The organism is Devosia sp. A369, from assembly GCF_054489345.1.
This window is the reverse complement of sequence record NZ_JBTMWV010000006.1, coordinates 110,406-167,353: the sequence shown is the minus strand read 5'-3', so window position 1 is coordinate 167,353 and position 56,948 is coordinate 110,406. Positions and strand designations below refer to the sequence as shown.

Sequence of the window (56,948 nt, the reverse complement as noted above, 5' to 3'; positions counted from 1 at the left end):
GACGACCTTAGACAAACTCACAAATCAGTGCATTTATAGCAGTTTACCAACCAAGAGGCGGGCGACGACCCGTAGCAATCGATGTTCGATATCAAGTGGATCAGAGCCAACGCCGAAGCCTTCGATGCTGCCGTTTCGCGGCGCAAGGGCGTCTCCGTGCGTTCCGCCGATCTGCTGGCCATCGATGACAAGCGTCGCGACATCATCGCCCGCCTGAACGAAGCGCAGGAGAAGCGCAATGCGCTCTCCAAGCAGATCGGCCAGGCCAAAGCGCAGAAGGATGAGGCCAAGGCCGCCGAACTGATGGCCGAAGTTGCTGGCCTCAAGGACTTCATTCCCCAGGGCGAAGCCGACGAGCGCGCCATCGAACTCGAACTGCGCAATGCCCTCTCGGTCATTCCCAACCTCGTCTTCGAAGACGTGCCGGACGGCACCGACGAATCCGGCAATGTCGAATATTTCGGCCGCAACGGCACGCCCGAGACCGCCGCCCAAGCCCGTGCCCCCCGGCCCAGCTTCTCGTTCGCTCCCAAGGAGCATTACGAGATCGGCGAAGCCATGGGGCAGATGGACTTTGAGGTCGCCGCCAAGCTTTCCGGCAGCCGCTTTGTCGTGCTGAAGGGGCAGGTGGCTCGCCTCGAACGCGCTCTCGGCCAGTTCATGCTCGATCTGCATACGACCGAGCATGGCTACACCGAAGTGCAGCCGCCACTGCTGGTGAAGGACGACGCGCTGTTCGGGACTAATCAGTTGCCGAAATTCGAGGACGACCTGTTCTTCACCCCGCACGGCGAATCGCGGTTGGCGCTGATCCCGACGGCCGAAGTGCCGCTGACAAATTTCGTCCGCGAATCCATTCTTGCCGAGGAAGAACTGCCGCTGCGCCTCACCGCACTCACCCCCTGTTTCCGCTCGGAAGCCGGTTCGGCCGGTCGCGATACGCGCGGCATGCTGCGCCAGCACCAGTTCAACAAGGTGGAAATGGTGTCGATCACCACGCCGGAAACTTCGGTGGACGAGCATGAGCGCATGCTGGCTTGCGCTGAGACGGTGCTGCAGCGTCTGGGCCTGCATTATCGGGTGATGGATCTGTGCACCGGCGATATCGGCTTCGGCGCCAAGCGGACCTATGATCTGGAAGTCTGGCTCCCGGGTCAGGACACCTATCGCGAAATCTCCTCGGTCTCGGTCTGCGGCGATTTCCAGGCGCGGCGCATGGATGCGCGCTATCGCCCCGCCGGCGAGAAGCAGGCACCGCGCTTTGTCCATACGCTCAATGGTTCGGGCACGGCTGTCGGGCGCTGCCTCATCGCTGTGTTGGAGAACTACCAGCAGGAAGACGGCTCGGTCCGCGTGCCTGACGTGCTGCAGCCCTATATGGGCGGCCTCACCTCCATCGGCGGCCGGGCATGAGCCTGCGCATCCTCATCACCAATGATGATGGTGTGGATGCGCCTGGCATCGCCATCATGGCCGATATCGCCCGGACGCTGAGCGATGATATCTGGATCGTGGCGCCCGATGGCAACCAGTCAGGGGCAGGGCACCGCTTCACCCTTGGCCGCGAGTTGCATTTCGACCAGCGCGATGAGCGGACATTTGCCGTGGTCGGCGGCTCGCCGGCTGACTGTGTCGTTGCCGGCATGACCCATCTGCTGGGCGATCGCCCGGCTGATGTGGTGCTGTCCGGGGTCAATGCCGGGCAGAATCTGGGCGATATCATCAACTGCTCAGGCACGGCGGCCGGCGCGCGGGAAGGGGCCCTGCAGGGCGCCATTGGCATCGCTATGAGCCAGGGCATGAATTACGAGGTCAGCCGCGAGGTGGATTGGTCCAACTCCATCCGCCACGGGGCTGCCGCTGCCCGCTCGATCATTGCCGCCGCCCAAGGGCGCGAGCACTATTACAACGTCAATTTCCCGTTCTGCGATCCCGATGAGACCAAGGGCATCGCCGTGGCCCCGCATCAGCGCTTTTCGCGCTCGCCGTTCCGCTATTATCCCAGCGACAATGACGGCAAATTCTTCATCGCCATCCCCGAAACCCCGATGCCGCTCGACCGCTCGGCCGACTTCGAAATCATGCGCCGCGACGGCTATGTAACGGTAACGCCGATGCTGCTGCAGCAAACCGATGCGGCGCTGGTGGAACGAATGCGGGGCATGTTGACGCTTTAGGGCGTCGGCGCGCGGCAACCACAATAATTTGCATGAATAAGAGGGCATGACTCATCATGGCTGACCACATTCGGATCGCCATCGCCGGCCACGGCAACCTCGGACGCGGCGTCGAAGCCGCCATGCCAAAAAATCCCGATATGCGACTGGTGGGCATCTATACCCGCCGGGCGCCCGAGACGATCAGCCCGCTACAGGCCGACACACCAGTGTTTGCCATGGCCGATCTCGCCGGTCATGCCGACCAGATCGACGTGTTGATTCTGTGCGGCGGCTCCAAGGACGACTTGCCAAAGCAGGGGCCTGAACTGGCGGCGTTGTTCAACACCGTCGACAGCTTCGACACCCACGCCCGCATTCCCGACTATTTTGCTGCGGTCGATGCCCCGGCGCTGGCCAATCACAAGACGGCGCTGATCTCGGTGGGCTGGGACCCCGGCCTGTTCTCCATCAATCGGGTGATCGGCGAAGCACTGCTGCCCGATGGTGCGACCTATACCTTCTGGGGGGACGGGTTGAGCCAGGGGCATTCCGATGCGGTGCGCCGCGTGCCCGGTGTGGCCAATGGCGTGCAATATACCCGTCCGGTGCAACAGGCCGTCGATCTGGTGCGCAGCGCGTCACGTCCGACGCTAACCACCCGCGAGAAGCATCGGCGCGAATGCTTCGTGGTGCTGGAGGCGGGGGCTGATGCCGAGGCGGTGCGAACCGCCATCACCACCATGCCGCATTATTTCGATGAATATGACACCACGGTCAATTTCATCACCGCCGAGGAATTGCGCCGCGACCACCAGGCGATGCCGCATGGCGGCTTCGTCATTCGCAGCGGCAACACCTCCGAGGCCAATGCCCAGGTGGTGGAATATAGCCTCAAGCTCGACAGCAATCCCGAATTTACCGCCAGCGTGCTGGTGGCCTATGCCAGGGCGACGCATCGTTTGCAGCAGATGGGCCAGTATGGCGCCAAGACGGTGTTCGACGTAGCGCCGGGGCTGTTGTCGGCCAAGAGCGCGGCGCAGTTGCGGGCCGAACAGCTCTAGGCAGTCCGGACGTTCAAAAGTTGGCACTATAAGGGCCATTCGACCCGCCGGGGATATCCGGCGGGTTTTTGCGTTTCAGCAGGTGCCGGTGGGGCTAGCGCGGCCCCTTCGTTCTTAACCTTACCCAATCCAGAATCCGGCCGTCACGAATTTGCTCAAATCGCATCGGCCTTAAACTCGTCTTTACCTTACCGGCTTAGTTTCAAACTTGTGTTGAGTACCTGCGTACGAGTGTAGCTGATGAGTATCCGCGTATCCCGCCGGGCGCCCAAAGGTGCCGTTGCAATGGTTGGCCTAATCGCGGCCGCCGTTGCGCTTTCCGGGTGTTCCAGTCTCGGTAGTCGGGCCTTTAGCGATCCCGTGACCACTGGCTCCGTGCAGCAAAGTGCTCCCGCCAGCTTTGGCCAGCCGATGCCCTCGAGCCTGGGTGCCCCCCAGAATATGATGGCCGAAAGCCCGTTTCTGCCCCCGGCCAATGTCGGTGGTGGCGGTTTCAACAGTCAGCCGACGGCCGTCCAGCCTGCCTGGAACCAGCCGCAGACTGCCTTTAACCAGCCGATGCCGTCCGTCCAGTCCCAAGACCTTCCTGTACTGAGTAACCCGTCTTCTCAGGGATCCCTGCCCATCATGCAACCACAGCCCGCCTTCGCTTCGGCCACTCCGATGCCGTCTCCTGCTGCCCTTGGCAGTTTGCCCACCAATAACTCGGTGCCGGCGCTTGCCGCGGCGACGCCGCAGCCTGGCGCGACGAACAGCTTTACCCACACCATTGCTAGCGGCGAGTCGCTTTACACCATCGCCCGCCGCTACGAAGTGACCACCCAGTCGCTGGTTCAGGCCAACAATCTGTCGTCGCCCGACAAGATTGTGGTCGGGCAGAAGGTGATCATCCCGGGTCGCGCTGATCTGTTGGCAACCAAGGCGCCGACCCAGGTCGCCAGCGCCACGCCAATGGCACCCGCACCGGCGCAGCAGACGCTGCCGCAGGCCGCGCCCAATGCGCTGCAAGCCGCAACGCCAACGCCCGCTGCCCCCGCACAGGCCGCTCCGGCACAGGTGGCGCCGACGCAGACTGCCGCAATTCCCGCCGCGGAACCGGCAATGTCGGGCAATGACAAGTTCCGTTGGCCCGCCAGCGGTCGCGTGCTGGTCGATTTCGCCTCGTCCAAGGGCACCGGCATCAACATCGAAGTGCCGGAAGGTTCTTCGGTCAAGGCCGCCGAGAACGGCACCGTGATCTATGTCGGCTCCGGGGTCGAAGGCTATGGCAATCTGATCCTGATCCGCCACCCCAATGGCTATGTCTCGGCCTATGCCCATCTGCAGTCGATGAGCGTGGCCAAGGGCGCCGTCGTCGGTCGCGGTGACAATATCGGCGCCGCCGGCATGACCGGCTCGGTGACCAAGCCGCAGCTGCACTTCGAAATCCGCAAGGGCGCTACGCCGGTCGATCCGGTGCCGCTGCTGGCTGGTTAGTCGAAGCATCTGAAACAAGAAGACCCCCGCGCGAGCGGGGGTTTTTGTTTGTGTAAGTCAGATCGGCTTGCCCAATTCGCCGGCGAGCGTCCGCACCAGCTGGATGGCGACTCGGCCCGAGCGGGCGCCGCGGGTGGCGGACCATTCGATGGCGCGGGCGCGCAGGGTTTCGGCGTCGAGATCGAGCCCATAGTGGTCGGCATAGGCCTGCACCATGGTGAGGAAGGTCGGCTGGTCGCAATTGTGGAAGCCCAGCCACAGCCCGAAGCGGTCCGAGAGCGACACTTTTTCTTCGACGGCTTCGCCCGGATTGATGGCGGTCGAGCGCTCATTCTCGATCATGTCGCGCGGCATCAGATGGCGGCGGTTGGAGGTGGCGTAGAACAGCACGTTTTCCGGCCGCCCTTCGAGACCGCCATCGAGGATGGTTTTGAGCGATTTGTAGCTGACTTCGCCATTGTCGAAGCTGAGGTCGTCGCAGAAGACGATGAAGCGGGCCTCGATACCGCCGATCTGGCGCATCAGGGCAGGGAGGGTTTCAAGGTCTTCCCGGGCAATCTCGATCAACACCAGACGCTGGAAGCCCTCGTTGGCGCGTTCGCCGATATGGCCGTGGATGGCTTTGACCAGCGAACTTTTACCCATGCCGCGAGCGCCCCAGAGCAGCGCATTGTTGGCGCCGTGGCCACGGGCGAACTGTTCGGTATTGCGCAGCAGAATGTCCTGCACGGAATCGATGCCCTTGAGCATGTCCAGCGATACGCGGCTGACTTTGGGCACAGCCATCAACATCCCGGCATCGCCATCCCAATAATAGGCATCGGCTGCGCCCAACGCGCTCGATGCAATCTTGGTTGGCGGCACCATGCCTTTGAGAACACTCGAAATTTCAGTGAGTGCAGCGGAGATTTCGGCTAGGCGGTCTTCGGTCTTCAAGGTATGTCGTCCTTATGATCGGCGCGGCAATTTGCAGTCCCCGGAATGGCTTTGCAATCGCTGGGGGGCAAATGTATAGTCCGCGCGATTTTGACCGGGGCGCAAGTGCAGTTTGCCCCATATGCGTCCAGTGGTTCCGCAACCATTTTGCTGGTTCCTGGTGTCGCCTTCCAATAAGCCAAGAAGAATCGATAGGAGCCTCGCCTAATGTTCGTAACGCCCGCTTTTGCCCAGGCAACCGGCGCCGCCCCATCGGGTGGAATCACCGATATCGTCGTCCAGCTGATGCCCATTCTGCTGCTCGTCGTGATTTTCTGGTTCCTGATTTTCCGTCCGCAGCAGAAGCGTCTGAAGGCCCAGCAGGCCATGCTGTCGGCCATCCGTCGTGGCGACACCGTTGTCACCACCGGCGGCATCGTCGGCAAGGTGACCAAGGCCGTTGATGGCGAAGACCTCGAAGTCGAGATCGCTTCGGGCGTCAAGGTGAAGCTGGTGCGCGGCATGGTTGCCGACGTCCGCTCCAAGGCCGAGCCGGTCAACGACAACAAGCCAGCCTAACGGCGTCACATGAACAACGCCGGAGCCCATGGGCTCCGGTTTTTTCCTTTCAGGACGACCTAGATGCAGTTTTCGCCCATCCGCACCGCCATCATCGCCATCGTAGCCCTGCTGGGCGTGTTGTTTGCGGTCCCCAGTTTCCTGCCCGACAACGTGCGTGACAACTGGCCGGGCTTCCTGCCCAGGCAGACTGTGGTTCTGGGTCTGGACTTGCAGGGTGGTTCGCACCTGCTGTTGCAGGTCAATCAGGACGGCATCGTCACCGAGCGGCTGCAGACCCTGCGCCGCGACGTCCGCAATACGCTTGCCAATCAGAATGGCATCGGCAATCTCATCACTACCGATCCGGCTACACGCACGCTGACGATCGAGCTGACCGACCCGAGCCAGAAGGCCGCAGCGCGTACCGCTGTCGAGGCGCTGCAGAATTCGATCAGCAACTCGCTGATCGCCGTGGGCGGCGTCAACGAACTCGCTTTTGGCGAAACGCCGGATGGCAAGCTCACCGTGACGCTCACTCCTGAGGGTGTCGAGCAGCGCATGTCGGCACTGGTGGCGCAGTCCATCGAAGTGATCCGCAAGCGCGTCGACGAGCTTGGCACCACCGAACCGCAAATTCAGCGCCAGGGCACCAATCGCGTGCTGGTGCAGGTTCCCGGTTTTGGCGACAGCGAGCGCCTCAAGGACATTATTTCGCGCACCGCGCGACTGACTTTCCACATGGTCTATCCCGGCATGAGCGCCGCCCAGGCCAAGGCCCAGGGCCTGCCCGCCGGCACCATGATCCTGCCCAGCCAGGACGGCACCGAAGAGCTGCTTTATGAAGACGTCGCCCTTGGCGGCGAGTCGCTGGTCGATGCGCAGCCGAGCTATGACCAGCAGCGCTCCATGCCCGTGGTCAGCTTCAAGTTCGACACCCGTGGCGCCATCACCTTTGGCCAGATCACCGGCGCCAATGTCGGTCAGCGCTTTGCCATCGTGCTCGACAACACGGTCATCACCGCTCCGGTCATCCAGCAGCCAATCACCGGCGGCTCGGGCCAGATCAGCGGCAGCTTCACCACCTCCACGGCCAACGATCTCGCTGTGCTGCTGCGCGCCGGCGCCTTGCCGGCCTCGCTCGACGTGGTCGAGGAGCGCACGGTGGACGCCAGCCTCGGCGCCGACTCGATCCGTTCGGGTCTGACCGCCGGTGTTGTCGCCAGCGCGCTCGTCGTCGTGTTCATGGTGCTGGCCTATGGCGTGTGGGGCGTGTTCGCCAACGTCTCGCTGATCCTCAACGTCATCCTGATCTTCGGTGCGCTGTCGATGCTGGGGGCCACGCTGACCTTGCCCGGCATAGCCGGCATCGTGCTGACCATCGGCATGGCCGTGGACGCCAACGTGCTGATCTATGAACGCATGCGCGAGGAGCAGCGCGCCGGCAAAACGCCGATCCAGGCCATAAATGCCGGTTTCGAGCGGGCCTGGGGCACCATTATCGACTCGCACTTGACCCAGCTTATCTCAGCCATCGTGCTGTATTTTCTGGGCTCCGGCCCGGTGCAGGGCTTTGCCGTTACCCTGGCGCTCGGCATCCTGACCTCGCTGTTCACCTCCTATACCCTGACCTCCTATCAGGTGCAGATGTGGTTCCGGGCGGTGCGCCCGAAGGTGCTGAAGATCCAGCATTTCCGCTTCATCCCGGACGGCACCAAAATCCCGTTCATGAAGATCTCGCGCTATGTGATCCTGTTCTCGATCGTCGCCAGCGTGGCATCCATCGGCTCGGCCTACTTCAAGGGCTTCAATCTCGGCATCGACTTTGTCGGCGGCACCGCCATTGTCATCCAGCATGAGGACGGCCCGGCCGATGTCGGCAAGGTGCGCGAACTGCTCGACGGGTTGGAACTGGGCGAAGTGCAGGTGCAGGGCTTTGGCACGCCGGAAGACGTGCTGGTTCGCGTGCAGGCACAGGAGGGCGGCCAGGACGCCGACCAGGTCGCTGTGTCCAAGGTCCGTGATGCGCTGGCCACCGAGAACTATACCGTGCGCAGCACGGAGGCGGTCAGCGGCACGGTTTCGGGCGAACTCGCCTGGAAGGGCGCGATCGCCGTCATCATCGCGCTCGGGGCGATCCTGATCTACATCTGGTTCCGCTTCGAGTGGCAGTTCGCCATGGCGGCAGTGACCACCACCACTCATGACGTGATCATGACCATCGGGCTGTTCTCGATAACCGGGTTGGAATTCAACCTCACCTCGATTGCGGCCGTGCTGACTCTGGTGGGTCTGTCGCTGAACGAAACCGTGGTGATTTCCGACCGTGTGCGTGAAAACCTGCGAAAACATCGCAAGATGCCACTGCCGGAGCTGATCGATCTGTCGATCAACCAGACCATCGTGCGCACCTCGCTGACGCAGTTCACCGTGTTCCTGGCGCTGATTCCGCTGGTGCTGTTCGGCGGCGAAGTGATCCGGAGCTTCACCATCGCCATGACCTTCGGCTGTATCGTCGGCATGTATTCGTCGATCATCGTCAACGGCCCGATCCTGATCAATTTCGGCCTCAAGTCGAAGGTTGATGAGGACAAGCCAGCGGCAAAGGCGATCGACGGCTCCTCTGTCTGAAGCTGGAAGTAACTTGAGCGAGACGCGATACTACCCCGAGCAGGTCGGCATTGATGCCTATGGCAATAGCGGGTTCCGCTTTGCCGGCCTGTCGCATCGCGGCTCGCTGCTGTGCCTACCGCAGGGCATGTTCGCCTGGGACGTGCAGACACCGGAGGCGATCACCATCGAATCGCTGGCCCCGGTCTTCGCCGCAGCCGACGATATCGATGTGCTGCTGATCGGCATCGGCCCCGACATTGCCGCCGTACCGCGCGAACTGCGTGAGGCGCTGCGGGAGCGGCGTGTGATCGTCGAGGCGATCAATACCGGCAGCGCCGTCCGTACCTATAATGTGCTGCTCGCCGAAAAGCGGGCAGTGGCGGCGGCATTGATCGCCGTCGACAAGGTCCGCTGAATGGCCGCTGAGAGTTTTGTCCATGCCGCCGAAGCCCTGCGTCAGGGTGATCACGAGCGCTATCTTGCCACGCTGGTGCTGCGCGGGGATTACCGCGATGCCATCACCGCGCTCTATGCTTTCAACGCCGACGTCGCTGCCGTCCGCGAACGGGTGAGCAATCCGGCCCCCGGCGAAATCCGCCTGCAGTGGTGGAGCGATACGCTATCCGGGCAGGAGCATGGCGCGGTGCATCAAAACCCGGTGGCCGATGCGCTGCTGGCGACCACCACCCGCTACAATATTCCGGCCGGCACGCTGCTGCGGCTGATTGGGGCGCGGCGCTTCGATCTCTATGACGATCCGATGCCGGACCTCGAGAGCTTTGAAGGCTATGCCGGCGAGACGGTGTCGACGCTGTATCAGCTGGCGGCGATGATCCTCAATGATGGCGAGAGCATCGAGACCGGCGACGCCGCCGGCCATCTGGGCGTGGCCCATGCCATGATCGGCCATCTGCGGGCTTTTGGCTATGTGTCGTCGCAGGGGCGCATCGTGTTGCCCTGGTCGATCTTTGCCGCCAATGGGGTGCGCGAGGGGGAGATTTTCTCGGGCACCGAGAGCGAGGGGCTGGCGGCAGCTTTGGGGCAGATCGCCGAATTGGCGGGCGAACATCTGACCAAGGCCGAGTCGGCGATTGCCGCTTTGCCCGGCAAGCTCAAGCCGGCCTTTGCCAGTGTCTCCCTGCTGCGGGCAGAACTGGCAGCGCTGAATCAGCGCAGCAGTGGTTTGTTCGCGCCGGTGCCTGATGAAGCCGACTGGCGCAAGATCGCCCGGCTGGCATGGTGGAGCTGGCGTAACCGCTAGCCAGCTCCGTTTTCGTTCAGGCCCAGGCCTTCAGATCTTCCAGCGCTCGGCTAGTGATCGCCTTGCGCTTGGCGATGGTCTTGTCCGGCCCACGCCAGCGCGCCACGCCTTCCGGCTTGACGATGGTCACTTCCGGGAACAGCCCGAAATTGATGTTCATCGGCTGGAAGCTGCGAGCGCCACTATAGCTTTCGGCCTCGACGTGGCCGCCGGTGATATGGGCGATCAGGGCGCCGAGCGCCGTGGTCAGCGGCGGCGCGGCCAAGGTTTCGCCGCGCAATTCGGCAGCGGCCATGCGGCCGGCGATCAGCCCGCAGGCGGCGCTTTCGACATAGCCTTCAACCCCGGTGACCTGACCGGCGAAGCGGATGCGCGGATCGGCCTTCAGCCTAAGGTCTGGCCCCAACACCTTCGGCGAATTGAGGAAGGTGTTGCGATGCAGGCCGCCGAGGCGGGCGAACTGGGCGTTTTCCAGCCCCGGGATCATGCGGAAGATATCGGCCTGGATGCCGTAGCGCATCTTGGTCTGGAACCCGACCATGTTCCACAGCGTGCCCAGCGCATTGTCCTGCCGCAGCTGGACGATGGCGTAGGATTTGACGGTGGGGTCGCGCGGATTGGTCAGGCCGACTGGCTTCATAGGCCCGTGGCGCAGGGTTTCGACGCCGCGCTCGGCCATCACTTCGATGGGCAGGCAGCCGTCGAAATAGGGGACCTTTTCCCAATCCTTGAATTCGTGCAGCGGTGCCACCTTGAGCGCCTCGACGAAGGCAAAATACTGGTCCTTGTCCATCGGGCAGTTGAGATAGTCGGCGCCGGTGCCGCCCGGTCCAACCTTGTCATAGCGCGACTGGGCCCAGACGATGTCCATATTGATGCTGTCATGATGGACGATCGGCGCGATGGCGTCGAAGAAGGCCAGCGCATCTTCGCCGGTCTTGGCGAGAATGGCTTCGGCCATGGCCGGCGAGGTCAGTGGGCCGGTGGCGATGATGACATTGCGCCAGTCTTCGGGCGGCATGCCCGGCACTTCAGTGCGGTCGAGGGTGATATTGGGATGGTTCTCGATGGCGCGGGTGACCTCGGCCGAGAAGGCGTGGCGGTCAACGGCCAGCGCACCGCCGGCGGGCAGCTTGTGCTGGTCGGCGGCCTGCATGATCAGCGAGCCGCAGCGCCGCATTTCCTCATGCAGCAGCCCCACGGCATTATGCTCGTGATCGTCGGAGCGGAAGCTGTTGGAGCAGACCAGCTCGGCCAGACTGTCGGTCTGGTGGGCGTCGGTGATACGGACGGGGCGCATTTCGTGCAACACGACCTGGGCGCCGGCTTGCGCCGCCTGCCACGCGGCCTCGGAGCCGGCGAGACCGCCGCCAATGATATGAATAGGTTCTGATGTGGACATGCTGCGCAGATAGCAAGCGGCGTCGTCGAGTGCAACAAATCTGACGACTAGGCTACTGCATCAGGGCAGGGCGTGGATAGATTCAGGCGTTAGCGGCGTGCCGCCGAAAAGCAAAACAGCCGCATCTCAGAGAGAAGCGGCTGTTCGATTTGCTTGGGCTGAGAGTTCAGTTGGGCAAATATTAGAGACCGGCAGCATGGTCGCGGGCGATGCGAGTGATGTCGGTGCGCGCAATGCCCAGATCGTTGAGCTGACGGTTGTCGAGAGCGGCGAGCTCACGGACGGTCTGCTGGTAGGCGGCCCACTTCTTGAAAGTCTTGCGAATGTCCATTTGGTATCTCCTTGCGTTTACAAGGCTATATCTAGGGCAAGGCCGACCGAATGAGCAGTGGGTCATTGATCAAGCAAGCTATGCGAGCGGTGCAGGGCTTTAACTGAGTGTATTCATATTCGGTTAACGCTTGCGTCTGGGCGATGGCCGCCAGGTGACCATCCGGCGGCCAGAACGACAAATTGGACGGTGCAAAGGCTCAGCGGTCGAACAAGGACTGCGTCATTTTGGAGAAATCAGGGCCGGAAAGCCCCAACAGGTCTGCATCACGCGTTGAGGGAACGTCCATTTCCCGCAACGTCTGCTTGATGTCGACCAGGCGCTTGAGACGCCAGACGGCACGCACAAACATTGGCGTATCCCCTTCAGATGATTGGCAACCTGCCGAGGATGCGATGATTTGTGCGGCAATGCCATGCCGTATGCGTCACCTGCATTATGCGTCCCACGCATGGCGGAATTCATCGCTTTGTCGCATTGGGACAAAATCACTGACGCGTGCCAAAGCGCCGCCTGTGTGCGGTTTTCGAGCGATGATGGCGAGGCGCTGCCTCGATATTAGTTTTTTGATAGTGAGCCAGTCGCCTCGCCATCACGCCGGGATTTTCGCAGGTTGGTTCAGGTACGCCAATGTTGCAGACGCAGCTGCCGGTTTCCTCTGCCCAATGGGAGCGACCTCCCATCCCCGACCGTCCCCACGCTCATCACTCGTCATGATCGCGCTCTGGCGTGGGCGATGAAGGGAGTATGCGGGAGGAATGCGGGGGCGGGGATAAGTTTTCCAAAAACTGGATCGTCACCCTCGGGCTTGACCCGAGGGGATTGAACTTGCTGCGGCCGGGGAAGTGCAGAGCCCTCGGGTCAAGCCCGAGGGTGACGGCCGGGAAGGAGCACAGATGTCGCAGTCGACACCCTCCCCCCTGCGGGGAGGGATCAAGGGTGGGGGGGGGTGGCCACGCTCATCGGGGCTCTCGCACCCCTCCCGGCTCGACGACGGAGTTAGCAAGGGCTAACTCCTATCTCGCTCTCCCTCCCCGCAAGGGGGAGGGTGAAGCCGGTGGGTGGGCAAAATCTTGCCCCAGCCACGGTGCTCATCGCCAGATCACGCCGGCTGAACCATCTCAGGATGGGTCCCGGCTCAAGGCCGGGATGACATCGAGGCTGTGGGGGGCGCGTTGCGGGCGCCGCAAATGGGGCTTATTCCGCCGCCTTGGTGGCGAAATGCGGGCGGCGGGCCATGACTTCCTTGAGGAAGTGGCCGGTATAGGAGCGGGCGTTGGCGGCCACGTCTTCGGGGGTGCCGATGGCCACGATCTCGCCGCCGCCATCACCGCCCTCGGGGCCGAGGTCGATGACCCAGTCGGCGGTTTTGATGACTTCGAGATTGTGCTCGATGACGATCACTGTATTGCCGCCATCGACCAGCTCATGCAGCACATCGAGCAGCTTGGCCACGTCGTGGAAATGCAGGCCCGTGGTCGGCTCGTCCAGCATATAGAGCGTGCGGCCGGTGGCGCGCTTGGATAGCTCCTTGGAGAGCTTGACGCGCTGCGCCTCGCCGCCCGACAGTGTATTGGCCGGCTGGCCGATTTTGACATAGCCCAGACCCACCCGTTGCAGGGTAGAGAATTTGTCACGGATGACGGGGACGGCCGAGAAGAAGTCGACACCCTCATCAATGGTCATGTCGAGAATGTCGGAAATCGACTTACCCTTGAACTGGACCTCCAGCGTCTCCCGATTGTAGCGCTTGCCCTTGCAGACATCGCAGGTGACGTACACGTCGGGCAGGAAGTGCATTTCGATCTTGAGCACGCCATCGCCCTGGCACTTCTCGCATCGGCCGCCCTTGACGTTGAAGCTGAAGCGGCCGGGGCCATAGCCACGGGTCTTGGCTTCCGGCAGGCCAGCAAACCATTCGCGCAGCGGGGTGAAAGCTCCGGTATAGGTGGCCGGATTGGACCGCGGGGTGCGGCCGATCGGCGACTGGTCGATATCGATGACCTTGTCGAGGAATTCGAGGCCGGTGAGGCTTTCATGCGGGGCCGGAACCACGCGCGCGCCATTCAAACGTCGAGCAATGGCCTGATACATGGTGTCGATCATCAGCGTCGACTTGCCGCCGCCGGAAACGCCGGTGATGGCGACGAACAGGCCGAGCGGAATATCCACCGAGACATTCTTGAGGTTGTTGCCGGTGGCGCCCTTGACGCTGAGCTGCTTGCCCGGCCGGGCTTCGCGGCGCTCGGCCGGCATGGGGATGCCCATGCGGCCGGAGAGATATTTGCCGGTCAGGGAATCGGGATGATTGAGAATGTCCTGCGGCGTGCCTTCGGCGACGATATGGCCGCCATGGACGCCGGCGCCGGGGCCGATATCGACCACATAATCGGCGGTCATGATGGCGTCTTCGTCATGCTCGACGACGATGACGGTATTGCCGATGTCGCGCAGCCGCTGCAGGGTTTCGAGCAGGCGGGCGTTGTCGCGCTGATGCAAGCCGATGGAGGGCTCGTCGAGCACATAGAGCACGCCGGTGAGGCCTGAGCCGATCTGGCTGGCCAGCCGGATGCGCTGGCTTTCGCCGCCCGACAGCGTGCCCGAATTGCGCGCCATGGTCAGATAATCGAGGCCGACATCGATGAGGAAATTCAGCCGCTCGCGGATTTCCTTGAGGATACGCTCGCCGATCAACTGCTGATTGGGGGTGAAGGCCTCGGGCAGCGCAGCGAACCACTCGACGGCATTGCGAATGGATTTCTCGGTGACCTGGCCGATATGCAGGCCGTTGATTTTGACTGCCAGCGTCTCCGGCTTCAGCCGATAGCCGCCGCAGGCAAAGCAGGGCTTGGCCGACATGTATTTTTCGATTTCTTCGCGCATACCGGCGCTTTCGGTTTCCTTGTAGCGACGCTCAAGGTTGCCGATGACGCCTTCGAAGGCCTTGGTGGTCTTGTATTGGCGCAACCCGTCATCATAGACGAAATCGACCTTGTCCTTGCCGGTGCCATAGAGCACGGCATGCTGGACCTCGAAGGGCAGCTCGTTCCAGGCGGTGCCGGTCGAGGCGCCATACATCTTCACCACGGCCTGCAGGGTCTGCAGATAATAGGGCGCACTGGTCTTGGACCAGGGCAGGATGGCGCCGTCCTTGATCGACAGGGTCGGGTCCGGCACGATCTGGTCGGGATCGATCTTCTGTTCCGTGCCGAGGCCATCGCAGGCCGGGCAGGCGCCGAAGGGATTGTTGAACGAAAACAGACGCGGCTCGATTTCGGCAATGGTGAAGCCGGACACCGGGCAGGCGAATTTTTCCGAGAAGGTGGTCTGCTTGAGCGTACCGTCCTCGGTCTTCTCATCGGCGAATTCGATCAGCGCGATGCCATCGGCCAGCTTCAGCGCCGTCTCAAAGCTCTCGGACAGGCGGCCGGAAATGTCGGGGCCGACGACGACGCGGTCGACCACCACTTCGATGTCGTGCTTGAACTTCTTGTCGAGGGCAGGGGCGTCCTCGATCTCGTGATATTCGCCATCGATCTTGACGCGCTGGAAGCCCTTGCGCATCAGATCGGCCAGTTCCTTCTTGTATTCGCCCTTGCGACCACGGGCGATCGGCGCGAGCAGGAACAGGCGGGTGCCCTCGGGCAGCTCCAGCACCTTGTCGACCATCTGGCTGACGGTCTGGCTTTCGATGGGCAGGCCGGTGGCCGGCGAATAGGGCACGCCGACGCGGGCAAACAGCAGGCGCAGATAGTCGTATATCTCGGTGACCGTGCCAACGGTAGAGCGCGGGTTACGCGACGTGGTCTTCTGCTCGATGGAAATTGCGGGCGACAGGCCCTCGATATGTTCCACATCGGGCTTCTGCATCATTTCGAGGAACTGGCGGGCATAGGCCGACAGCGACTCGACATAACGCCGCTGGCCTTCGGCATAGATGGTGTCGAATGCCAGGGAGGATTTTCCGGACCCCGACAGGCCCGTCATCACGATGAGGCTGTCACGCGGCAGCCGGAGGTCGATGCCCTTGAGATTGTGCTCGCGGGCGCCGCGGACGACGATCTCTCGGTTCTGGCTGGGCTTTAGCGTCATCATTTCAGTCCATGGCTCGGTGCGCCGAGATAGCGGCACGGCGGCAGAAGGCTTGGGGTCGGGAAGACCAGACAGATAGGCGCGGCCTGCTCCTGCTGCAAGCGGCTCGCGCGCATGGCCGTCCGGCGGTCCGCTCACCTTAGCGTGTCCCCCAAGCTTGCCAAAGCGTCATTCGCGACAAGAACATAAACAGAACGAACAGGATTCGGTCAAGGGAGAACATGCTGGCCCCCAAAGTGGTTGCGCCCCGATGTCGGCCAAGCCTGCTGACAGGATGTGTCAGCAGCGCCGTGCTGCCGCAGAAATGCCGCAATCGGTTCCCGCAGGCCGGTTTCGCTGTGCTACCATTCCAGTCTGGCCGACAATCCTGCGGCCTGTCCCGACACTGATCGGATTTTCATGAACATTCCCGCATGGACGAAACCCGCGCTGTACGGCGCGGCGACTGGCGCCGTTGCCCTGGCCATCATCGGCTTTACCTGGGGCGGCTGGGTGACCGGCGGTAGCGCCCAGGAGGCAGCAGCGAAGTTGTCGGCCAGCAATCTGGCGACGGCGCTGACGCCGTATTGCGTGGAGCGTTCGAAGTCCGATCCGCAGGCTGGCGTCGTGCTGGCCGAATTCACCGCGGCATCGGCCTTCTCGCGCCGCGGCATCATCGAAAAGTCAGGCTGGGCGACTCCGCTCGGAGCCGAGGCACCCAACAAGGTTCTGGCCGAGGCCTGTGCGCTGGCGCTGACGCCAGCCTGATCTGTCGCCGGTCCCGCCCTGATGGGGAGGGGCCGGCTTGACAGGTCAGTTTGAATTGGAACATAAAGGGAACGAACAGTGTTGTTTAAAACAATCGGTTCCCGCGCGCTTTCCGCTGTCGGAAGCGGTAAAGTCGCGGCCGCACATCTGCTGGACCGCCGTTGAGGCGGCAGGGCTGTGCAACCGGTAAGTAAGCGTCCCAGGCCACGACAGGGCGGGACTGAATAAAAAGGAATTCGCCATGGCAGGCAGCGTGAACAAGGTCATTCTGGTCGGCAATCTCGGCGCCGATCCCGAAGTGCGTAACCTTCCCAGCGGCGGCAAGGTGGTCAATCTGAGCGTTGCCACTTCGGAGTCCTGGAAGGACAAGAATACCGGCGAGCGCCGCGAAAAGACCGAGTGGCACCGCGTGGTGATCTTCTCGGAAGGGCTGGCGCGCGTGGCGGAAAGCTATCTGCGCAAGGGCAGCAAGGTCTATCTCGAAGGCCAGTTGCAGACCCGCAAGTGGCAGGACCAGTCCGGCGCCGACAAATATTCCACCGAAGTGGTGCTGCAGGGCTTCAACTCGAACCTGACGCTGCTCGATGGTCGCGGCGAAGGCGAAGGCGCCGGCGCGCCGCGCGGCAATGAGGGTGGCTATGGCAATGAAGGCGGCGGTTTCCGCGGCGTTCAGGGTGGTGGCGGCGGTGCCCGTCGGCCCCAAGCCAACGCCCCGGCCTTCGAGCCCGGCGGCATGGATGACGACATCCCGTTCTAGGAACGGCAGCAAAGGGGGGCAGCGGCTCCCCTTTTTTGTATGTGGGCAATGACGGTGGGAGGGGGCGGGCCGGCAGCCAGTCAGTCAGGCAGGCAGGCAGGCAGGCAGCCTACCAGCATCGGTCAGGTGGCGAACACGCAAAACGTGTTGCGACCGGCGGCCTTGGCCGCATAAAGCGCGGTGTCGGCCTGGCGGAACAGGTCCTCCGGCGCGCCGCCGCGATATGACGCGACGCCGACCGAGGCGCTGAGCGTGAGGGTCTGGCCCAACCGGGTGAGCGGGCGGCCCATGGTGCCGACAATGCTCGCGGCCTGCGCTTTGACCGCGTCGGGCGCGATGTCGGGGCCGAGCAGCACGGCAAATTCGTCGCCGCCGATCCGCGCCACCAGATCGGCGCCGACGCAGCTTTCGCTCAGCCGCAGCGCCGCCTCCTTGAGGCATTCGTCGCCCACGGCATGGCCGTAGGTGTCGTTGACCTGCTTGAAGCCGTCGAGGTCGACCAGCAGCAGGGTGCCGACGGTGTGATACCCGGCGTCGAGCTGGATCAGCCGGGCCTGGAACAGGCTGCGATTGGCGAGGCCGGTCATAACGTCGAATTCGGCCAGATAGCGCGTGCGGTCGGCCATCAGCTTTTCGTCGGTGATGTCCTGCTTCATGCCGAAAATGCGTTTGGCCACGCCATCCTGGCTATCCACCGCACCGGTCAGCCGCATCCAGCGATGCTTGCCGGTGGTGGTGATGATTTCCACGTCGAGCCCGAAATCCGTGCAGGTCCGGATCGCCTCGGCGCGCGCCGCTTCCATCTTCAGGCGGGAGGCATCGGTATAGAGGGTGAGCGTCTGCTCCCTGGTAATGGGCGCACCGTGCGGGACCTCGAAAATGTCATAGACGCTGTCGGTCCAGGCGATGGCATTGTCGGCCAGATCGCATTGCCAGACCCCGATCCGCGCCGTGGCCGAGGCCCGGTCGAATAGCTGGCGCCGCAACTGGTCCTCGGCCTCCAGCGCGGCGATACGCCCGGCCTGGGATTGGATGGTGCGGTTTTGTCGGCTGATGGTGGCGCGGGCAAAAATATCCTGCGCCAGCGCCACGATGCGCTCGGCCATCTGGCGACTGCGCGGGCGCGCGTCGAACAGGCTGAGCAGCAGCGGCGGGCGATCAGAGGCGGCGGGCAGCTGCAGGCCGGCATAAAAGCGGGCGCCGACAATGGCGGTATCGGCCATGACCAAGGGGTATTCCGCCGCCAGCGCACGCGCCTCCAGCCCGGCCAGATTCTGCGTGATATTACCCACCGACGCGATGGTCATCACATTGTCAGCGGCAAGGCTGGTCAACCGCGCGCTGCCCACGCCAAGCAGCTTGGCAAGACGGCGCAGGCGGCCGTCAAAGGCATGGTCGTGTGGGAAGTCACCGGCGAAGGCCGGTTCTGCAGAGGGGGCGGTGGCAGCAAGGCTACGCAATTGGGCGATCCTACGAACTACCGAACGCTAGCGTGTCGTGGTTAAGATTTCTTCAGTGCCAAGGCCATGGATTTAAAAAGAAATTGGGCGACCGGCGGGTCGCCCGACCGGGGTCAGCGGGAGAACGGCACTTCGGCGCGCAGGCTATCGCCATTTTCGACATAGACCACCTCAAAGGTCACCTTAATGGCGTCGGCATTGAGGGTGATCTGGGCGCTGATATTGAGCGGCTTGCCGGTTTCGTCCTTCTCGCGCTCGCGCAGGTTGAAGATGAGGCTGCTACCGCGCTTCTGGCCCACGGCCACGCCGGTAAAGGTGGCGTTGGAGCTCATCGCCGCTTCAAAGCGCTTATTGGCTTCGACATAGGCCATGGTGCCGGCTACCGACAATTGCGTGCCGGCCAGGGTGCAGCGACCATTATAGTTCACCTTGTCCTGATTGCCCTGCGTCAGGGACATGCGGCAGACCACGGTTTCGGTATTGGCGCCGATCAGCACGCCGCGCCCGCGCCAGTCCCCGATATAGGACTTCAGCAGGGCAGCATCAGCGGGGCCGGCCAGGGCAGGGACGCTGCCAGCAGAAGCCAGCAGACCAGCGAGGGCGACAGCGCGCCACAGGGGTCTGAAATAGGTCATTTAAGCAAAGCCTCCAGTGAAATCGCGCCCCCCGGCAATTCGACACCGAGGCCCGGACCAAACCGTCGCAGAATCAGCGTCACCAGCATTTTGGCGGGCGCTCGATGAGCCCGCAAGCGGCAGTATTCAGGGCGCGCCTTCCGTGCCACCTTCGCCGGTGACGGTGTCCCCCATCGGGTCGTCGGGCGTCGGCTCGTGGTCGGCGGTGCGCACGCGGATCTTGCCCAGCGGGTGAAAGAATTTGCCGCCGGCGGCCAGCAGCGCCGGCAGGATGAACAGGTCGCCCACGAGGGCGAAGGCAAGCGTCGAAACGAACAGCGTGCCGAACAGCGCCACCTGCGGCAGCTCGGAGAAGGTGACAATCACCACGCCCGAACACAGGATGATCGTGGTGGCGACGATGGCACCGCCGATGCGATCCAGCGTGTGCTTGACCGCTTCGAGATGCGGCCGGCCTTCCTCGCGCCGCGCATGCAGATAATGCGACAGGAAATGCACCGTATCGTCGACGGCGATGCCGAAGGCGATGGTCAGGGCAATGACCGTGGTCAGCTGCAACCCCTGACCGGTGAAATATAGCCAGGCAATGGTGCCCAGCACCGGGAACAGATTGGGGATGGCCGAGGCCAGCGCCACCCGGAAGGATTGGAAGGCAAAGCCGATCAGCCCGATATTGACGATGACCGACAGCGTCAGATCCAGTTGCAACCCGGTGACGATATTATCCGTGGCGAAGGTGGTGAGGATGCGGAAGCCGCCGATTTCGGCGCCGGTGACGCCGGCAGCGTCCATCTCCGCATTCACATCGGCGACCAACTGCTTGAGATCGTCGGAATCGATGATGGTCGGCATGAAGCCGGTGACCAGCGCCTGGCTGCCATCATCGGTAACGAAGCGCTTACGCATGAAGGGGCCAACAGCGTCGAACACGTCCTCGCGGGTAAAGCCGTTATCGGTGTAGTTGGTCAGCGCGGCGGCCGAAATGACCTTGTTCTCGCCGAGATGGGCTTCGAGAATATCGTGCACGATGCGGATGGTGTCGAAGTCGCGCGGCGTTACATTGGGGTCATGATCCTGCAGCGGCACGCGGATATAGAGCGGCGCCACGCCACCGACGCCCTCATCGATCTCGGCAGCGGCGGTCAGCGCGCTGGAATCGGTGGCGACGAAATCCTCGAAGGAGAAATGCGGCTTGATCAGCGCGTAGGGGATCAGCAGCACCAGCGTGACCACGATGGCGGCGATGGATAGCGGGCGGCCGAACCGGCTGGCCAGGAACCAGCTCAGCGGCAGCGGCGCGGTCAGCACCAGACTGCTGCGCTTGGGGGCCTTGAAGCCCATGCGGATCGCCGCCTTGAGCATCAGCGGCATGAAGGTCATCAGGCAGACAAACAGCAGGAAGGTGCCGATGGCACCGGCGAAGGAGAATTCGCGAATGCCCTGGCCCGGGGTCAGCGCCAGCGAGGCAAAGCTGATCAGCGTGGTGAGCATGGTCAGCCCGGCGGCCGGGCCGACCAACTTAACCGTGGCATCAACCGCCTTGTTGGGCTCCATGCCGTCGCGCCAATAGGCGAGCCAGTTGAAGATGAAGAACATCGACTCGGCAAAACTGATCACCAGGACCAGCGTGGTGACGATGATGGTGAGAAAGGAGAACGAGCCGAAGAACAGCAGGATCATGCCCATCGACCACATCACCGACAGGAACGGCGTGGCCGCCACCAGCAAGGCGGCGGGCAGCGAGCGCAGCGCCAACAGGGCGATCAGCGCGCCGAGGCCAAAGCCCCAGACGGTGAATTTGACCTGGTCGTCCACCGCGGCATTGAGCATTTCCGAGGTCCAGATTGGCGGACCGGTCAGCTCGATGGTGATGTTTTCGTCCTGATAGGGGGCCACGGTGGCGCGCAGGCTGGCGATCATCGCCCTGGTGCCGTCGCCCTTGGTCATGGATTGGTCGGGGAAGACGATCAGCACCACCCCGTCCAGATCGGGGGTGATGAGGTTGCGCATCATCGGATCGTTCTGCTGCAAATCGCCCAGCGCCCGGGCGACTTCGGCAAAATCGTCCATGCCCTCGGGCACGGCCGGAACCGAACCGCCCCTGCCATCAGGCTTGCGCAGGGAGAAGGGCGACATGGTGCCCACGGCGAATTCATTGAGCTCGAGGTCGAAGGCCAGTTCGCGCACGCGTTCCAGCGTTTCCGGCTCGGTCAGGCGCGGCGTGCTGACCAGCACATAGATGTCGTTTTCGAAGGTACCGAAGGTTTCCGACAGCTGCGCATAGGCGTCGTATTCGGCCCCGGAATGGGCATAGACGCGCAGCAGATCGCCATCGACATTGGCGCGCGGAATCTGGGTGAAGCAGAGGATGGAAAAAGCCAGTACCGCCAGCGCCACGGCGCGGGGATAGCGCAGGGTGGTCAGGCCGATATATTCGAGGCCGAAGCCGATGGAGCGATCATAGGCGAAGCGCGCCCACAGACGTTTGAAAAACAAACCCACTGACACCGGCACCCGACTCCGCCCTGACGCGACGATTTGGCGCAATTGGTACGGCTTTGTCGTGAAGGCGTCCAGCGGGGCGGACAGGGGGCGAATAATTGCCTGTGGGCAGTGTGTTCAGCCGCCGAGCGGTATTGTTATGCCGGTGGGCGGGGCGGGCGGACGCGCTGCTCGGCAGGCCGGCGACGCCGCTCTTCGGCCTTGCAGGTCCGGATGATGCCACGCGTGCGCCGCACCACGCCGACGCCGATGCCATCAAGCTTCAGCAGGGCCGGGCCTTCCATCTCGTCAATCTCGCCCAGCGTCTTCAGCCCAGCTATTTGCAGCCGCTTGCCAACCCCATCGAGGGAGCGCAGGTCGATCACTGCAATATTCTGCCATTTCAGGACGCCGCGAAGCCATGCTCGATAGGTATCTGCCATGATTGCTTCATAGCCTAGGCCGCGCGCCGAGAATAGCGTCGATCCAGCGACGGCTGTCGGACGCGGCCAAAGCGAAGGCCGGTATCTGCCCGGTAAATGGTGTGGGTGGCCTCTCCACAGGCTTGCCAAGGGGAAATTAGCAATTTCGCCCGGAATCGCCTAGATTAATCCCAGTTCGAACAACCAAGAATCACCCCAGTGACCGATACGCCTCAGAACGGAACCGGCGCACCGCCGCCCTCCGACATTTCGCTGATTTCCATCACCGACGAGATGCGCAAGTCGTATCTCGATTATGCGATGAGCGTGATCGTCAGTCGCGCGCTGCCTGACGTGCGTGATGGCCTCAAGCCGGTACACCGGCGCATCCTGTTCTCGATGAGCGAGAACGGCTACGAATACAACAAGCCGTATCGCAAGTCGGCCCGTGTGGTCGGCGACGTGATCGGTAAGTATCACCCGCATGGCGATAGCGCGGTCTATATGGCCTTGGTGCGCATGGCGCAGGACTTCTCCATGGGCGAGCTGCTCGTGGAAGGTCAGGGTAACTTTGGTTCGGTCGACGGCGATATGCCGGCTGCCATGCGTTACACCGAAGTGCGCATGCAGAAGATCACCAATGCCATGCTCGATGACCTCGACAAGGACACGGTGGATTTCCGCCCCAACTATGACGGCTCGGAACACGAGCCCGTCGTGATGCCGGCGCGCTTCCCCAATATGCTGGTCAATGGCGGCAGCGGCATCGCTGTGGGCATGGCCACCAATATCCCGACCCATAATCTGGGCGAAACCATCGACGCGGCGCTGCTGATGCTCGACAATCCCTCGGTGCTCACCGAGGAATTGCTCCAGGTGTTGCCGGGTCCCGATTTCCCTACCGGCGGCATTATTCTTGGCCGTGCCGGCATCCGCTCTGCCTATGAAACCGGACGCGGCTCGGTGATGGTACGCGGTCGCGTCTCCATCGAGGAAGTCCGCAAGGAACGCGAAGCGATCATCATCACCGAATTGCCCTACCAGGTGAACAAGGCGACGCTGGTCGAAAAGATTGCCGAGCTGGTGCGCGAAAAGCGTATCGAAGGCATTGCCGATATGCGCGATGAATCCTCGCGCGAAGGCATGCGCGTCTATATCGAGATCAAGCGCGATGCGCTGGCCGATGTGGTGCTCAACCAGCTCTATCGCTTTACCCAGCTGCAATCCTCGTTCGGCTGCAACTTCGTTGCGCTGAATGGCGGCAAGCCGCAGCTGATGAATCTGCGCGAAATCCTGCAGGCTTTCATCGACTTCCGTCACGACGTGGTGACGCGTCGCGCCCGGTTCCTGCTCAACAAGGCCCGTGACCGCGCCCATATCCTGGTTGGTCTGGCCGTGGCCGTCGCCAATATCGACGAGGTCATCGCCCTGATCCGGACCGCGCCCGATCCGGCGACGGCGCGCGAGCAGCTGATGACCCGCCACTGGCCGGCCCAGGACGTGGCGCCGCTGATCGCGCTGATCGATGATCCGCGCCACCGTATCAACGAGGACGGCACCTTCAATCTCAGCGAGGAACAGGCCCGCGCCATCCTCGAACTGCGTCTGGCCCGTTTGACGGCGCTGGGTCGTGATGAAATTGGCGACGAACTCAATGGGCTGGGCGTGGAAATCGCCGACTATCTGGACATCCTGCGCAGCCGTGAGCGGGTGGTCGAAATCATCCGCAGCGAGCTGACCGAGATCAAGGCCCAGTTCGCTACCCCGCGTCGCACCGAGATTTCCGACGTGGTCGGCGATTTCGATGACGAGGATCTGATTGCCCGCGAGGACATGGTGGTGACCGTGTCGCATGAGGGCTACATCAAGCGCGTGCCGCTCTCGACCTATCGCTCGCAGAACCGCGGCGGCAAGGGCCGCTCGGGCATGGCGACGCGCGACGAGGATTTCGTCACCCGCCTCTTCGTGGCCAATACCCATACGCCGGTGCTGTTCTTCACCGACCGGGGCATTGCCTACAAGCTCAAGGTGTGGCGCCTGCCGCTGGCCGCGCCGAATGCGCGCGGCAAGGCACTGATCAATATCCTGCCGCTGGAGCAGGGCGAACGGCTGACCACCATCATGCCGTTGCCCGAGGACGAAAGCAGCTGGGCCAATCTCGACATCATGTTCGCCACCACGCGCGGCACGGTGCGCCGTAACTCGCTGGCCGACTTCGTCGAAGTGCGCCAGAACGGCAAGATCGCCATGAAGCTGGATGAGGGCGACCAGATCGTCGGCGTCGAGACGGCATCGATCAATAATGACGTGCTGCTGACCACCGCCATGGGCCAGGCCATCCGCTTCCGCATGGACGATGTGCGCCTGTTCAAGGGCCGTGACTCGATGGGCGTGCGCGGCATTCAGCTGGCCAAGGACGACGTGGTCATCTCGATGGCCGTGATCAACCACTCCGACGCTTCGGCCGAAGAGCGGGCCGCTTACCTCAAGATGAGCCGCGCGGTGCGGGGCGAGGGCGAGGCCGAAGAGAATAGTTCGGACGAGGCCGATGTGGTGGCTGGCGATTTGCCGCAGGAGCGCTATGCCCAGCTGGGCGCCACCGAGCAGTTCATCCTGACCATCTCCGAAAACGGCTATGGCAAGCGCACCTCGAGCCACGAATACCGGATCACCGGGCGCGGCGGTAAGGGTATCGTCGCCATGGCGGTCAACAAGCGCAACGGCAATCTGGTGTCGAGCTTCCCGGTGGAAGACGAAGACCAGATCATGCTGATCACCGATGGCGGGCAGACCATTCGCCTGCCGGTGGGCGGCGACAAGCCGATCCGCATGGTGTCGCGCGGTAGCCAGGGCGTCATCGTCTTCGATACCGCCGAGGGCGAGAAGGTGATGTCGGTCGAGCATATCAGCGAGCCGGAAGCCGAGGAGGAGCCGGACGCGCCGGAGACCGGCGGCGAGGGCACGCCGCCCGATGCACCGGACGCTCCCGAAGCGCCTGAGGCGCCGACTGAGGAATAAGAAAAAGGGGCGCTTCGGCGCCCCTTGGTTTTTTGGGGCGGGCCGGCGATCGGCTCTTGCCAAGCGCGGGGCGTGGTGGCCTGTTATCGCACCATCTCCTGCTGCAATGAGCCCCGCGCCATGATCGATCCGGCCATCATCCTGCCCTATGCGCTCGCCTGCCTGCTGTTCTCGATTATTCCCGGTCCCTCCGTTTCGGTGGTGATCGCTAATGCGCTGGCCGGCGGCACAAGGGCAGGGCTGTTCACCATTCTGGGCACCGAACTCAGCATGCTTAGCATGGTGCTCACCGTCGCGGTGGGGCTGGAGGCGGTGATGAATCTGGTGTCCGGCGCCTTCGAGATCATCAAGCTGGCCGGCGCGGCCTATCTGATCTGGATCGGCTGGAAGATGCTCCGCTCCGATGGGCACCTGGCGCTGACCGACGGCGCGCGGCTGCCGATCAGGCGCTATATCTGGCAGGGTGCACTAATCAACTGGTCCAATCCCAAAACCCTGCTGTTTCTCAGCGCTTTCCTGCCGCAGTTTGTCGATCTGTCGCGCCCGGCTTTTGGCCAGATCATGGTGCTGGGCCTGATCGTCATGGCGGTCGCCACCGCCAGCGACTGCGCCTATGCCATTGCCGCCGGCCGGGCTCGGCATCTGCTCACGGCGGCCCGGGTCCGCCTCGTCAATCGCGTGTCCGGCGTCATCCTGATGGCCGGCGGACTGTGGCTGGCGCTGCAGCAGCGGGCCTGAGATTGGCGCAAAAACCAGCCGGATACCGCGCCTTATTGGCCTTGCCGGTGCCGCGCCGGCTGGCACTGGCCTCGATCCCCGCCGATTTTGCCGACTGGCTGGACTATGCCGCTATCATCGCGCTGCTGGTGTTTGCCTGGGGTGAGGGGCCATGGGTGCTGGCGCTGTTCGCCTTCTGCCTGACCTTGCCCTATGTGCTGGTCGGTCCCTTGTTGGCGGTGGTGGTCGATCGCACGCCTTTGCCGCGCATTCTGGTGCTGAGCAATCTGGGCCGTGGAATGGCGACGCTGGCGCTGATGTTTGCCGGTCATACCGCCATCGTGCTGGCACTGGTGTTTGTGCGGGCCTGCATCGATTCTGCTTTTACCCCCGCAAGGCAGGCGGCCATCCAGGCCTCGACGCCACCAGAACTGTTCGGCGCCGCCAATGGCCTGCATCAGGCCATCAACCAGACCTCAAAAATCGCCGGCCCCGCACTGGGCGGATTGCTGCTGGCGGTGATGCCGGCGCAGTCGGTGTTCGGCTTCAATGCGGTGCTGTCGCTGCTGGCCGCGGTGCTGGTTTTGGGCTTGAATCTGCCGATGAAGCCGCCGCGCCAAGCTGCTGATTTTCGTACGGAATTACTGGCCGGTGCTGCCGAGTTTGGGCGCAGCCGCCTGTTGCTGGCGGCGCTGGTGTTTTCGTCGGTCGCCTATTTTTCCTTCTTTCTCTATGACGCGCTGATTGCCCTGCTGACCGAGGATTTCGGGCTAGGCGCGACGGCCTTCGGCATTGGCATTGCCGCCTCGGGCGGCGGCGGGTTGATCGGCGCGCTGGTCGCCGGCCGCGTGGCCGCACGCCATCCATTGCCCACCATGATTTGCGCAGCCCTGTTTTCTGGCCTGGTGACCACCGGCCTCGCGCTGGTTGCGCTGCAGGGCTATGATTTGCCGATACTGCCCTATTTCATCGTGCTGGGGCTGATGGGCGGCTCTACGGCTTTCATGCTGGTGCCCTATCGCACGATCGTGCAGGCAGCGACTCCGCCTGAGCGCATCGCCCGGGTGTTTGCCGCCGGTGAGGCGGTGATCACAGCCGTCATGCTATCGGCACCCTTCATTGGCAGCTTCATCGCCGCCACCTACGGCACCGCCGCCGCTTTTCTGGCCGGCGGCGGGCTGCTGGTGCTGCTCGGGCTCGTCAGTGCGGTCATGAGCAGTGTCGGTGCGCGACGAAAATCGGGGTGAGCCCCGCCTTGCCAGCACTGTCGGCCCATGACAAAACCCTAATAACAACAAAGGGGAGGCCGTGATGAGCAGACTGGTTGGGTTCTATCCCGGCTCATTTGACCCGCTGACCAACGGGCATCTCGACGTCATCGAGCGGGCTTGCAAGCTGGTCGATACGCTGGTGGTCGCCGTCGGCATCAATCCAGGCAAGAAGACGCCGCTATTTGCCCATGAGGACCGATTGGCGATTCTGGAGCAGGCACTGGCCCCGGTGGGCAAGCGCACCGACACAGAATTCAAGATTGTCGATTTCAGCGGCTTGATGGTCAATGCCGCGCGCGAGCACGGCGCCAAGCTGATCATTCGCGGGTTGCGTGACACCACCGACTATAATTATGAAATGCAAATGGTGGGCATGAACGCGCAGATGGCGCCGGACCTGCAGACCGTTTTCCTCCCCTCCAGCCCCCCGGTTCGGCATATCTCGGCCACATTAGTGCGCCAAATCGCTGAGATGGGCGGCGATATTTCCGCCTTCGTCCCGCAAATTGTTCTCAAGGCCCTGCAAACCAAATGACCGATATTACCCGCCGCCTGTTCAGCGCCCTCGTCATCGGCGCCGTGGCGCTGTCCGCTGCCCCCAGCTTCGCCCAGTCCGGTACGCCGCATCTGATGCTCACGCTTGAGGGCGGTGCTGTCGATATCGAGCTGCTGCCGGCGATTGCGCCCAAGCATGTCGAGCGCATCATCGCGCTGGCCGAGCAGGGCGCCTATGACGGCGTGGTGTTCCACCGCGTCATCGAAGGCTTCATGGCCCAGACCGGCGACGTGGAGTTCGGCAAGAGCGGTGCCGAAGGCTTCGACCTGGCCCGCGCCGGCATGGGCGGTTCCGACCAGCCGGACGTGGTCGCCGAATTCAACGCCGAGAGCTTTGTCCGCGGCGCGGTCGGCGCGGCCCGCTCGCAGGACCCCAACTCGTTCAACTCCCAGTTCTTCATCGTCACCGCCGATTCCACCTTCCTCGACGGTCAGTACACCGTGTTCGGCAAGGTGCTGTCGGGCATGGACGTGGTCGACGCGCTGGAAAAGGGCCCGCAATCGGCCAATGGCGCCGTGGCCAATCCGGACAAGATCGTCACCGCCAAGATCGAATATAAGTAAGTCGTTTCGGGCCGGCTAAGGTCGGCTCGTCGCCTGGTGTTTGCTGCCCCACCCCCTCCTAACCTCCCCCATCATGGGGAGGTATCAGATCGAGTTCGGGGGCATGATCCAGTCGCAAAATCAGAACGGCACCTCCCCCTTGATGGGGGAGGCCGGGAGGGGGGCTGACAGGCACCCTGTCAAAGCCTGCAGCTCCCAAGTCTTGCACCCGTCGCCTAATGGCCTTACATCCGGGCCACGATTTCCCAACCGAAAGTTGAACCCATGGCTGATTACGCCGATCCGGAAAACACCCTCGTCATCGAAACCACCAAGGGCAATGTGGTCATCGCCATGCGCCCCGACCTGGCCCCCAACCACGTCGCTCACATCAAGAAGCTGGCGCGCGAAGGCTTTTATGATGGCGTCGTGTTCCATCGCGTGATCGACGGCTTCATGGCCCAGACCGGTTGCCCCGATGGTCGCGGCACCGGCGGTTCGAAGTATCCGGACCTCAAACAGGAATTCAACGCCGAGCCGCATGTCCGTGGCACGGCCTCGATGGCCCGCGCCCAGAACCCGGACTCGGCCAACTCGCAGTTCTTCATCTGCTTTGGCGACGCGCCCTTCCTCAACAAGCAGTACACCGTTTGGGGCAAGGTCATCGAAGGCATGGAACATGTCGACGAGATCAAGCGCGGCGAGCCGGTGATCAACCCGGACAAGATGATTTCGGTCAAAGTTGCAGCCGATATTGCTGCCTAAGGCACTGCCGATCGGGGCGCTCACTCAGGTGGGCGCCCCGATGGCTTTCCACGGATGAAAATGGACGTAGTTCTCTGGACGTTGATCGGCGTCATCGCCGGCGCCTGCATTGCCACGCAGGCTCCGATCAATGTGCAATTGGGCAAGGCCCTCGGCATGCCTTTCGCGGCCGCCGCCATGTCGTTTTTGGCCGGGGCCATTGCCCTGTGGGGCATCAGCTTCGCGCTGTCGGCCATCAATGGCACCCCGATCCAGTTTGCGGCACCGGCGCCGTGGCTGTTTGTCACCGGCGGTCTGCTGGGCGCTTTTTTTGTTACCTCCACCATTGTGCTGACGCCGATGATCGGCACCGCTGCGGTGATGGCGCTGGCCATTACCGGGCAATTGCTGGCGGGGCTGACGCTCGACAAGATCGGCTTTCTCGGCACGGCGGTGCGTGAAATCTCCATGGGGCGGGTGGCCGGCGCCGTGCTGTTGATCATCGGCGCGCTGATGATCCGCCTGCTGTGATGCGCAAACGGATTTCTCCAATTGGCGGGCTGTGCTAGGCACGAGCCATGCTTGTATCCGATTTCGACTTCGACCTGCCCGAACAGCTCATTGCCCTGCATCCGGCCGAGCCGCGTGATTCCGCGCGGCTGCTGCTGGTCGATCCGGTCAATGGGTTGGCCGATCACCATATTCCCGACCTGCTCTGGTTGCTGAAAGACGGCGACGTGCTGGTGGTCAATGACACCCGCGTCTTGCCCGCCGAGCTGCGCGGCACGCGGATTCGCGGCGAGAACCGCGCCAATGTGTCGTTCAACCTGCATAAGCGGGTGGATGCCCACACCTGGCGCGCCTTTGCTCGTCCGGCCAAGAAACTGGCGCTGCTCGACCGGCTTGAACTCGGTAACGGTCAATCGGATGCGCTGACCGCCTATGTGGCGGGGAAGGGCGAAACCGGCGAGGTGACGCTGGAATTCGACCTCGGCGGCGCGCAGCTCGACGAGGCCATCAAATCACACGGCGCCATGCCGCTGCCGCCCTATATCGGGGCCAAGCGCGGTGTGGAAGAGCGCGATCTGGTGGACTACCAGACCGTCTATGCCGCTGAGGACGGCGCGGTGGCGGCACCGACGGCGGGGCTGCATTTCACCGAAAGCCTGCTGCAGCAATTGACCGACAAGGGCGTGACCATTGAGCGGGTGACGCTGCATGTCGGGGCAGGGACGTTTCTGCCGATGAAGGTGGACAACACCGAAGACCATGTGATGCACGCCGAATGGGGCGAGATCGATCCGGAAACGGTCGACCGCATTCTCGCCAAACGCGCGACGGGTGGGCGTGTGGTTGCGGTGGGCACGACCAGCCTGCGGCTGCTGGAAACCGCGTCGCGGGCCACCGGCACGTTGCAGGCGTTCTCCGGCGACACTGATATTTTCATCACGCCCGGTTTTCGCTTCGCCACCGTCGATGCGCTGATGACCAATTTCCACCTGCCCAAATCGACGCTGTTCATGCTGGTCAGCGCCTTTGCCGGCATGGCGGTCATGAAAGAGGCCTATGCCTACGCGATACGCGAAGGTTACCGATTCTATTCCTATGGGGATTCGTCGCTGCTGCTGCGGGCGGGCCATCCGGAGGACTGATAGGCGACCCTCGGGCCAGGCCCGAGGGGAAGCTATGAGCGCCTTAGCCGGCGGCGTTTTCGCCGATCAACTGGCCGGTGAAGGAGCAGGAGGCGCCGTGATACTGCATGCAGCCGTCACGCTCCTCAAGCACCAGAATACCGTCCTCAAAGTGGATGCCGATTTCGCACACGCGGGCATTGATCGGGTTGTCGGCCAGCTCGGGATCATAGTCCTCGTTTTCGACGAATAGATTGCCGCCCTTCTTGGACATGATCATTTCGCCGCTAATGCCACCGGCACAGCCGCCCATATCGCCGATCGGCACGACGGTTTCCAAGTCCACAGCGTAGATATCACCCTCGATATGGGTGAATTCGGCGGACAGCTCACCTTCGCCGGACCCGACATATTTCCCGTCACGTTCACCCAATGGCCCGGCACTCTCTTGCGCCATAGTCGGCAGGGCGGTTGCGGCCAGCAGCGGCAGCAGAAAAAGCAATTTACGCATCAACAATAGGTCCCTTGGCAAATCAGCACATCAACACCGTTGATTTTGTCAGCAAACATGGCCGAATTCGGTCGCGCCGGGCAGTTGTCCGGGGGCGATTGAGCGGTTACAACCCGGCATCATGAAACAAGTCACCTTCACCCTATCCGCCACCGACGGCATGGCGCGGCGCGGCCGCATCGACACGCCGCGCGGCGATATCCAGACGCCGGCCTTCATGCCGGTTGGCACTGTCGGCACCGTCAAGGCGATGTATCCCGACCAGGTGCGCGAGACCGGCGCCGACATCGTCCTGGGCAACACCTATCATCTGATGCTGCGCCCCGGCGCCGAACGGGTCGACCGGCTGGGTGGCCTGCATAATTTCATGGATTGGCAGCGCCCGATTCTCACCGATAGCGGCGGCTTTCAGGTCATGTCGCTGACCCAATTGCGCAAGCTGACGGAAAAGGGTGTGACCTTCCGCTCCCATATCGACGGGTCGAGCCATGAGCTGACGCCGGAGCGCTCCATCGAGATCCAGACGCTGCTCGACAGTGACATCATCATGCAGCTCGACGAGTGCATCGCCTTGCCGGCGGAGCGCAAGGAGATGGAACGGGCGATGGAGCTGTCGCTGCGCTGGGCCGACCGCTCCAAGACCGCCTTCAACAACCAGCTCAATCGGGCGCTGTTCGGCATCGTGCAGGGCGGCGACGACGCCGATTTGCGCGCCCGCTCGGCGCAGGGACTGAAATCCATCGGCTTTGACGGCTATGCCGTGGGCGGGCTGGCGGTGGGCGAGCCGCAGGAAGTGATGTTCCGGGTGCTCGACAACATCACCCCTGAGCTGCCGACTGACCGGCCGCGCTATCTGATGGGTGTGGGCAAGCCAGACGACATTCTGGGCGCCATCGGGCGCGGCATCGACATGTTCGACTGCGTGCATCCGACGCGCGCTGGCCGGCATGGCCATGTTTACACCCGCTTCGGCGTCATCAATCTGAAAAATGCCCGGCATAAGGAAGATCATCGTCCGATCGACGAGGCGTCGCCCAACCTCAATTGCCGCCGCTGGAGCCGGGCCTATCTGCACCATCTCGTTAAGACAGAAGAGATTTTGGGCGCGATGATCCTTTCCCAGATCAACCTGGCCTATTATCAAGAGCTGGTGCAGGGCTGCCGCGGTGCGATCGAAGGCGGCCGGTTCAACGATTTTGCGGCAGAGACGCGCGCGGCATGGGCCGCTGGCGACCTGCCGGTCATCTGACTTTAGAAAAGGTTTTTCGACATGGCAAAAGCTGGACGCAAGGCGAGTTTCGCCACCCTCGGTAAGCACCGCAAGCGCCTCGAAGAGCAACCGATGCGCATCCAGTTTGCCGTCGATCCCAACCGCTTCAAACGCTACTCGGTGAGCGGCGCTGGCATTCTGCTCGACTATTCCAAGAACCGCATCGATGAAGACGCCATGGCTGCGCTGTTCGATCTGGCCCGCGCGGCCGGCGTCGAGGAACGCCGTGACCAGATGTGCGAAGGCGAACACATCAACATCACCGAAGACCGCGCCGTGATGCACATGGCGCTGCGCTATCAGGGCGACAAGCCGGTGCCGGTCGACGGCAAGGACGTGATGCCCGACGTGCGCGCCGTGCTGGCGGCCATGGAGACCTATACCGACGCCATCCGCAACGGCGAGATTCGCGGCCACGGCGGGGCGCAGTTCACCGATGTCGTCAATATCGGCATTGGCGGCTCGGACCTTGGCCCGGCCATGGTGACGCTGGCGCTGGAGCCCTATACCCGCGCCGATCTGCGCGTGCATTACGTCTCCAATGTCGATGGCGCCCATATCCACGACACGCTGAAGCGTCTCGACCCCAAATCGACGCTGGTCATCGTAGCGTCGAAGACCTTCACCACCGACGAGACCATGACCAACGCGGCGTCGGCCCGCGACTGGATCGCCGATACGCTGGGCGAAGAGGCGGTGCCGAACCATTTCGCCGCGTTGTCGACCAACATCCCGGCCTGCGCCAAGTTCGGCATCCGTGAAGACCGCATTTTCGGCTTCTGGGACTGGGTTGGTGGCCGCTATTCGGTGTGGTCGGCGATCGGCCTGCCGATTGCGCTGGCCGTCGGCTATGACAATTTCGCCAAGTTCCTGGCCGGTGCCGACGCCATGGACCGCCATTTCCTCTCGGCCCCGCTGGAAGACAACCTGCCGGTGATCATGGCCCTGCTGGGCGTGTGGTATCGAAACGTCTGGGGTTTCTCGACCCATGCCGTGCTGCCCTATGACCAGCGCCTGAGCCGCTTTGCCGCTTATCTGCAGCAGCAGGACATGGAATCGAACGGCAAATCGGTGACTTTGGCCGGCAAGCCGGTCGGCTGGTCCACCGGTCCCATCGTCTGGGGCGAGCCGGGCACCAATGGCCAGCACGCCTTCTATCAGCTGATCCATCAGGGCACGGACGTCATTCCGGCCGATTTTCTGATCGCCGCAAGGCCACATGAGAGCCTGCCGCCGCATCACGACAAGCTGGTCGCCAACGTGCTGGCCCAGTCCGAAGCGCTGATGCTGGGCAAGAGCCCGGAAGAGGTTGTCGAAGAGCTCAAGGCGCAGGGCCTGGGCAAGGCCGAGATCAAGGCACTGACCCCGCATAAGGTGTTCCCCGGCAATCGTCCGTCCAACACGCTGTTCTATGAGCAGCTCACCCCCGAGACGCTCGGGTCGCTGGTGGCGCTGTATGAGCACAAGGTGTTCACCCAGGGCGTGATCTGGAACGTCAATTCCTATGACCAGTGGGGCGTTGAGCTGGGCAAGCAGCTGGCCAAGGCGCTGCTGCCCAAGGTTGAGGGCAAGGAGAGCGGCGAGGGGCATGACAGCTCTACCCAGGGCCTGCTGGCCTATTACCTCGCCAATAAGGGGTAACAGGTGACCATCACCACCGAAGAAGAGCTGGAACGGCTCAAGGAAATCGGCCGTATCTGTGCCCTCACGCGTGACGCGATGGCAGAGGCAATGCAGCCGGGCATGACCACGGCCGAACTCGATGAGATCGGCCGTAAGCTGCTGGAGCAGCATGGCGCCCGCTCGGCGCCGGTGCTGACCTATAATTTCCCCGGCGCCACCTGCATTTCAGTGAATGAAGAGATCGCCCATGGCATCCCGGGCGACCGGGTGCTCAACGCCGGCGATCTGGTCAATATTGACGTGTCGGCGGCAAAGGACGGCGTGTTCGCCGACACCGGCGCGTCCTATGTGCTGCCGCCGAGTACCGACAGGCTGGATGCGCTGTGCCGCGATGGCAAGAAGGCGATGTGGGCGGGGATTCGCGCGGTCAAGGCTGGCGCGCCGCTGGCCGATATCGGCAACGCCATCGGCAAATTCGCCAAGAAGGGCGGCTATACGCTGATCCGCAACCTCGCCAGCCATGGCGTCGGCGATAGCCTCCATGACGAGCCCAGCGAGATTTCGACCTGGCCGGATCGCTCGGAACGCCGTCGCATGAATAACGGGCTGGTGTTCACCATCGAGCCCTTCCTGTCGCTGGGCGGCAATCTGGCGGATCAGAAGTCGCCGGATGACGAATGGACGCTGGTGAGTCGTCCGCCGGCGCTGTGCGTGCAGTATGAGCATACGGTGGTCGCGACCACCCGCGGGGCCATTGTGGTGACGCTGGCGGCTTAAGGGCTAAAGCCAGACCAGCAGCAGCGGGCCGATAAGCACCATGGCGATGGCGACGACGAAGCGCAGATGGCCCAGCCGGCGCAGATTGTAGACGCTGAGTACCGATGACAGCACCAGGAACGCGGCGAGCGCGATAAACACTGGCGTCAGCGGCGCCAGTGAGAGCGCGGCGTTTTCCGTCAGCTGCAGATAGATCATGTGCCCGCCGACAAAGCCGAGCAGGGCGGTGATGACCACGGTGACGGCCTTGGAGGCAATCAGCAGGGCCATATCGATGGTATGGCTGGTGATCAGCAGTGCCAGGCCGGCGGCGGTGACATGGGCGGCGGCCAGCGCCGAAAACAGGCGATTGTCAGCAAGCAGCGGCACCATTTCGGGCGGCGCATTCAGCGGAAGCGAGCCCACCATTGGCAGGTTGGCGCCATACTGGGCCAGCAGGTAGATGACATAGAGCATCACCAGCGTGCCGGCGGCAACGACCAGGAGGGTCGTCGTCAAAACCTTGAGCAGATCGATAATATCGTGTGACACTGCCGCAGCCCGTTCAGAAATGAGGAATGGTATGCCGGGAGGGGTTCGAACCCTCGACCATTCGATTAAAAGTCGAATGCTCTACCACTGAGCTACCGGCACACACCATGTCTGACGCTGCTGGCGTCGCGGCGGAACATAGCTACGCTTCGTCGCCTGTCAACCGCAATCGCGCGACTTTACTGGGCTAACGGCATGCCAATGAACGGCGTGGGCAGGCAGGCGACGGAAATTTGTTCAAGCCGGGTGCAGAGTGCCGTGGCCTCGGAGAGCTGCGGGATCGGCCCGACAACGATGCGTTTGCCGCCGCCATCGGGCGCATCAGCCAGCAGTGGTGCCAGCCCGAACAGCAGGGGACCCAGCTTCATATTCAGGTCGCGCCAGGCCTCGGGCGCTTGTTCCAATCCGGTCGCAGTGCCCAGGGCGACCCCATAGGCCGCTGCATTGGGCACAGCAGCGAGCTGGACCAGCGGCGCGGGCAGGGGCTGGCTGCCGGGGGCGGCCGGCTGCGCTGCGGCCATTGGCTGCTGGCGGATCACCACCGAGCCGCCATCGGTCTGATAGACCACAGCCGGATCATTGCCGATCGCGGCCGTCAGGTTGCTGCGGTCGATCTGGGTGCCATCGGGCAAAGCCTCGAGCAGCAGCGGCAGGCTGACCTCAAGCGCGCCGACGCGGCGGGTGACTTCATTGCTTTGCTGCTCCTTGAGCGCAAAGCGCGCCGTCAGCACGCTATTGTCACGCTTGAGCCGCACGGTTTCCTCGCGCAATTCGGCCACCTGCAGCCGCAACTGCTCGAGCGAGGCGCCTTCGAGGCGGGTCTTGTGCAGTCCCGCCAATACCATCTGGGGGACGAGGGCCGAAATATTAGCACCCATCACGGCAATACCACCCAGCACCAGCGCAATTATGCCCCAGGTGGTGACATCCGATTGCCGGAATTGCTCCGATGCTTTAGCCAAAGCGCTACCCCAGAGGTGCAATCGAATCATATACTGCACCGAACCTAATCATGCGGCTGACGTTATGGGTTCGCCAACGGCTGCATGCCATAAATTTGTGCAAATGCGCGGCCAAACGACTGTATTGCGGAGAAACCTGTCATGACCGAACTGCTGACGATCATTCTGGCGGCGGGCGAGGGGACGCGCATGCGGTCAGCACTGCCCAAAGTGCTGCATCCAGTCGGCGGCATGCCGATCATCGGCCACGTGGCGCAGGCAGCGCGCGAAGCCGGGTCGACCCAGATTGCACTGGTCACCGGGCCACAACACGACTCGATCCGCAAGACGGTGACGGCGCTGCATCCCGGGGTCGCGCATTTCGAGCAAAGCATAGCCAAGGGCACAGCCCACGCCGCTTCGATGGCGCGCGAGCTGTTTGAGCAGGCCGAGGGCTATGTGGCGGTGGTTTACGGCGATCACCCTCTGCTGCGTGGCTCCAATTTCCGCGCGGTGCTCGACCGGCTGGATGATGGGCTGGATGTGGCGATTCTCGGTTTTGAACCCAAAGACCCGACCGGCTATGGCCGCTTCATCACCGATGGCGACACGCTGCTGGCGATCCGCGAGCACAAGGATGCCAGCGAGGCCGAGCGCCGAATCGGGCTGTGCAATGCCTGCATTCTGGCGTTTCGCGCCGAGGTGTTCCGCGACCTGATCGACAAGGTCGAAGCCAATAATTCTCAGAATGAATATTACCTGGGCGACCTGGTGGAGCTGGCCAATGCTGCCGGCAAGAAGGTCGGCTATGGGCTGGCGCCGGAAAATGATGTGATGGGCGTCAATGACAGGAGCCAGCTGGCGCGCGCAGAGTGCCTGTTCCAGGATGTGCGGCGCGAGGATTTCATGAAGGCCGGTGTGACGCTCAAGGACCCAGGCAGCGTCTGGTTCTCCTACGACACGGAAATTGCCCGCGACGTCACCATCGAACCCAATGTGGTGTTCGGGCCGGGGGTGAAGGTCGAGGAAGGCGCGGTGATTCACGCGTTCAGCCACCTTGAGGGCGCCCATGTCGGGCCGCGCGCCAATGTCGGACCCTTTGCCCGGCTGCGGCCGGGGGCGAACCTTGCCGAGGATGCCAAGGTGGGCAATTTCGTCGAGGTCAAGAAATCCGAGATCGGCAAGGGCAGCAAGGTTAGCCACCTCACCTATATCGGCGACGCCACGATTGGCGCCGGGGTGAATATCGGGGCCGGCGTCATCACCGTGAATTATGACGGCTACAACAAGCATCAGACCATTGTCGGCGATGGCGCCTTTATCGGCTCCAATGCGTCGCTGGTGGCGCCGGTGACGGTGGGCGCCGGCGCGCTGGTGGCCAGCGGCAGTGTCATCACCGAAGACGTCGAGGCCGATGCGCTGGCACTGGGCCGCGCGCGGCAAGTGGTCAAGCCGGGCCGGGCGAAAAGCATTTTCGCCGCCTCGGCGGCCAAGAAACAGGCAAAGAAGGGCAACTGACATGTGCGGCATCGTCGGCATCGTAGGCAGCGAACCAGTTGCCAACCGTCTAGTGGACGCGCTCAAGCGCCTCGAATATCGTGGCTATGACAGCGCCGGGGTGGCGACGCTGGACGGCGGTGCCATCGCCCGCCGCCGCGCCGAGGGCAAGCTGGGCAATCTAGCGCAGAAGCTGAATTTTGAGCCGCTGGGCGGCCGCATCGGCATCGGCCACACCCGCTGGGCCACGCATGGCGCGCCGACCGAGCAGAATGCTCATCCCCATGCCACCGACCGCGTGGCCGTGGTGCATAACGGCATCATCGAGAATTATCGCGAAATGCTGGCCGATCTGGCCAAGGACGGCTATCTGCCCAAGACGCAGACCGATACGGAATCGGTGGCGCTGTGGGTGACGCGCGAACTGGTCAACGGCGCCGATCCCGAACTGGCGGTGGCGCGGACACTCAAGCATCTGCGCGGCGCTTTCGCCCTAGCCTTCCTGTTCAAGGGCGAAGAGGGGCTGCTGATTGCCGCCCGCCACGGCGCGCCGCTGGCCATCGGCTATGGCACCACCGAAATGTATCTGGGCTCCGACGCCATGGCGCTGGCCCCGTTCACCTCGCGGCTGACTTATCTCGAAGATGGCGATTGGGCGGTAATTACCCCGCAGGGCGTCACCATCCGTGACGGGTCTGACGCCATCGTGCAGCGCGAGCAACTGGTGTCGCAGGCTTCGGCCCTGCTGGTCGACAAGGGCAATTACCGCCATTTCATGGCCAAGGAAATCTACGAGCAGCCCCAGACCATCTCGCAAACGCTGAGCCACTATGTGGATATGGCCACCGAGAAAGTTGCCATCCGCGAGAATCTGCCCTTCGACTTTGCCGCATTGAGCCGGCTGACCATCAGCGCCTGCGGCACCGCCTATCTGGCTGGCGCCGTGGCGAAATACTGGTTCGAGCGCTATGCGCGCCTGCCGGTCGATATCGACGTGGCCTCCGAGTTCCGCTATCGCGAGCCGCCGCTGGAGCGGGGCGGGCTGTCGCTGTTCATTTCGCAATCGGGCGAGACCGCCGACACGCTGGCCGCTCTGCGCTACTGCGCCGGGCAGGGTCAGCATGTGGCGAGCTTGGTCAACACGCTGGAATCCACCATTGCGCGCGAATCGAGCGTGGTGTTCCCCATTCTGTGCGGGCCGGAAATCGGCGTTGCCTCCACCAAGGCGCTGACGGCGCAGCTGACCGCATTGGCCAGCCTCGCAATCGCTGCCGGCCGGGCGCGGGGCGTGCTGAGCGCCGAGCAGGAAGCCGAGCATGTGCGTGCGCTGGTCGGCCTGCCGACCGCGGTGTCAGCGGCGCTGGGCACGGAGAGTCAGATCGTGGAGATCGCCAAGCGTCTCTCCAAGGCGAAGGACGTGCTCTATCTGGGGCGCGGGCCGATGTTCCCAATCGCCATGGAGGGCGCGCTAAAGCTCAAGGAAATCAGCTATATCCACGCCGAAGGTTATGCGGCAGGTGAACTCAAACACGGCCCCATCGCGCTGGTTGACGAGGACATGCCGGTGATCGTCGTCGCCCCATCGGACGAGCTGGTGGAAAAGACCCTCTCCAACATGCAGGAAGTGGCGGCGCGCGGCGGCAAGATCATTCTGATCACCGATGCCGAGGGCGCGGAGACCGTGGGCCATGGCGTGGCGGATATTATCGTCATCCCGGGTGTGTCCAGCTTCGTCGCGCCGATCCTGGCCTGTATCCCGGTGCAGTTGCTGGCCTATCACACGGCAGTGTTCATGGGCACCGACGTGGACCAGCCGCGCAATCTGGCGAAGTCAGTGACGGTGGAATAGGCGCCCTTCACCTCTCCCCCAAATGGAGAGGTGAAGAACTACCCCGCCCTGATCAGCGGAATCGCCAGGTCTTTTCTGAATAGATACAATGCCGTGCGGGCGGCTTCGCCTTCGTCGCCGAGGAGCGCCGGGTTGCACGCCAGCAGGGCCTTTGCCTCGTCATGGGCGAAATCGAGCAGATGGCGATGCACGTCGGGGACGGCGAGGCGGTAGCCGGGCATGCCGGACTGGCGGGTGCCGAGCACGTCGCCCTGACCGCGCAGTTCGAGGTCGCGCTCGGCGATCTCAAAGCCGTCCTCGGTGGATTTTATCGTTTCGAGCCGGGCCTTGGCAGTTTCGCTCAGCGGATCCTTGTAGAGCAAGAGGCAGGCGGAGCGGGCCGTGCCGCGCCCGACACGGCCACGCAACTGATGCAGCTGGGCGAGGCCGAAGCGCTCGGCATGCTCGATGATCATGATCGAAGCGTTGGGCACGTCGACGCCGACTTCGATGACGGTGGTGGCGACCAAGAGCTTGAGTTCATTGGCGGAAAAGCGCTGCATCACCTCCTGCTTGGCGGCGGCGCTCATGCGGCCATGCACCAGCGCAACCTGGTCACCAAACACTTTGTGCAGCTCGGCAAAGCGATCCTCGGCAGCGACAACGTCGAGATGTTCGCTTTCCTCGACCAGCGGACAGACCCAGAAGGCCTGCGCGCCTTCGGCCAGACGGGCCTGCAGGCGGGCGATGACCCGGTCATAGTCGCCGATAGAGAGCACGGCGGTGTCAATCGGTTGACGCCCGCGCGGCTTTTCGCGCAGCACGCTGACCTCCATGTCGCCAAAATGGGTCAGCACCAGCGTACGCGGGATCGGCGTGGCGGTCATCACCAGCAAATCGGTGTGCTTGCCCTTGTCGGACAAAGCGAGACGCTGATGGACGCCGAAGCGGTGCTGCTCATCTACTACGGTAAGGCCGAGATTGTGGAATTCGACGCCGGACTGGAACAGGGCATGGGTGCCGACGACGATGGTGGTGGTGCCGCTGGCAATGCCGGCCAGCTTGGCCCGGCGCTCGGCGGCGGGCATCTTGCCGGTAAGCAGTTCGCAACCGAGCCCGGCCAGATCGCATAGGGGTTTCAAGGTCTTGAAATGCTGGGTGGCGAGCAGTTCGGTCGGCGCCATCATGGCGGATTGGGCGCCGCTTTCGGCCATGGCGGCCATTGCCATCAGCGCGACGACAGTCTTGCCGGCGCCCACATCGCCCTGCAACAGCCGCGACATGCGGTTGGGCGAGGCCAGATCGGCGCGAATTTCCTCGACCGCCTGCAATTGCCCTTCGGTGAGCGAGAAGGGCAACACGCTGCTGACCTTCGCCGTTACCACGCCGGTGAATTTGCGACTGATGCCCCGGTCGGCGACCATGGTCGACCGGATCACCTGCAGGGTGAGTTGGCCGGCAAAATACTCGTCATAGGCAAGGCGCATGCGGGCGGGCGCCCATAGCTCCGCCTCGCCGGGGTTGGTCGGCATGTGAACCATGCGCATCGCGTCGGCAAAACTCGGCCAGCGGCGCTCCGCCATGGTCGCAGGGGCGATCCACTCGGGAATCTCCGGCACATCGTCGACCACCTGCCGCACCAGCTTGGCCAGCGCCTTGGAGCTGAGACCCTGGGTGAGCGGATAAACCGGCTCCACCAGCGGCAGGGTGGCGAATTTATCGGGCTCGACGATGTAGTCTGGATGGGTGATCTGCTTCTCGCCATTGAAAAAGCCGACAGTCCCGGACACGAATCGTTCTTCGCCAACGGGCAGGGCCTTCTCGACCCAGCCGCCCTGAGCGCGGAAGAATACCAGCTGCATGTCGCCGGTGTCGTCATGGGCGAAGACGCGATGGGGAACGTGCTCCCGGCCGCGCGGCGGCGGCTGGTGGCGGTCGATATGCAGGCGCAGCGTCACGATCTGGTTGAGATAGGCCTCGGCGACGCCGACCTGTCGACGCCGATCGACCACGCCGGAGGGCATATGCATCAGAATATCGAGGGCGATGGCTTCCTGCCCGTCGGGCGCGCCGAAATAACGGGTCAGCAGCGCAGCCAGCTTGTCGCCGACGCCCTTGATGGAGCGCAGCGAGCGAAACAGCGGCGAAAGAGTTTCGGGGCGAGACAGCGAATCGGCTCCTTCACCTGATATTGCGGAGTGCCAGCGCGCGAGGGCTGGGGGCGAACAAGCTATGGAAGCTCGAATTGTAACCAAACCGGCAAAGGGGCGTTAGCACGAATCCTGGAGTTGGTGGAGCTGTATGGAGGCCAAGATGGAGCGGATTATCGACTGGCTGGCCGCCATGGGCTATCCGGAGGACAAATTGGGCTGGCTGCAGCGACGGCGATTGCCCCTTATCATCGTGTTGGCATTGCTCAGTTGGGCGCTGGTCGCCGGGCTCATCTGGCTGGTGTTCGGCCTGCTATTCTAGGTCACGCCATCACGAGGCGCGGGCGAGGGCTGACACACACCGCGAATGGCGTTACACAGAACGCTCTATCAACCACTTCGGGATCATGGCGCGTCAAATGACTGCCGGTGAAGATATTGCTGTGCGCCGCAAGAAGCTGCGCTATCGGGCGTGGCATCGTGGCACCAAGGAAATGGACCTGGTGCTCGGCCCCTATGCGGACGCCCATGTTGAGCGGCTGGATCATGCCGGGCTCGATCAGCTCGAAGCGCTGATGAGCGAGGAAGATCCGCCACTTCTGACCTGGGTGATGGGGCAGGCGGTGCCACCCGAGCATGTGGATGCGGAATTTCTCGCCGAAGTGATCGCCGACCATCAGGCACGGCTGGGTCGATGAACGATCTGATCGCGCCGCGTCCCAGCCGCACCCTCGCCAATGTTCCCGACGGCATGCAGCCGATGGTATTGGCGCGCCTGGTGCAGCAGCGCATTGAGGCGGCGCCGGACGATGCGGCGAGCATCGTGTTCGTGGCGCGCGACGGGCGGCGGCTGCAGCGCATGGCCGATATTCTGACCGCCATGCTGCCGGGCCACACGATTCTGACGCTGCCAGCCTGGGACTGCCTGCCCTATGATCGGGTGTCGCCCAATAATGTGACCATTGCGGCGCGGATGAACACGCTCGCAGCGCTGACCAGCGGGGCCAAGGGCGCCGTGGTGCTGACGGCGGTCAATGGCCTGATCCAGAAGCTGCCGCCGCGCGATGTGGTGGAAACCATGTCGTTTTCGGCAATTGCCGGGCGGATTGTCGAGAGCGACAAGCTGATCGGCTGGGCCGCCAATAATGGCTATCTGCGCGTGCCGACGGTGCGCGAGAGCGGCGAATATGCGGTGCGCGGCGGGCTGGTGGATTTGTTCCCGGCCAGCGCTGAAGCCTCGTTGCGCTTCGATTTTTTCGGTAGCCAGCTCGAATCCATCCGGACCTTTGATCCCGACAGCCAGCGCACCACCGGCACGCTGAAGCGCGTGGACCTGACGCCGATGAGCGAATTGGTGCTGACCGACGCCACCATCAAGCGCTTCCGGCAGAACTACACCGCCACGTTTGGCGGCAATACCGTTGATGACACGCTCTATGCCTCGGTCAGCGGCGGCTCGCGTTATTCCGGCACCGAGCATTGGCTGCCGTTCTTCTACGACCATCTCGATACGTTGGCCGATTATGTCGGCGACGCGCCCTTCGTCTTCGATGAGCAGGCGGCGGAAGCCTATGCCGATCGCGTCGAGCAGATCCGCGACTATTACGACGCGCGCGAGGCAGCGCGACTGCTGCCGGTCGTAGCCGGGGCAGGGGCGCCCTATAAGCCGATCCGGCCCGAACTGCTCTATGCCGTCGACCAGCATCCTTATGCGCTGGCTGGGGCCTCAGTGATCCAGCTCAGCCAGTTCGTGGCGCCGGGCACGCGGGCCGTCGACGATGAAGGCGGGCATATTGCCCCCAGCTTTGCCGCCGAACGGCAGGCAACCGATACCAATCTGTTCCAGTCGGTGGTCGACCGGCTGCTGGACGAGCGCCGCAAGGGCCGCCGCGCCGTGGTGGCGTGCTGGAGCACCGGCACCCGCGACCGCATGGTGCAGGTGCTCAAGGACCACGGGCTGACCAATCCGCGTATGGCGGAAAACTGGCGTGATGCTGAAACCACCAGCGCGGCGACGACCTCGCTCGTGGTGCTGCCGCTGGAAACCGGCTTCGAGACCAAGGACCTGCTGGTCCTCTCCGAGCAGGATATTCTGGGCGAACGCATTCTGCGCCCGCAGCGCAAGAAAAAGGCATCCGATGCGCTGACCGAGGCGGCGAGCCTCGCGGCCGGCGATCTGGTGGTGCATGTCGATCATGGTATCGGACGCTTCCTCGGGCTCAAGGTGATCCATGCCGGCGGCGCGCCGCATGAATGCGTCGAGCTGGAATATGGCGGCGACACCAAGCTCTATCTGCCGGTCGAAAATATCGAGCTGCTGACCCGCTATGGCTCCGATGACGGCAATGTCACGCTGGACCGGCTCGGCGGCGTCGCCTGGCAGGCCAAGAAGAGCAAGCTCAAGAAGCGCATCCGCGACATGGCGGAGCAGCTGATCAAGATCGCCGCCGCGCGCCTGCTGACCAAGGCCGACGTGGTCGAGATCAACCCCGGCGCCTATGACGAATTTGCCGCGCGTTTCCCCTATGAGGAAACCGAGGATCAGATGGCCGCCATCGAGGCGGTGTTCGATGACGTGACCTCCGGCCGGGTCATGGACCGGCTGGTGTGTGGCGACGTGGGCTTTGGCAAGACCGAAGTGGCGCTGCGCGCCGCCTTTGCCGTGGCGCTGAGCGGCAAGCAGGTCGCGGTGGTGGTGCCGACGACGCTGCTGGCCCGCCAGCACTTCAAGACCTTCTCCGAGCGCTTCCAGGGACTGCCGGTGCGGGTGCGCCATGCCTCGCGCATGGTCAGCGCCGCTGAACTCAAGGCCACCAAGGAAGGGCTGGCCGATGGCCAGGTCGATATCGTCATCGGCACCCACGCGCTGCTGAGCAAGACCATCAAGTTCCGCGACCTGGGCCTGCTGATCATCGACGAAGAGCAGCATTTCGGCGTGGGTCACAAGGAGCGCCTCAAGGAGCTCAAGGACAACGTCCACGTGCTGACGCTGACGGCAACGCCGATTCCGCGCACGCTGCAACTGGCGCTGACCGGGGTGCGTGATCTGAGCCTGCTGGCAACGCCACCAGTGGACCGGCTGGCCATCCGCACCTTTATCGCCCCCTTCGACGCGCTATCGGTGCGGGAAGCGTTGTTGCGCGAGAAATATCGCGGCGGCCAGAGCTTCTACGTGGTGCCGCGCATCACGGATCAGCACGAAATCGCCGAGTTCCTCAAGGCGCAGGTGCCAGAGGTCAGCTATGTCGTGGCCAATGGCCAGATGCCGCCGGGCCAGCTCGACGATATCATGAACGCCTTTTACGACAATAAATTCGACGTGCTGGTGGCCACCACCATCGTCGAATCGGGGCTCGATATTCCGAACGCCAACACGCTGGTGGTGCATCGCGCCGATCATTTCGGGCTGGCGCAGCTGTATCAGATCCGCGGCCGCATCGGCCGGGCCAAGGCGCGCGCCTATGCGTTGTTCACGGTGCCGGCCGACCGCAAGCTCACCGACACTGCCGAACGGCGGCTGGGCGTGCTGCAATCGCTGGAAAGCCTCGGCGCCGGCTTCCAGCTCGCCAGCCACGACCTCGATATCCGTGGCGCCGGCAATCTGCTGGGCGACGAACAATCGGGCCATATCCGCGAAGTCGGCTTCGAGCTGTATCAGGCCATGCTGGAGGAGGCGGTCGCCAATCTCAGGAACGGCGAAGCCGATTACGAGGATCGCAACGAGTGGAGCCCGCAGATTTCGCTGGGCATGCCGGTGATGATCCCCGAGCATTATATTCCAGATCTGCAATTGCGCATGCAGCTCTATCGCCGCTTGGGCGATTTGACCGATATTCGCGATATTGATGCTGCTGGCGCAGAATTGATCGACCGTTTCGGGCCGCTGCCCGAAGAGGTGGAGGCGCTGCTCAAGGTCATTCTGGTCAAGGCGCTGTGCCGCCAGGCCAATGTGGAAAAGGTCGATGCCGGCCCCAAGGGCGCGGTTATCTCCCTGCGTAACAACGAATATCCCAACCCGGTGGCGCTGGTGAAGCTGGTCAGCGATCCGGCCAACCAGGTGCGCATCAAGCCCGATCAGAAACTCGTGTTCGCCCGTAACTGGCCGACACCGAATGATCGCCTGAAAGGCGCAGCGACCATCTTGTCACGGCTGGCTAAACTGGCAGAAAATGTTGCCTGACCAAATAGCATCAACCCTCAATCGCCATAATCCTTTGGCAAGGGATAGCCGTCATGTTATTGCCCGAATTCAGCACTTGAAGGGCAGTTCAATTCTCAAGGTGGCAAAGGTCACCGGGACCGCCAAAGAAGCCAAGGAAATTCTATGAACATCAGGAAACCTCTAGTCGCCGGTTTTACGGTGGCCGCGCTCATGCTGTCCTCCCTGCCGGCCTTTGCACAGGACGCCGCGCCCGCTGTTGAAGCGCCGGCCGTCGAGGCGCCTGCCGCTGTCGATGCCGCTGCTGCGGCTCCCGCCGCTGCCGGTGCCACTCAGAACTGGCTCAAAGTCTGCGATCCGCTGGCTGATGGCCAGAAAGCCTGCATTATGCGCCAGGTGGTGCTGGCCAATGGCCAGTTCCTCGGCTCGTTCCTGCTGCGCGACGATCCGGGTCAGGAAAGCCGCCTGCTCGCCGTAGCCGCCGTGCCGCTCGGCGTGCTGCTGCCGTTCGGCCTGACCTGGCAGATCGATAGCGCCAAGCCGATCCGCGTGCCTTACATGCTCTGCGACCCCACCTCCTGCGCGACCCAGTTGGTGATCAACGAGCAGTATGTGAACTCGCTCAAGAAGGGCGGCACGCTCAAACTGACCGCCAAGAACCGCCAGAATCAGGACCTGACCATCGAAATCACCCTGGCCGGCTTCACCGCCGCCTATGATGGCGATGCCGCACTGACCTTCGAAGAATTCCGTCAGGAAACTTCGGGTGAGAACGCGCTGGAACAGGTGCTGCAGGATCGCGCTGAAGAACTGCGCAAGCAGCTTGACGGCAGCGCTGCAGCGCCGGCCGAAGCTGCTCCCGCCGCGCAGTAAAGCGAGCGGACTGGAATTGAAAGGGCGCCGGTGACGGCGCCCTTTTTTATGTGGTAGGTGGTGTGGCTAGCGGTTGCCCATGCCGACGGCAAAAGCCTGCTTGCGCAGGGCGGGGGCCAGCTTGAGCGCCCAGAGGCCGCCGGCCCGCAAGGCTTGGGCGGGGATCATGTCGGCCAGCAGCGAGCGGAACAGCGTGTCCACCATGCCCCCGGTGCGGGCTAGATCGCTGGCGCGGCGGCTGGCGTAATCGGTGCTGACGCGTATCGCCCAGTCTTGCGTGCTGCGGTCGATGGCCGCGAGGGAGGCGGCGAGGTCGGCAACGTCGCGCAGCCCCAGATTGAGCCCTTGGGCGCCGATGGGCGGGAAGGCATGCGCCGCTTCGCCCACCAGCACGACGCCGTCCGCGCCAGCGCTGTCGACGCTGAGCGTGCTGAGCGGGAACACGAAGGCGGGGCCGGCCAGGGTGATGGCGCCGAACAGGCGCTGCGATTTTTCGCGAAACTGGGCGACCAGTGCGTCAGTGCCACCGGCCTTGGCGGCCTCCAGCACGGCGCGATCATCGATCCACACCAGATTGGCGCGGTTGTCGCCAGCCGGCACCAGGGTGAACGGGCCTTGTTTGTAGTGGAACTCGATGGAGGCACCGCCGATGGGGCGGCCGAGATCGAGGTCGCAGACCAAAGCCGCCTGGGGAAATTCATGTTCGCGCGAGCGCAGGCCAGCGGCGCCACGCACCAGCGATTTCTTGCCATCGGCACCGACGATCAGCGGTGCTGTGAGGCGGCTGCCGTCGGTGAGGGTGACGATGGAGTCGGTGAGATCGGTAACGCCGGCATTGCGGGTTTCGAGGTTGGCGAGGCCAGTGGCGACGCGGTGAAAGCGCTCCAGCAGGCGGGCATTGGCAAAATTCCAGCCAAAAGCTGTCATGCCGGCCTCTTTGGCGTCGAACAGGGTTTCGGGGGCACGGATCAGCCGCCCGGTTGCGTCGATGATACGGATTTGGGTCAAGGCATGGCCCAGCTCTACCGGATCATCGACGAGGCCGGCCCCGCGCAGATAATCGACACTGGGCATCATCAGCGCCGAAGTGCGGCGGTCCGGCGGGCCGACCGGCGCCAGATGAATGGTTTTTAGCCCCGCAGCGGCGACGGCAATGGCGGCGGCGACACCGGCCAGCCCACCGCCCACCAGGATGGCATCGGCGTCGGTGGCGCTCATTGGGCGTCCGCCAGGCGTCGGGCGTGGCCGCTGGGGATCAGCACACTACCGGCGAGCGAGCCGACCAGCATGGCGACGAGGAAAATCCACAAGCCATCAGGGATAAAGGCAATCAGGGAAATGGCTGGGCCGGGGCAGATGCCGGCCATGCCCCAGCCGATGCCGAACAGCGCCGCGCCACCAACCAGTCGGCGGTCGATCTTCTTGTATTCCGGTTCGTGGAAGGCGGTGTCGAACAGCGGCGCGTCCCGGCGCTTGCCGAGGCGGACGGCGATGAACATGACGATCAGCGCCGAGCCCATGACAAAGGCGAGGCTGGGGTCCCAGCCGCCGGAAGGGATGGCGCCGAAATCGAGGAAGTGCAGCACTTTGAACGGGTCGACCATCTGCGACACGTAGAGCCCGGAGCCAAACAGCGCGCCGCTCAGGGCGGCCGTGGCAAGATAAGGGAGCTTGAGACTGGCCATCACACTACCCGGTCACGGTGACGGTGACGATCGCCACCCCGAAAAACACCAGCACCGCCACCAGCGAGCGCCGCGACAGCCGGGCCAGCCCGCAGACGCCATGGCCCGAAGTGCAGCCATTGCCGATCTTGGTGCCAAGACCGGTCAGAAGACCGGCGATGGCCAGCCAGATTGGCGTCGGCACCCCCCAACCGGCGGGGGCCTCGACCAGCCGGGCCGGCTCAATGCCCCCGACGCCGAGTTCGGGGAACAGTTTTGCCGCGCCAAAGGCCGCGACCACCAGCGCTACCAGGAACACCACGCGCCAGACCACGGTCTGGGCCGGCGGCAGCAACTGGCCGAAAATACCGGAGATACCGGCAATGCGGCCATTGCCCAACCATAGGACGGCAGTGGCCAAGCCGATCAGGGCGCCGCCAAGGGCGGCGGTCAGTGGGGTGAACGATTCCATGGGGACACTCACAACTCTCTTTGCCGGCAAGGCTATCATCCGCCAAGCCCCCGAAGCCAGCATTGCGGCAGCGACTTTGTGCCGCCAAAGGCAGGCCGCAAGAAATTCTCTGCTGCTGGGCCTTTCCGGCGCGCCAAGCTCTGCTTAGATAAGCGAACCGAGACTCGAAATGGAGCCGACAATGCTTGAGCTACTGGCCGATCCCAATGCCTGGATCGCCTTCGGCACCCTTACGGTGATGGAAATCGTCCTGGGTATCGACAATATCGTCTTCATTTCGGTGCTGGTCTCGCGGCTGCCCAAGGAGCAGGCCGACCGCGCCCGCAAGATCGGCCTGGCGCTGGCGCTGATTTTCCGCATCCTGTTGCTGCTGGTCATCAGTTGGATCATCAGCCTGACCCAGCCGGCCATTTCGGCCTTTGGCCTCGACCTGTCGTGGAAGGATTTGATCCTGATCGCTGGTGGCGCCTTCCTCATCTACAAGGCCACGCATGAAATGCACGCGGCCATCGAGGAGCCGCATGAGTCGGGTGTGGGCCAGAAGGCGAGCGCCGTCTTCGCCGCTATTATCGGCCAGATTATCGTCATCGACATGGTGTTTTCCATCGACTCCATCGTCACCGCCGTCGGCATGGCCGACGATGTGGAAGTGATGATTGCGGCGGTGATCGTCGCCGTCGGCGTGATGTTCGTCGCCTCCGGTCCGGTGGCCAAATTCGTCGCCGACCACCCCACCACCAAGATGTTGGCGCTGGCCTTCCTGCTGCTGATCGGCGTGTCGCTGGTGGCCGATGGCCTCGGCTTCCACATTCCCAAGGGCTATATCTACGCCGCCATGGCCTTCTCCGTGCTAGTTGAGGCCATCAACATCATTGCTTCGGGCCGCAAGAAGGCCAAGGTGGGCGGTGGGCACGCTGCCGTCGCCCCGTTCACCGCCGTGACCGGTTCGGTGACCGGCGGAGCGGGCGTTGCCGCAACGCAAAAGCCGAGTGCCAAATCGACGCCGACGGCTCGCGCTCAGGCGCGGCCAAAATCGGCACCGCGCAAGCCCAAGGCTTCCAAATGACCCGGGCGGTCGTGGTCCACCAGACCGGTGGAGCCGAAGTTCTGAGCGTCGAGGACTGGCCGCTGGCCAGCCCTGGGCCGGGGCAGGTGGCGCTGCGACAGACGGCCATCGGGTTGAATTTTATCGACACCTATCAGCGCTCCGGGCTCTATCCGGTGCAGACGCCCTTCGTCGCCGGCAATGAGGGCGCGGGCGTCGTCACGGCGCTGGGACCGGATGTGACCGGGCTCAAGGTCGGCGACCGGGTCGCCTATCAGGGCCTGATCGGCGCTTACGCTGCCGAGCGGCTGGCACCGGCAGAGCGGGTGGTGCCGATTCCTGACGGCATTGACGACCGCACCGCAGCGGCGATTCTGCTCAAGGGGCTGACGGCCTATTACCTGCTGTTCAACACCTGGCCGGTGGCCAAGGGCGAAACCATTCTGTGGCACGCCGCTGCCGGCGGCACCGGGCTCATCGCCACACAATGGGCGAAGTCGCTCGGCGCCACGGTGATCGCCACGGCCGGCAGCGCTGAGAAACTGGCGCTGGCCGAAGCGCATGGCTGCGACCATCTCATCAACTACACCACCGAGGATTTTGCCGCCCGTGTTCGCGACATTACCGGGGGCAAAGGCGTCGACGTGGTCTATGACGGCGTCGGCAAGGCGACATTCGAAAAATCGCTCGATTGCCTGCGGCCGCGTGGGCTGATGGTGAGTTTCGGCAATGCCTCGGGCGTGGTGTCGATTCCCGACATCACCCTGCTATCGCGCAAGGGCTCGCTTTATGTGACGCGGCCGACCGGCATGCATTATCTGGCCCAGCGGGAGGACATGCTGAAAGGCGCGGCGCTGCTATTCGGGGCGGTGCAGAGCGGGGCCATCAAGGTCGAGATCGGCCAGACCTTTCCGCTGGAGCAGGCCGCCGAGGCGCATCGGGCGCTGGAAGGGCGTGAGACGACGGGATCGGTGGTGTTGCTGCCCTGAGGCAATAGCCTGGCGGCACGCTCGGCTCTGGACAGGATGCGACTCTGTCGATAAACGCACATCCCACGGGTAGATGGCAGAGCGGTTGATTGCTCCGGTCTTGAAAACCGGCGAACGTGAAAGCGTTCCGGGGGTTCGAATCCCTCTCTACCCGCCAGCCTGCTCATCGATATTTCAATGGCATATAGGCAGCTCTTATAGCTGATTGTTTGGTCTGGCCGCTGTTTTGTTGGCGGCTCCGACGCCCGGGATTACAGCTTCTCGATGATGAGCATCAGTTCGACCTGCCGGTTGATCGACAGTTTCTGGAAAATCCGGGCGAGGTGGGTCCGCGCGGTTTCGTAGCTCAGGCCAAGGGTGGTGGCGGTGTCGCGCAGCGACATCCCCGAGCCGACGGCGGCCGCGACACTCGCTTCGCGGTTGGTCAGGCCCAGCAGGCGCACCAGTTTTTCAACCGGCGCCGGGCGGCGATGCACCAGATCCTTGACGAACATCAGGGCAGCGGCCTGTGAAAACACATCGGTACCGCTGCGCGGCAGGGCGATGATTTCGACCAGCACTGCGGGGATACCCTCATTGGTGAGCAATACCACGCCGTTTTCCGGCTGCAGGGCCGGCGTTTTGGCGGTGATCGCGGTGCGAATGACGCTTTGCAACTGAGCATTGGCGCCGCTGTCCCGCGCGTGCAGCCTGCCGTTCCTGAAGGACACTACCGATTCCAGCGTGTTGATCGCCGGGGGCGAGGCCCATTCCACCCGTCCATGAAAATCCAGCGCCAGCAGCGCCTCGCTGGAGTGCTCGAGCAGGGACAAGGTCGAGCGCTGGACTGAGGCGGAGAACTCGTTGGCAATGGTGACGATCCGGCGCAGATGGGGCGAGAGGGCGCCGAGCGGGCGGGTGTCATGGCCGTCATAGGGCTGTTGGCCGGTTCCGCGCAGGAAACACAGCGCCCAGCGACGGCCCTTGATTGCGCAGCCCACGCCGGCAAACCACGGCAGTCCCAGCTTCCAAAAGAAGTCCTGGTAGTAGGGCTGGGTCAGACGCTCTGTCTCAGTCGACAAATCATGTTCGAGAAACACCCGCTTGCCCGTGGAAATCAGCGGCCAGGCCCGGGCGGCGCGCAAATCATTCTGGTGCCAGCCGCCGGCGACAAAAGCCTCGAATAAACCGTCCAGCTTGCTGCCGAGCGGAATGCCGCGCTCCACCCCGACAGGGTCATCCGTGATGATGAAAGAGCCCTCGGCATTGAACGCGGAAGCAAGTAGATCAAGACCCACGCTCCAAGGAGCAGCCTGAACTGCGGCGTCAAACAGGAAATCTACGGCCTTCTCTGTTGAACTGGGCACGGTGTTCCTTGTTCGCGCGCGGACAAAGGCGAGGACAGGACCTCTGTAGTTGTCTGGAAGATTAGCACTAAACACGGACTTTGCAGAAAATTTTGCGACGGCACCCGTATGGGGTCGGACACGGCGATCCGGACGCTAGGCTACCGAGGCGATCTGCGTTTTCTGAGTGCGTAGAATATCGCCGCCACCCCGGCTGCGGCGACGACCAAGCCTGCCAGCGCCCAGCCTGGTGCCGGGCCTTCGATGGTCTCGCACTCGGCAACGCACAGGATTGGTGGAATGGCGACCAGGCCAAGCCCCTGAACCAGCCAGAGGCCGCCCAAGAGCACACAGACGACCCCGACGATGAGGAGAAGCACTTTCATGTCGTTCTCTCCTGAGCGCCAGACATTCGGTTTCAGGCGACTTCGAGCGGTACGCGTGACGTGAACGAGGTTTTGGTGATCGAAACGTTCAATCCACTCGCCCCGCTTGTGGTTTTGATCTGGGCGTCCAATTGGGCGACGAGCGCCTTGACTATAGCGGTTCCCAGGCCGCCACCCGCAGAGGTGATATCCTCGCTTTTCCCAATGCCATTGTCGGAAACACTGAGCCGCCAATTGTCGCCATCGACCTCGTAGGTGACCAGCACCGTGGCATCGGTCGAGGCGGCCGGGAAGGCGTATTTGATGGCATTCAGCAGCAGTTCGGTGACGATCAGGCCGATACTCACCGCCCTGGCAGATTCGATCAAAGCCTCGTCGCTCAACACCTTCACCAAGATCGGCTGGCCTTCGCCAACCATGGAGTGCGCCAGGCTGCCACACAGCTTCGACAGATAGGAGCTGACCTCGATGTGGTCGATTCCCTCCGAGGTGTGCAGATGGGCCTGGACGGCCGCGACCGACATCACGCGTTGGTGGGCATCCTGCAAATGGCCGCGCGCCTCTTCGGAGGTAACCGCCTTGGCTTTCAGCATCAGAATGCTGGCGATGATCTGCAGGCTGTTGGCCACACGATGCTGCATTTCATCGAGCAGCACCTGCTTCTGGCGCAACAGCTCATCGGTTTGGCTTTGCAGGGCCTCTTTGTCGCGCTCGATGCCACGGCGCACCGTCACGTCCATGAAGGCGAGCAGGATATTCGAACTGGCCCTGGTCTCGTAGATCACCTTGCGCGCGTTCAGCAGCATGATCCGGCGGCCGACATTGGGGAAATCATAGTCGACTTCGAACCCGTCCATCGCGGTCCGCTCTGGAATGATCGTCTCCAGCAGCACCCGCAGGGCCGGGATGTCCCACTGCCCATCGCCGAGGGAGTAGAGCAGGCGCCCGCGCGTATTCTCGGGATCGACCTTGAAGGTTTCATAGAATGCCCGGCTCGCAGCCAGCACTCGAAAATCCTGATCGAGCACCAGAAACGGCTCGGGCAGGGTGTTGACGATGGCCTGCGCGAGCGTCTGCGCATCGGTAATTGTTTCGAGAGAGTCCAACATCGTGGGCATGCCGATCCGGGCCGGCCGCGAAACCCGCGAATGTTCGCCCTGCTGCGAACTTATACGCTTGTTGCCCGATTGTCGCGCCGGGACTGACTTGGGGCGAATTGATCGCGTTTAGGGGCCGTACGCCCCGCCCGAATTTCTGTCCAAAGTGTCGAAATCGGGGTCTTCCATTCGACGGGGAGGCAGGCGAGGCGCTATCGAGTGTCTCGGTGGCTATTGCAATGCAGGAGAACGAGCGTGTCATTCCAAGCTTACCTCGACGCCGTGGAGACAAAAACGGGCCTCACGCCCAGACAGATCGTCGACCTCGCGGCAGCGAAAGGACTGAATGCACCGGGCGTCAAGGCCGGGCAAATCCTGGATTGGCTGAAGTCCGAGTACGACCTCGGGCGAGGCCACGGCATGGCCATGGTTCATATTATCCAGAAGGGGCCCGAAATCGACGCAAAGCATGTTGGATCGACGGGCACGCACCGGGACGAGACAATCTGCTGTGGCTCGATGGCGTGGCGACGAAACCGGCATAATCATGCGCGGTTGGTGCTGTCCCGCAATAGATGAGGGGAGCGGACAATGTCCGCTCCCAGGCTCAGGCCCGTTCGCCCGGCTGTCGATAACCGACTGCTTGCGCCCGGCTTAGCGCCGTCATGGTTTCCTCGACCGTGAGCAAGGGTGTTGTCTCGAATTTCGACAGGGCACCACCGCCCCCGATCGCGATGGCGACGGAGGCCATGGAGACATTGTCCGGGGCCTCCCATAGATTGTAACCGTCATGCGCGCCAAAGGCGTACCAAAAGCCGTGCAGTCTGCCGCCGACGGACTCGATATATTTGCGCGCGGCGTCGCGGCGATCTTCCGGGTTCTGTATCAGTCGAGCCCAGGTTTCCGGCGTGTAGCTGAAGCGTGTCAGATAGAGTGGCATAATCAGACCTCCTCCGGCCGTTGCCGAGGCATCCTACACCAACTGGCGCGCGGCCGACATCCGAAGACTCCTGGCCGCGCCTATCGGGAAGGCAGCGCCTGCTGCAGCAGGGCGACGAAATCAAACGAGCGCACCGACATCAGTTTGATGCTGCCGCGGGCGTGCTGGATTTCAATCTTCTCCGACGCCAAGCCCTTCTCCAGACTGACTTTTGCAATATTGGCCAGCGGAACGACCCATTGCACGGGCGGCGTGCGGGTGGATTTGGTCAGCCGCGTTTGCGTGAAGCTGAGGTCATTGGCCAAAAGCGCCAGCGTGCCGTTCATCCAGACGCCGCCGTTGCGCTTGAGCAGAATGGTGGTGGCGGGCAGCACGATCCAGCGCCAGACCGGTATCTTATAGCCATCAGGAAGCGGCTTGAGCCAGGCGACGGGGATGGTGGCAACAGCTGTGGAGTCGTTCAAATCGGGTCCTCTGAAAAATCGTCAAAGGATATCAAATGGCTCGCAGCAAACATAGGCGCTCCGCCGGCCAGCATTTTTGCTGATTCCCTCAGCCCGTTTTACCCCAAGGCTCCAACGCGGCCAACTTTGGCTGAGCGCTGCCTAGCCGGGCATCTCCAGGCATTCGATGATTTCCACGCTATCGCCGGGAAACACATTGAAATGCGGATGGGTCTTGAACAGCGCTGCGGCCTCGTCGAGTGAGCCGGCTTCAACGATCACATAGCCGGTGAGCTGGTTTTTCGTATCCGAAATGCCGGCCTTGTTCACCTTCTTGGTCCGACCGAGCGGGGCGCCTTGATCGACAATGACACCGGCGTTCTGGGTGGCCCACTGACCCCAGGCTGCCATGCCCGCTTGCTCGGTGGCGGGATCGATCGGCTGTTCCGCCTTCGTAGTTGCCGAAGCCGTACCGATGTAAACCGCCAGGTATTTTGCCATTTTGCTGCTCCTGACTGGAGCCTGACATGTCCATGGCGAAAGGCAAGCTCGGCATTGCCTTCTATTGGTCGGCGGGTGTCGCCTTGGTCTGCGGCGGGGCGCTTGCGCTCAAATCATCGGTCAGACGAACCATGCGCTCAAGGAATTCCGAAATCATCGATAGTTCCTCGGGGCTGAATCCGGCGGTGGCGTCGCGGTAGCTTTGCTCGATCCTCTGGTAGCTTTTCATCGGCTCGCTGGCCGCATTGGTATCGAGCACCACGAGCAGGCTGCGTCGGTCATCGGGATTGGCCATCCGGGTGATGTAGCCGCCGCGCTCCAGCCGATCGAGCAGGGCGGTGACCGACCCCGAACTGAGATCGAGCTGATTGATAATGTCCTTGGGACTGAGGGGCTCGCTGCTGCGCGCCAGCAGGCCAAGGCAGGCGAAGTCGGTGGGATGCAGATGCTGCGTTCGGGCAGCATGCAGGCGCGCATTCTCGACGCTGTGCAGCATGCGCCGCATCGCCGTGCCCACTCGGACCAATTGGGCGTGGCGTTTCGTATCAGTCATTGACTCCACTCCATTGGGTAATTATCTCTACCATCAAGATTGTTTACGGACTAGATAATTATGAATGCTGCGTCCCAGATGCGTGTAGCAGACGCCGAGAATAATTCTAACTCATCCGAGGCGGCCGCGACGGGTCCGGAAACGCCGGCCATGCGTGCGGTTGCCGCGAACATTTCGGTGCCATCGTCACAATCCCTGACGGCTGAGTTGGAGAGCGAGGCTGACACGCCTGCGGCCCCGGCCAAGGATGCGCGCGGTGCCGCCAAGAAGGCTGCCGGGCTGATCCTGTTCGTGACGATTGCTTGCCTGGGCTATCACGTCGCCAGCGACCGCATGGCGCCATCCAGCTCGACGGGGCAGGTGGCTGCGGCCACGGCGCAAATCGCGCCGCGCGTGTCGGGCCAGGTCGAAACCATCTTTGCCACCGACAACCAGTTCGTCAGCGCCGGCGCGCCGCTCTTCGCGCTCGATCCGCGCCCCTATGATCTGGCGGTGCGCACCGCCGAGGTCAATCTGGAGCAGGC

At 63.1% G+C, this 56,948-nt stretch carries 54 protein-coding genes and 2 tRNA genes (1 of these 56 only partly in view); 32 read left to right on the top strand and 24 right to left on the bottom strand.

Annotated elements, in window-relative coordinates:
- Positions 1-81 precede the first annotated feature (81 nt).
- From serS to ACX3OZ_RS10370, 4 genes are all read left to right on the top strand, one after another.
- Positions 82-1,413, top strand: coding sequence for a serine--tRNA ligase (serS, locus tag ACX3OZ_RS10385; RefSeq protein WP_459097725.1), 1,332 nt, complete (start codon positions 82-84; stop codon positions 1,411-1,413).
- Positions 1,410-2,177, top strand: a complete 768-nt coding sequence (gene surE, locus ACX3OZ_RS10380) for a 5'/3'-nucleotidase SurE (protein ID WP_459097726.1) — start codon at positions 1,410-1,412, stop codon at positions 2,175-2,177. Before serS ends, surE begins: the two co-directional genes overlap by 4 nt.
- Positions 2,178-2,233: 56 nt before the next feature.
- Positions 2,234-3,220 (top strand): diaminopimelate dehydrogenase, encoded by a 987-nt coding sequence (locus tag ACX3OZ_RS10375; protein ID WP_459097727.1) that lies wholly within the window; start codon positions 2,234-2,236, stop codon positions 3,218-3,220.
- 627 nt (positions 3,221-3,847) lie between these two features.
- A complete protein-coding gene (locus ACX3OZ_RS10370; protein ID WP_459097728.1) occupies positions 3,848-4,696 on the top strand; it encodes a peptidoglycan DD-metalloendopeptidase family protein in 849 nt (282 codons plus the stop codon).
- 57 nt (positions 4,697-4,753) lie between these two features.
- Here the strand turns inward: ACX3OZ_RS10370 and ACX3OZ_RS10365 are convergent, their stop codons facing one another.
- Positions 4,754-5,632, bottom strand: coding sequence for an ATP-binding protein (locus ACX3OZ_RS10365; RefSeq protein WP_459097729.1), 879 nt, complete (start codon positions 5,630-5,632; stop codon positions 4,754-4,756).
- Positions 5,633-5,839: 207 nt separating this feature from the next.
- Between ACX3OZ_RS10365 and yajC the strand changes: the two genes are divergently transcribed.
- From yajC to ACX3OZ_RS10345, 4 genes are all read left to right on the top strand, one after another.
- A complete protein-coding gene (gene yajC / locus ACX3OZ_RS10360; protein WP_459097730.1) occupies positions 5,840-6,190 on the top strand; it encodes a preprotein translocase subunit YajC in 351 nt (116 codons plus the stop codon).
- 63 nt (positions 6,191-6,253) lie between these two features.
- A complete protein-coding gene (secD, locus tag ACX3OZ_RS10355; RefSeq protein ID WP_459097731.1) occupies positions 6,254-8,800 on the top strand; it encodes a protein translocase subunit SecD in 2,547 nt (848 codons plus the stop codon).
- Between the two features lie 13 nt (positions 8,801-8,813).
- Complete coding sequence (locus ACX3OZ_RS10350) at positions 8,814-9,197, top strand: Mth938-like domain-containing protein (RefSeq protein WP_459097732.1); 384 nt, start codon at positions 8,814-8,816, stop codon at positions 9,195-9,197.
- Positions 9,198-10,043, top strand: a complete 846-nt coding sequence (locus tag ACX3OZ_RS10345; RefSeq protein ID WP_459104462.1) for a phytoene/squalene synthase family protein — start codon at positions 9,198-9,200, stop codon at positions 10,041-10,043.
- 16 nt (positions 10,044-10,059) lie between these two features.
- Here ACX3OZ_RS10345 and trmFO read toward each other — a convergent pair whose 3' ends face one another.
- The 4 genes from trmFO to uvrA form a co-directional block, all read right to left on the bottom strand.
- Entirely contained in the window at positions 10,060-11,445 is a 1,386-nt protein-coding gene (trmFO, locus tag ACX3OZ_RS10340) for a methylenetetrahydrofolate--tRNA-(uracil(54)-C(5))-methyltransferase (FADH(2)-oxidizing) TrmFO (protein WP_459104461.1), read from the bottom strand.
- A gap of 181 nt (positions 11,446-11,626) precedes the next feature.
- Positions 11,627-11,776, bottom strand: coding sequence for a DUF1127 domain-containing protein (locus ACX3OZ_RS10335; RefSeq protein WP_459097735.1), 150 nt, complete (start codon positions 11,774-11,776; stop codon positions 11,627-11,629).
- Positions 11,777-11,975: 199 nt separating this feature from the next.
- Positions 11,976-12,128 (bottom strand): hypothetical protein, encoded by a 153-nt coding sequence (locus ACX3OZ_RS10330; RefSeq protein WP_459097736.1) that lies wholly within the window; start codon positions 12,126-12,128, stop codon positions 11,976-11,978.
- 845 nt (positions 12,129-12,973) lie between these two features.
- Positions 12,974-15,868, bottom strand: coding sequence for an excinuclease ABC subunit UvrA (gene uvrA, locus ACX3OZ_RS10325; RefSeq protein WP_459104486.1), 2,895 nt, complete (start codon positions 15,866-15,868; stop codon positions 12,974-12,976).
- A gap of 399 nt (positions 15,869-16,267) precedes the next feature.
- On the opposite strand from uvrA, the gene ACX3OZ_RS10320 reads away from it, so the two are divergent.
- Both ACX3OZ_RS10320 and ssb read left to right on the top strand, forming a co-directional pair.
- Positions 16,268-16,615, top strand: coding sequence for a hypothetical protein (locus ACX3OZ_RS10320; protein ID WP_459097384.1), 348 nt, complete (start codon positions 16,268-16,270; stop codon positions 16,613-16,615).
- A gap of 241 nt (positions 16,616-16,856) precedes the next feature.
- Positions 16,857-17,372 (top strand): single-stranded DNA-binding protein, encoded by a 516-nt coding sequence (gene ssb, locus ACX3OZ_RS10315; RefSeq protein ID WP_459097385.1) that lies wholly within the window; start codon positions 16,857-16,859, stop codon positions 17,370-17,372.
- A gap of 122 nt (positions 17,373-17,494) precedes the next feature.
- On the opposite strand, the gene ACX3OZ_RS10310 is transcribed toward ssb, so the two are convergent.
- From ACX3OZ_RS10310 to ACX3OZ_RS10295, 4 genes are all read right to left on the bottom strand, one after another.
- Entirely contained in the window at positions 17,495-18,832 is a 1,338-nt protein-coding gene (locus tag ACX3OZ_RS10310) for a diguanylate cyclase domain-containing protein (RefSeq protein ID WP_459104460.1), read from the bottom strand.
- Between the two features lie 113 nt (positions 18,833-18,945).
- Positions 18,946-19,467: a hypothetical protein gene (locus ACX3OZ_RS10305; protein WP_459104459.1), complete on the bottom strand. Its 522-nt coding sequence runs from the start codon at positions 19,465-19,467 to the stop codon at positions 18,946-18,948.
- A gap of 126 nt (positions 19,468-19,593) precedes the next feature.
- Positions 19,594-21,963: an efflux RND transporter permease subunit gene (locus tag ACX3OZ_RS10300; RefSeq protein ID WP_459104458.1), complete on the bottom strand. Its 2,370-nt coding sequence runs from the start codon at positions 21,961-21,963 to the stop codon at positions 19,594-19,596.
- 143 nt (positions 21,964-22,106) lie between these two features.
- Entirely contained in the window at positions 22,107-22,391 is a 285-nt protein-coding gene (locus tag ACX3OZ_RS10295; protein ID WP_459104457.1) for a hypothetical protein, read from the bottom strand.
- Between the two features lie 198 nt (positions 22,392-22,589).
- Here ACX3OZ_RS10295 and gyrA point away from each other — a divergent pair, with 198 nt between their 5' ends.
- The 8 genes from gyrA to queA all read left to right on the top strand — a co-directional run bounded on the left by gyrA (position 22,590) and on the right by queA (position 30,870).
- Entirely contained in the window at positions 22,590-25,388 is a 2,799-nt protein-coding gene (gene gyrA / locus ACX3OZ_RS10290) for a DNA gyrase subunit A (RefSeq protein WP_459097390.1), read from the top strand.
- Between the two features lie 120 nt (positions 25,389-25,508).
- Positions 25,509-26,126 carry a LysE family translocator gene (locus ACX3OZ_RS10285; RefSeq protein WP_459097391.1) on the top strand — a complete coding sequence of 206 codons (618 nt, stop codon included), beginning with the start codon at positions 25,509-25,511 and terminating at the stop codon, positions 26,124-26,126.
- A gap of 2 nt (positions 26,127-26,128) precedes the next feature.
- The gene (locus tag ACX3OZ_RS10280) at positions 26,129-27,352 is read left to right on the top strand and encodes an MFS transporter (protein WP_459097392.1); all 1,224 of its coding nucleotides are present in this window, start codon (positions 26,129-26,131) and stop codon (positions 27,350-27,352) included.
- Positions 27,353-27,416: 64 nt separating this feature from the next.
- On the top strand, positions 27,417-27,911 hold the full coding sequence (gene coaD, locus ACX3OZ_RS10275; RefSeq protein WP_459097393.1) for a pantetheine-phosphate adenylyltransferase: 495 nt from the start codon (positions 27,417-27,419) through the stop codon (positions 27,909-27,911).
- The gene (locus ACX3OZ_RS10270; RefSeq protein ID WP_459097394.1) at positions 27,908-28,495 is read left to right on the top strand and encodes a peptidylprolyl isomerase; all 588 of its coding nucleotides are present in this window, start codon (positions 27,908-27,910) and stop codon (positions 28,493-28,495) included. The genes coaD and ACX3OZ_RS10270 overlap by 4 nt, the downstream gene beginning before the upstream one ends.
- Positions 28,496-28,759: 264 nt before the next feature.
- Positions 28,760-29,239 (top strand): peptidylprolyl isomerase, encoded by a 480-nt coding sequence (locus ACX3OZ_RS10265; protein WP_459097395.1) that lies wholly within the window; start codon positions 28,760-28,762, stop codon positions 29,237-29,239.
- Between the two features lie 60 nt (positions 29,240-29,299).
- The gene (locus ACX3OZ_RS10260; RefSeq protein ID WP_459097396.1) at positions 29,300-29,749 is read left to right on the top strand and encodes a DMT family transporter; all 450 of its coding nucleotides are present in this window, start codon (positions 29,300-29,302) and stop codon (positions 29,747-29,749) included.
- 47 nt (positions 29,750-29,796) lie between these two features.
- The gene (gene queA, locus ACX3OZ_RS10255; protein WP_459097397.1) at positions 29,797-30,870 is read left to right on the top strand and encodes a tRNA preQ1(34) S-adenosylmethionine ribosyltransferase-isomerase QueA; all 1,074 of its coding nucleotides are present in this window, start codon (positions 29,797-29,799) and stop codon (positions 30,868-30,870) included.
- Positions 30,871-30,913: 43 nt separating this feature from the next.
- Here the strand turns inward: queA and ACX3OZ_RS10250 are convergent, their stop codons facing one another.
- Positions 30,914-31,360 (bottom strand): hypothetical protein, encoded by a 447-nt coding sequence (locus ACX3OZ_RS10250; protein WP_459097398.1) that lies wholly within the window; start codon positions 31,358-31,360, stop codon positions 30,914-30,916.
- A gap of 121 nt (positions 31,361-31,481) precedes the next feature.
- Here ACX3OZ_RS10250 and tgt point away from each other — a divergent pair, with 121 nt between their 5' ends.
- The 3 genes from tgt to map are packed head-to-tail and all read left to right on the top strand — an operon-like array spanning position 31,482 to position 35,030.
- Positions 31,482-32,609, top strand: coding sequence for a tRNA guanosine(34) transglycosylase Tgt (tgt, locus tag ACX3OZ_RS10245; protein ID WP_459097399.1), 1,128 nt, complete (start codon positions 31,482-31,484; stop codon positions 32,607-32,609).
- 21 nt (positions 32,610-32,630) lie between these two features.
- Entirely contained in the window at positions 32,631-34,271 is a 1,641-nt protein-coding gene (gene pgi, locus ACX3OZ_RS10240) for a glucose-6-phosphate isomerase (protein ID WP_459097400.1), read from the top strand.
- Between the two features lie 3 nt (positions 34,272-34,274).
- Positions 34,275-35,030: a type I methionyl aminopeptidase gene (gene map, locus ACX3OZ_RS10235; RefSeq protein ID WP_459097401.1), complete on the top strand. Its 756-nt coding sequence runs from the start codon at positions 34,275-34,277 to the stop codon at positions 35,028-35,030.
- A 3-nt stretch (positions 35,031-35,033) separates the two neighbouring features.
- On the opposite strand, the gene ACX3OZ_RS10230 is transcribed toward map, so the two are convergent.
- The 3 genes from ACX3OZ_RS10230 to ACX3OZ_RS10220 all read right to left on the bottom strand — a co-directional run bounded on the left by ACX3OZ_RS10230 (position 35,034) and on the right by ACX3OZ_RS10220 (position 36,523).
- The gene (locus tag ACX3OZ_RS10230) at positions 35,034-35,561 is read right to left on the bottom strand and encodes a hypothetical protein (RefSeq protein ID WP_459104456.1); all 528 of its coding nucleotides are present in this window, start codon (positions 35,559-35,561) and stop codon (positions 35,034-35,036) included.
- Between the two features lie 27 nt (positions 35,562-35,588).
- A tRNA-Lys gene (locus ACX3OZ_RS10225) sits at positions 35,589-35,663 on the bottom strand.
- Positions 35,664-35,740: 77 nt separating this feature from the next.
- Positions 35,741-36,523 (bottom strand): hypothetical protein, encoded by a 783-nt coding sequence (locus ACX3OZ_RS10220; RefSeq protein WP_459097403.1) that lies wholly within the window; start codon positions 36,521-36,523, stop codon positions 35,741-35,743.
- 141 nt (positions 36,524-36,664) lie between these two features.
- Here ACX3OZ_RS10220 and glmU point away from each other — a divergent pair, with 141 nt between their 5' ends.
- Positions 36,665-38,020: a bifunctional UDP-N-acetylglucosamine diphosphorylase/glucosamine-1-phosphate N-acetyltransferase GlmU gene (gene glmU / locus ACX3OZ_RS10215; RefSeq protein WP_459104455.1), complete on the top strand. Its 1,356-nt coding sequence runs from the start codon at positions 36,665-36,667 to the stop codon at positions 38,018-38,020.
- Position 38,021: 1 nt separating this feature from the next.
- Positions 38,022-39,848 carry a glutamine--fructose-6-phosphate transaminase (isomerizing) gene (gene glmS, locus ACX3OZ_RS10210; protein ID WP_459097405.1) on the top strand — a complete coding sequence of 609 codons (1,827 nt, stop codon included), beginning with the start codon at positions 38,022-38,024 and terminating at the stop codon, positions 39,846-39,848.
- Positions 39,849-39,886: 38 nt separating this feature from the next.
- Here the strand turns inward: glmS and recG are convergent, their stop codons facing one another.
- Entirely contained in the window at positions 39,887-41,995 is a 2,109-nt protein-coding gene (recG, locus tag ACX3OZ_RS10205; protein ID WP_459097523.1) for an ATP-dependent DNA helicase RecG, read from the bottom strand.
- Positions 41,996-42,140: 145 nt separating this feature from the next.
- On the opposite strand from recG, the gene ACX3OZ_RS10200 reads away from it, so the two are divergent.
- The 4 genes from ACX3OZ_RS10200 (at position 42,141) to ACX3OZ_RS10185 (ending at position 47,009) form a co-directional block, all read left to right on the top strand.
- Entirely contained in the window at positions 42,141-42,299 is a 159-nt protein-coding gene (locus ACX3OZ_RS10200) for a hypothetical protein (protein WP_459097406.1), read from the top strand.
- A 97-nt stretch (positions 42,300-42,396) separates the two neighbouring features.
- A complete protein-coding gene (locus ACX3OZ_RS10195; protein ID WP_459097407.1) occupies positions 42,397-42,675 on the top strand; it encodes an FAD assembly factor SdhE in 279 nt (92 codons plus the stop codon).
- Positions 42,672-46,157 carry a transcription-repair coupling factor gene (gene mfd, locus ACX3OZ_RS10190; RefSeq protein ID WP_459104454.1) on the top strand — a complete coding sequence of 1,162 codons (3,486 nt, stop codon included), beginning with the start codon at positions 42,672-42,674 and terminating at the stop codon, positions 46,155-46,157. The genes ACX3OZ_RS10195 and mfd overlap by 4 nt, the downstream gene beginning before the upstream one ends.
- 144 nt (positions 46,158-46,301) lie before the next feature.
- Positions 46,302-47,009, top strand: a complete 708-nt coding sequence (locus ACX3OZ_RS10185) for an invasion associated locus B family protein (RefSeq protein WP_459097409.1) — start codon at positions 46,302-46,304, stop codon at positions 47,007-47,009.
- A gap of 66 nt (positions 47,010-47,075) precedes the next feature.
- Here ACX3OZ_RS10185 and ACX3OZ_RS10180 read toward each other — a convergent pair whose 3' ends face one another.
- The 3 genes from ACX3OZ_RS10180 to ACX3OZ_RS10170 are packed head-to-tail and all read right to left on the bottom strand — an operon-like array spanning position 47,076 to position 49,145.
- The gene (locus ACX3OZ_RS10180; protein ID WP_459104453.1) at positions 47,076-48,227 is read right to left on the bottom strand and encodes an FAD-dependent monooxygenase; all 1,152 of its coding nucleotides are present in this window, start codon (positions 48,225-48,227) and stop codon (positions 47,076-47,078) included.
- A complete protein-coding gene (locus tag ACX3OZ_RS10175) occupies positions 48,224-48,694 on the bottom strand; it encodes a DUF6691 family protein (protein ID WP_459097411.1) in 471 nt (156 codons plus the stop codon). The genes ACX3OZ_RS10180 and ACX3OZ_RS10175 overlap by 4 nt, the downstream gene beginning before the upstream one ends.
- A 4-nt stretch (positions 48,695-48,698) precedes the next feature.
- Positions 48,699-49,145, bottom strand: a complete 447-nt coding sequence (locus ACX3OZ_RS10170; RefSeq protein WP_459104452.1) for a YeeE/YedE family protein — start codon at positions 49,143-49,145, stop codon at positions 48,699-48,701.
- A 181-nt stretch (positions 49,146-49,326) separates the two neighbouring features.
- On the opposite strand from ACX3OZ_RS10170, the gene ACX3OZ_RS10165 reads away from it, so the two are divergent.
- The 3 genes from ACX3OZ_RS10165 (at position 49,327) to ACX3OZ_RS10155 (ending at position 51,336) form a co-directional block, all read left to right on the top strand.
- The gene (locus ACX3OZ_RS10165; protein ID WP_459104451.1) at positions 49,327-50,211 is read left to right on the top strand and encodes a TerC family protein; all 885 of its coding nucleotides are present in this window, start codon (positions 49,327-49,329) and stop codon (positions 50,209-50,211) included.
- A complete protein-coding gene (locus ACX3OZ_RS10160; protein ID WP_459104450.1) occupies positions 50,208-51,179 on the top strand; it encodes a quinone oxidoreductase family protein in 972 nt (323 codons plus the stop codon). The genes ACX3OZ_RS10165 and ACX3OZ_RS10160 overlap by 4 nt, the downstream gene beginning before the upstream one ends.
- Positions 51,180-51,246: 67 nt before the next feature.
- Positions 51,247-51,336 (top strand) — tRNA-Ser (locus tag ACX3OZ_RS10155).
- 94 nt (positions 51,337-51,430) lie between these two features.
- Here ACX3OZ_RS10155 and ACX3OZ_RS10150 read toward each other — a convergent pair.
- The 3 genes from ACX3OZ_RS10150 to ACX3OZ_RS10140 all read right to left on the bottom strand — a co-directional run bounded on the left by ACX3OZ_RS10150 (position 51,431) and on the right by ACX3OZ_RS10140 (position 53,999).
- Entirely contained in the window at positions 51,431-52,525 is a 1,095-nt protein-coding gene (locus tag ACX3OZ_RS10150; RefSeq protein WP_459104449.1) for a helix-turn-helix transcriptional regulator, read from the bottom strand.
- 140 nt (positions 52,526-52,665) lie between these two features.
- Complete coding sequence (locus ACX3OZ_RS10145) at positions 52,666-52,890, bottom strand: hypothetical protein (RefSeq protein WP_459104448.1); 225 nt, start codon at positions 52,888-52,890, stop codon at positions 52,666-52,668.
- A gap of 32 nt (positions 52,891-52,922) precedes the next feature.
- Positions 52,923-53,999: a sensor histidine kinase gene (locus tag ACX3OZ_RS10140; protein WP_459104447.1), complete on the bottom strand. Its 1,077-nt coding sequence runs from the start codon at positions 53,997-53,999 to the stop codon at positions 52,923-52,925.
- 243 nt (positions 54,000-54,242) lie between these two features.
- On the opposite strand from ACX3OZ_RS10140, the gene ACX3OZ_RS10135 reads away from it, so the two are divergent.
- Positions 54,243-54,566, top strand: coding sequence for a DUF4287 domain-containing protein (locus ACX3OZ_RS10135; RefSeq protein ID WP_459097418.1), 324 nt, complete (start codon positions 54,243-54,245; stop codon positions 54,564-54,566).
- 28 nt (positions 54,567-54,594) lie between these two features.
- Here ACX3OZ_RS10135 and ACX3OZ_RS10130 read toward each other — a convergent pair whose 3' ends face one another.
- The 4 genes from ACX3OZ_RS10130 to ACX3OZ_RS10115 form a co-directional block, all read right to left on the bottom strand.
- A complete protein-coding gene (locus ACX3OZ_RS10130; protein ID WP_459097419.1) occupies positions 54,595-54,927 on the bottom strand; it encodes a GYD domain-containing protein in 333 nt (110 codons plus the stop codon).
- Positions 54,928-55,007: 80 nt separating this feature from the next.
- A complete protein-coding gene (locus ACX3OZ_RS10125; RefSeq protein WP_459097420.1) occupies positions 55,008-55,391 on the bottom strand; it encodes a hypothetical protein in 384 nt (127 codons plus the stop codon).
- Between the two features lie 141 nt (positions 55,392-55,532).
- Positions 55,533-55,871, bottom strand: coding sequence for a YciI family protein (locus ACX3OZ_RS10120; protein ID WP_459097421.1), 339 nt, complete (start codon positions 55,869-55,871; stop codon positions 55,533-55,535).
- Positions 55,872-55,932: 61 nt separating this feature from the next.
- Positions 55,933-56,424 (bottom strand): MarR family winged helix-turn-helix transcriptional regulator, encoded by a 492-nt coding sequence (locus tag ACX3OZ_RS10115; RefSeq protein WP_459097422.1) that lies wholly within the window; start codon positions 56,422-56,424, stop codon positions 55,933-55,935.
- 150 nt (positions 56,425-56,574) lie between these two features.
- Here ACX3OZ_RS10115 and ACX3OZ_RS10110 point away from each other — a divergent pair, with 150 nt between their 5' ends.
- Positions 56,575-56,948: the beginning of an HlyD family secretion protein gene (locus ACX3OZ_RS10110; RefSeq protein WP_459104446.1), read on the top strand. It continues 781 nt past the right edge of the window; 374 of the gene's 1,155 nt are visible here — the first part of the coding sequence; its start codon is at positions 56,575-56,577; its stop codon lies off the right edge, out of view.

Bases quoted from the DNA above. Each gene is read 5' to 3' on its own strand.
- serS (WP_459097725.1), top strand. From the start codon at position 82: ATGTTCGATATCAAGTGGATCAGAGCCAACGCCGAAGCCTTCGATGCT.
- surE (WP_459097726.1), top strand. From the start codon at position 1,410: ATGAGCCTGCGCATCCTCATCACCAATGATGATGGTGTGGATGCGCCT.
- ACX3OZ_RS10375 (WP_459097727.1), top strand. From the start codon at position 2,234: ATGGCTGACCACATTCGGATCGCCATCGCCGGCCACGGCAACCTCGGA.
- ACX3OZ_RS10370 (WP_459097728.1), top strand. From the start codon at position 3,848: ATGCAACCACAGCCCGCCTTCGCTTCGGCCACTCCGATGCCGTCTCCT.
- yajC (WP_459097730.1), top strand. From the start codon at position 5,840: ATGTTCGTAACGCCCGCTTTTGCCCAGGCAACCGGCGCCGCCCCATCG.
- secD (WP_459097731.1), top strand. From the start codon at position 6,254: ATGCAGTTTTCGCCCATCCGCACCGCCATCATCGCCATCGTAGCCCTG.
- ACX3OZ_RS10345 (WP_459104462.1), top strand. From the start codon at position 9,198: ATGGCCGCTGAGAGTTTTGTCCATGCCGCCGAAGCCCTGCGTCAGGGT.
- trmFO (WP_459104461.1), bottom strand. From the start codon at position 11,445: ATGTCCACATCAGAACCTATTCATATCATTGGCGGCGGTCTCGCCGGC.
- ACX3OZ_RS10335 (WP_459097735.1), bottom strand. From the start codon at position 11,776: ATGGACATTCGCAAGACTTTCAAGAAGTGGGCCGCCTACCAGCAGACC.
- ACX3OZ_RS10330 (WP_459097736.1), bottom strand. From the start codon at position 12,128: ATGTTTGTGCGTGCCGTCTGGCGTCTCAAGCGCCTGGTCGACATCAAG.
- uvrA (WP_459104486.1), bottom strand. From the start codon at position 15,868: ATGACGCTAAAGCCCAGCCAGAACCGAGAGATCGTCGTCCGCGGCGCC.
- ACX3OZ_RS10320 (WP_459097384.1), top strand. From the start codon at position 16,268: ATGAACATTCCCGCATGGACGAAACCCGCGCTGTACGGCGCGGCGACT.
- ssb (WP_459097385.1), top strand. From the start codon at position 16,857: ATGGCAGGCAGCGTGAACAAGGTCATTCTGGTCGGCAATCTCGGCGCC.
- ACX3OZ_RS10305 (WP_459104459.1), bottom strand. From the start codon at position 19,467: ATGACCTATTTCAGACCCCTGTGGCGCGCTGTCGCCCTCGCTGGTCTG.
- ACX3OZ_RS10295 (WP_459104457.1), bottom strand. From the start codon at position 22,391: ATGGCAGATACCTATCGAGCATGGCTTCGCGGCGTCCTGAAATGGCAG.
- ACX3OZ_RS10285 (WP_459097391.1), top strand. From the start codon at position 25,509: ATGATCGATCCGGCCATCATCCTGCCCTATGCGCTCGCCTGCCTGCTG.
- coaD (WP_459097393.1), top strand. From the start codon at position 27,417: ATGAGCAGACTGGTTGGGTTCTATCCCGGCTCATTTGACCCGCTGACC.
- ACX3OZ_RS10270 (WP_459097394.1), top strand. From the start codon at position 27,908: ATGACCGATATTACCCGCCGCCTGTTCAGCGCCCTCGTCATCGGCGCC.
- ACX3OZ_RS10265 (WP_459097395.1), top strand. From the start codon at position 28,760: ATGGCTGATTACGCCGATCCGGAAAACACCCTCGTCATCGAAACCACC.
- ACX3OZ_RS10260 (WP_459097396.1), top strand. From the start codon at position 29,300: ATGGACGTAGTTCTCTGGACGTTGATCGGCGTCATCGCCGGCGCCTGC.
- queA (WP_459097397.1), top strand. From the start codon at position 29,797: ATGCTTGTATCCGATTTCGACTTCGACCTGCCCGAACAGCTCATTGCC.
- ACX3OZ_RS10250 (WP_459097398.1), bottom strand. From the start codon at position 31,360: ATGCGTAAATTGCTTTTTCTGCTGCCGCTGCTGGCCGCAACCGCCCTG.
- tgt (WP_459097399.1), top strand. From the start codon at position 31,482: ATGAAACAAGTCACCTTCACCCTATCCGCCACCGACGGCATGGCGCGG.
- pgi (WP_459097400.1), top strand. From the start codon at position 32,631: ATGGCAAAAGCTGGACGCAAGGCGAGTTTCGCCACCCTCGGTAAGCAC.
- glmU (WP_459104455.1), top strand. From the start codon at position 36,665: ATGACCGAACTGCTGACGATCATTCTGGCGGCGGGCGAGGGGACGCGC.
- glmS (WP_459097405.1), top strand. From the start codon at position 38,022: ATGTGCGGCATCGTCGGCATCGTAGGCAGCGAACCAGTTGCCAACCGT.
- ACX3OZ_RS10200 (WP_459097406.1), top strand. From the start codon at position 42,141: ATGGAGCGGATTATCGACTGGCTGGCCGCCATGGGCTATCCGGAGGAC.
- ACX3OZ_RS10195 (WP_459097407.1), top strand. From the start codon at position 42,397: ATGACTGCCGGTGAAGATATTGCTGTGCGCCGCAAGAAGCTGCGCTAT.
- mfd (WP_459104454.1), top strand. From the start codon at position 42,672: ATGAACGATCTGATCGCGCCGCGTCCCAGCCGCACCCTCGCCAATGTT.
- ACX3OZ_RS10185 (WP_459097409.1), top strand. From the start codon at position 46,302: ATGAACATCAGGAAACCTCTAGTCGCCGGTTTTACGGTGGCCGCGCTC.
- ACX3OZ_RS10180 (WP_459104453.1), bottom strand. From the start codon at position 48,227: ATGAGCGCCACCGACGCCGATGCCATCCTGGTGGGCGGTGGGCTGGCC.
- ACX3OZ_RS10175 (WP_459097411.1), bottom strand. From the start codon at position 48,694: ATGGCCAGTCTCAAGCTCCCTTATCTTGCCACGGCCGCCCTGAGCGGC.
- ACX3OZ_RS10170 (WP_459104452.1), bottom strand. From the start codon at position 49,145: ATGGAATCGTTCACCCCACTGACCGCCGCCCTTGGCGGCGCCCTGATC.
- ACX3OZ_RS10165 (WP_459104451.1), top strand. From the start codon at position 49,327: ATGCTTGAGCTACTGGCCGATCCCAATGCCTGGATCGCCTTCGGCACC.
- ACX3OZ_RS10160 (WP_459104450.1), top strand. From the start codon at position 50,208: ATGACCCGGGCGGTCGTGGTCCACCAGACCGGTGGAGCCGAAGTTCTG.
- ACX3OZ_RS10145 (WP_459104448.1), bottom strand. From the start codon at position 52,890: ATGAAAGTGCTTCTCCTCATCGTCGGGGTCGTCTGTGTGCTCTTGGGC.
- ACX3OZ_RS10140 (WP_459104447.1), bottom strand. From the start codon at position 53,999: ATGTTGGACTCTCTCGAAACAATTACCGATGCGCAGACGCTCGCGCAG.
- ACX3OZ_RS10130 (WP_459097419.1), bottom strand. From the start codon at position 54,927: ATGCCACTCTATCTGACACGCTTCAGCTACACGCCGGAAACCTGGGCT.
- ACX3OZ_RS10120 (WP_459097421.1), bottom strand. From the start codon at position 55,871: ATGGCAAAATACCTGGCGGTTTACATCGGTACGGCTTCGGCAACTACG.
- ACX3OZ_RS10115 (WP_459097422.1), bottom strand. From the start codon at position 56,424: ATGACTGATACGAAACGCCACGCCCAATTGGTCCGAGTGGGCACGGCG.